This window comes from Curtobacterium sp. MCPF17_011, from assembly GCF_003234145.1.
GTDB lineage: Bacteria > Actinomycetota > Actinomycetes > Actinomycetales > Microbacteriaceae > Curtobacterium.
The window spans coordinates 113,766-170,499 of the sequence record NZ_QKSK01000001.1; the positions used below are offsets into that span (position 1 = coordinate 113,766).

Below are 56,734 nucleotides of genomic sequence, written 5' to 3' on the forward strand. Positions count from 1 at the left end.
GCAGCGAGCAGTCCCCGGGGGGAAGGCGCGGTCGCTCGACCACCCGTCGGCGACCGCGCTCCACTCCCCCGAGCACGTGCAGTAGACACCGGGAGTGTGACCCGTCGGTGTCCACCGGGTGAACGGCGCGCGAACCGGCCACGATCGGTCACGCGCGGTTCCGACGGTGCGCCGAGCGACCCGGTGCGTCCCCCGACCACCGCGCACACTCCCACCGGCACCCGGGTACCAAGGACCGGTGGGCAGGACGGCACACCGCAGACCGCGCACGGCAGACGGCGCACCACAGACGCGCACCGCACATCCAGCCCACACGCATCACCACGACGACCGACAGGAGCGACCATGTCCGACCCCGGCATCACCCCAGGCGACGAGTTCAGCGACGGCGTCAGCGACTCCGACGACGAGGGCCGCGCCGACGACGTCGACCGCGAGTACGTCGGCGGCTTCGAGACCGACGACGCCGAGGAGGCGCTCGAGACCGTCACGAACGACGCCGTCGCCGGCGAGACCGTCGAGCCCCAGCTCGGTGACGGCACCGACGACGGCCCGACCGGCGGCGCACCGAACGAGGGCTCTCCGGACATGTGGGAGCACGGCGACGAGCGCCCCGACCTCGGCGGCGACCTGGGCACGAAGCCGCTCTGAGCTGCCCCGACGCCGAGCTGACCCGACGACGCTGACCGTGACCGGACGCCGGGCGGGAGGCCCGGTGCACGACGTGCGCCGGGCCTCCCGCCCGTCCCCTGCTCGCGACCAGAGCCGCGCGCTCCGCCGGTTCCTCGCCGACAGCACGCCCGTCGTGGCGGGCGGCCGCGCGATCCTGCTGCAGATCGCCGATCCCGTGGTGGCGGCCGGGGTCCGACGCCACTCGGACTTCGCCAGGCGACCGCAGCAGCGCCTGGCCCACACCCTGATGTACGTCTACGCGGTCGTCGTCGGCACCCCCGATGACGCTGCCGTCGCGTCCTCGTTCGTGAACCACGCGCACCGCCCGGTGACCGGCGCCGACGACCCGGACCGGCAGCTCTGGGTCGCGGCCACGCTCGTCGACTCGGCGATCCGGACCCACCGTCTGCTCGGCACCCCCGTCGACGGCGAACGGGCCGAGGACGTGCTCCGTGCCTACGCGCCGATCGCGACGGCCCTGCGGGTCCCGGCCGAGCGGTGGCCGGACTCGATGCCCGCGTTCGAGCAGTACTGGGCCGGGTCGCTCGCGCAGCTCCGGGTGACGGACGACGCCCGCGGTGTCGTGCGCGACCTGCTGCACCCACGACAAGCGCCGGCATGGGTGCGCGCGGCGATGCCGGTCGTGCGGATCGTCACGGTGGGGATGCTGCCCGCGGCGGTGCGGTCGCAGTACGGCTTCGCCTGGGGGCCGCGCGAGGCTCGACGCTTCCGCCGGACCGTGACGGGCCTCCGGTTGTTCCGCGCGGTGCTGCCCGGCGCGCTGCTGCGACTGCCGGGGCCGCTGCTCATCCGCGCGATGCACCGGACCGCCCGCCGGTACTCCGCGCACTGAAGGAGGGCTCAGCGACGGCTTCGACCTGTTCAAGGTGCTCACCGAGGTGCTCCCGCAGCTCGAGGACCGCATCACGGCCCGCGACGGCAAGCTCGTCATCCGCCCGGACTCCGGCGACCCGGTCGACATCGTCACCGGCACCGTGCACGGCGTCGACGAGGCCGAGCTGTTCGCCGCCGACCGCAGCGACGAGCAGAAGGGCGTCGTCGAACTCCTCGACCAGCACATCCGCGTCATCTACGGCGACAGCATCACCCCCGACCGCGCCCGCCGGATCTACGAGCGCCTCGCCGCGAAGGGCTACGCCAGCGACAACGTGGTGCTCGGCATCGGGTCGTACACGTACCAGTTCATGACTCGCGGCAACCTCGGCAGCGCCGTGAAGGCCACCTGGGCCCTGGTCGACGGCGAACCGGTCGACATCCAGAAGGACCCGAAGACCGGCAGCGGCAAGAAGAGCGCCAAGGGCCGGATCGCCCTGCACCGCGACGCGACCGGCGAGATCCGGCAGACCGACCAGGCCACGCCGGAGGACGAGGCGACCAGTCTGCTCCAGCCGGTGTGGGTCGACGGGCGGTTCACGGTCCTCCAGTCCTTCGCCGACGTCCGTGAGACGCTCCGTCGTGAGCGGGCCGACCGTGCCGCCCGACGCGCGGCCGCGGGTACGGCGGCGGCGTGAGCGGGGCCGCTCCGGCGGCGGTCCGCGACCAGCCGCTCATCGCCGTGGACGTCGTCCTCGTCGCGTTCGACGGCACGGGCGACGGAGTCGATCCGGGCGGCCTCCGGGTCGCCACCGCCAGGAGGCGGTACGAACCGTTCGTCGGACGGGAGGCGCTGCCCGGCGTCCTCCTGGACGGTCCGGAACTCCTCGCCGACAGTGCGCGACGCGCGCTGCGGACCAAGACCGGGACGGACGCGGCGGCGGTCCGGCACCTCGCCCAGATCGGGGCGTTCGACGGACCCGAGCGGGACCCGCGGAGCGCTGCGATCAGCATCGAGTTCCTCGCGGTCACCGCCGGCGCGGCTGCTGTCTCCGACGCCGTGGTCTGGCACGACGCGGTGGGGCTGCCGCTCGGGCTGCCGTTCGACCACGACCGGATCATCACGGCAGCGCTCGACCACGCGCGGACCCGGCTCTGGTCGGATGGACCGCTGACCCGGGCGCTGCTCGGCGAACGGTTCACCACACCGGACGCCGCACGGCTCGTCGTCGCCCTGACCGGGGTGGCACCGGACCCGGGCAACCTCAACCGGGCGCTCCGTACGAACCCGGCACTGACCCGGCTCGACGCCGCGGCGGAACCGGTCGTCCGTTCCGGTGCCGGGCGGGGCGGGCGTCCCCCGGCAGCCTGGACGTGGACGGACTGAGCGCGGTTGAGTGGGCGCATGTCTGCTTCGCTGTCCGGGGAAGAGTCCCTGCACCTGCCCGAGTTCGACGCGCCTCCCGCATCGCCGCTCGACCTCGCGCGCCTCTGGCTCGACCAAGCCGGTGAACACGAGGTGTCCGAGCCGCTGTCGATGACGCTCGCGACCGCCGGCGCCGACGGCCGGGTCAGTGCCCGGACCGTCGACGTCAAGCGCATCGAGGACCGCGGGCTGGTGTTCGGCACCTCCGCCGAGAGCCCGAAGGGCCGCCAGCTCGCCGAGAACCCGCACGCCGCCCTGCAGGTGTACTGGCGTGAGACGATGCAGCAGCTCCGGTTCGAGGGCCGGGTGGTGCAGCTCTCCGACGAGGAGTCCGACGCCCTGTTCGCCGACCGCTCGCTGAAGTCCCGCGCCGCCACCGCGATCGCGGACCAGTCCGCGGTGCTCGAACCGCGGACGCTGCAGGACCTGATCGACGACGCCAACGAGCTGCTCGCCGAGTCCGACGACGACGTGCCCCGGCCGCCGCTGTGGGACGCGTGGCGCCTGGAGCCCGACACGGTCGAGTTCTGGCACGGCAGCCGCGACCGCATGCACCGCCGTCTGCAGTACGTGCACGCCGACGGGAGCTGGACCGCGACGCGGCTGCAGCCGTAGCGCAGCGGTCGGTTCGCGAGCAGGGCTCGGAACGGCACTGCGGTAGCGTCGGACCATGACGGCCGCAGCACGCATCACCGTCCGGACCGCCGTGGAAGCGGACGCACCGGGCATCGCCGACGTGCACGTCCAGGCCTGGCGCGAGGCGTACGCCCACCTGCTGCCCGCCGCGTTCCTGTCCTCGCTCGACCCAGTCGCCCGCACCACCCGATGGCGGCGGACGATCGCCGGCGCGGGCGCGGCCGGTACCAGTGTCGCCGTCGCCGAGCATGACGGCGTCGTCGTCGGCTGGGCGACCGCCGGGCCGGGGCGTGACGAACACTCCGTCCGGGACGTCGAGCTCACCGGCATCTCCGTCCTCGCCTCCGCGTACGGGTCCGGGGCCGGCCAGATGCTCCTCGACGCGGTGCTCTCCGACGCGCCGGCGTTCCTCTGGGTCGCGGACGACAACCCTCGTGCGCAGGCGTTCTACGCCCGCAACGGGTTCCGCCGAGACGGCGCGACGAAGACCGAGCACCTCGGCGACAACGCACTCGTCGCGGCGCGCATGGTCCGCTGACGTCGGGCTAGAGCTTCTCGATCGGTGCGATCTTGATGAGGAGCTTCTTCCGCCCCGCGGTGTCGAAGGCGATCTCGGCGATCCGCTTCGCACCCTGACCGGTCACCGCCGAGACGGTCCCCTGCCCGAAGTCGACGTGCGAGATCCGGTCACCGGCAGCGAGTTCCATGTCCCCGTTGTCCCGGACCTGCCCGGACACCCGGTTCGCCCACTCGGTCTTCGGACGGGTCTTCGCGGCAGCAGCAGCACGGTCGTAGGAACCGCTGCCCCAGCCGCCCCCGCCGCGGTAGCCGCCACCGGCGCCGCCGCCCGAACCGCCGAACCCGCCGTCACGCTTGGCGTTGATCGCGCGGGGCTGCGTGCCACCACGACTGTTCGCCATGCCCGGTGACTGCTTCCACTCGATGAGCCCCTCGGGGATCTCCTGCAGGAAGCGCGAGGGCATCGCCACGTTGACGTCGCCGAACTGTGCCCGGGTCATGGCGAGCGACAGGAACAGGACCTTCTTCGCGCGGGTGATGCCGACGTAGAACAGACGGCGCTCCTCCGACGGGCCACCGGGCTCGTTCGCGGACATCCGGTGCGGCAGCAGGTCTTCTTCGACGCCGGTCAAGAACACCGCGTCGTACTCCAGGCCCTTCGCGGTGTGCAGCGTCATCAGGGACACCGTGCCGGAGGAGTCGTCGAGCTCGTCGGCCGCGGCCACCAGCGAGACCTCGGTCAGGAAGTCGGAGAGCGTGCCCTCGGGGTTGTTCTTCTGGAACTCCCGCGTCACGGCCACGAGCTCGTCGATGTTGTCCGCACGGGCGGCGTCCTGCGCATCCGGCGACTTCCGGAGCTGTTCGAGCAGCCCGGACCCGTCGAGCAGCTGCGTGAGCGTGTCCACGACGGGCTGGTCCGCGGCCTTCGCGGAGACGTCGTCGAGCAGCCTCGCGAACGAGGTGATGGCGGTCCGGACCTTGGGTCCGAAGCCGAGCTCGTCGGCGTGCCGCAGGGCCTCGCGCATCGAGACCTCGTGCTCGTCGGCGTACCGCTGCAGGGTCGTCTCGGTGACGGCGCCGATGCCGCGCTTCGGCACGTTGAGGATGCGGCGGAGCGACAGCGGATCGGCCGGGTTCGCGACCGTGATCAGGTAGGACATCGCGTCCTTGATCTCGGCCCGCTCGTAGAACTTCGTGCCGCCGAGCACCCGGTACGGGATCGCCGCCCGGATGAAGATCTCCTCCAGCGCACGGGTCTGCGAGTTCGTCCGGTAGAACACCGCCATGTCGCGGTAGTCCATGCCGTCCTCGTGCAGGCGCTGGATCTCGTCCGCGACGAACTGGGCTTCGTCGTGGCCGGTGTACCCGGTGAAGCCGACGATCTTCTCGCCGGCGCCGACGTCGGTGAACAGGCTCTTCGCCTGCCGGTCGAAGTTGTTGGAGATGACGGCGTTCGCGGCGTCGAGGATGTTCTGCGTCGATCGGTAGTTCTGCTCGAGCAGGATCACCTTCGAGTTCGGGAAGTCGCGCTCGAACTCGACGATGTTGCGGATGTCCGCCCCGCGGAACGCGTAGATGGACTGGTCGGAGTCACCGACGACCGTCAGCGAGGCGCCGGCGATCGATCCGTCGGTCTCCCGCATCCGGGCGACGTGCTGCCCCTGGTCCTCGAGGCGGTCGACCTGCTCGACCGGCACCGGCCGGGTGAGTTCCCGGATCAGCGAGTACTGCGCGTGGTTGGTGTCCTGGTACTCGTCGACCAGGATGAAACGGAACCGACGCTGGTACAGCGCAGCCACCTCCGGGAACGCCCGGAACAGGAACACCGTCTGGCCGATGAGGTCGTCGAAGTCGAACGCGTTCGCCCGCCGCAGCTCGTTCGTGTACCGACGGAACACCTCGGTGAACATGACCTCCTGCGGGTCGCTCGCGTTGATGTTGCGGGCGTAGGTGTCGATGTCCTGCAGCTCGTTCTTGAGCTTGGAGATCTTCGACGCCGCTGCCCCGACGGTCAGCCCGAGGGAGTCCGCTTCGAGGTCCTTGATGATCCGCTTGAGCAGGGCCCGGGAGTCCGCGGAGTCGTAGATGGTGAACGACTGCGGGAACCCGAACCGCTCGGCTTCACGCCGGAGGATCCGCACGCACGCGGAGTGGAAGGTCGAGATCCACATGCCCTCGGCTGCCTGCCCGACCAGGGCCTGCACCCGCTCACGCATCTCGGCTGCGGCCTTGTTCGTGAAGGTGATCGCGAGGATCTGGGACGGCCAGGCTTCCCGGTTCGCCAGGAGCAGCGCGATGCGGCGGGTGAGCACACTCGTCTTGCCCGAACCCGCGCCGGCCACGATGAGCAGGGATTCGCCGCGGAACTCGACGGCTTCCTTCTGCTGGGGGTTCAGACCCGCGGTGAACGGGTCGTCGTACGCACGGTCACCGGCACCCGGACCGTCGGTGCGGCCGGGCGTCGAGTCGAAGGGGTCGAGCACGATCGTCATGTCCGAGACAGTCTAGGCGCGACCCCCGACAGGCATCAGGCCTGCGCGGGTCGTTCCGCGACGAGCGATCGGGCCCGGACGGCCAGGTCGGCGTGGTCCGCGAACACCCCGTCGACGCCGGTGCGGAGGATCGAGGTGAACCACCGCTCCCAGTCGCCGTGCCCCGCCAGGTCGCCGCCCCGTCGGAGCGCCGCGGGCAGGAACCGGTTCTCCGGCCGGAGCGTCCACGTGTACACCGCGAGCCCGGCCGCGTGCGCGCGCTCGACGACCTCGCTCCGGACCGGCCCCGGATCGGCGAGTGCCCTCGTGTCCACCCCCGCCATCAGGGTCGGCAGGTCGATGCTGATCCCGTCGAACTCGGTGGCGAGACGGGCGAGCGCCGTGTCGCTCCGCTCGGAGGCGTAGGTCGGAGCGGCGGTCCCGGCGGAGGCGACCTCGTCCGCGGCCGCACCACGGGCCTCCTGGAGGTACACCAGCCGCCCACCCGTCCCGCGTGCGGCGACCTCGCGGAGGACGCCCTTCTCGAACGACTCGACCGTCAGGCGCTCGTCGCCCCGCCACCCGGCGTCGCCGAGGACGCCGTCCAGCAGCGGCGCCATCGGGAGGCCGGCGGCGGCGAACGCGCTGGCGTGCTTCACCTCGGCCACCAGGCCCACCGGCCGCGGTGCGGCGTCCAGGATCGCGAGCAGGTCCTCGAGGCGCAGGACCGTGTCCTCGCCGTCGTGCTGCCGGGAGGCGCGGCGCAGTTCCGGCAGGCGCTCACGGGTCCGCAGGGTGCGGACCTCAGCCCACGTGAAGTCCTCGGTGAACCAGCCGGTGAGCCGGTGCCCGTCGATCGTCTTCGTCGTGCGGCGGTCGCGGAACTCGGGCCGCTCGGCGACGTCGGTCGTGCCGGAGACCTCGTTCTCGTGCCGGAGGACCAGGACACCGTCCTTCGTCGGCACGAGGTCCGGCTCGATGGCGTCCGCGCCGAGCTCGATGGCGAGCTCGTAGGCGCTGCGGGAGTGCTCGGGGCGGTACCCGGAGGCTCCGCGGTGGGCGATGACGAGCGGCTGCATGCAGGCGACGATACGGAGCGCGGGTGAACGCAGTGTCCTCGAGACCGAGGCCCGCTCGGACGTTCAGCGAGCATGCGGAGTTCCCACGGTGGACCGACAGTGACCGTCAATAAACTGCCGCGCAGGAGCACGGACGCCGGTTCCGCTTCCCGCGGATCCTCAGCCATCGAACCCTCACGGCCCGTAGGCTGTGAGGACACGAAGGAACGGCACCGCCGCACTCCGTCACGAGCCCACGAACCGGTGCCACCCGGGTACCGGATCCACGACTCCACACCAGAGGAAATCAGAGGACACCATGGCCTTCAAGCCCGGTTTCGACCAGTCCCCCGCCTTCAACGACGCGGGCCGGAACGCATGGGGCGCCGGCTCGAACGCACCGCGGGGCGCCTACCCGCAGCAGGGGTACCCGCAGCAGGGCGGCTACCCGCAGGCCCCGTACGGGCAGACCGGCTGGGGCCAGGCGCCGCAGCAGCCCGGCATGTCGCCCGACCAGCTCCGGGACATGTACGACCGCCCCTCGGCCGACAAGGTCGACACCGGTCGCATGTCGTACGAGGACACCATCGTCAAGACGCTCTTGGCCTTCGGCGTGCTCCTCGTCGGCGCGGTCGCCGGCTGGAACCTGCCGCCCGTGGTCTGGATCGTCGGCGCATTGGTCGGGTTCGTCCTCGCGCTGGTGAACACCTTCAAGAAGAAGCCGTCGCCGGCACTCGTGCTCGCGTACGCATTCTTCGAGGGCCTCTTCGTCGGTGGCATCTCGGGGATGTACAACACGATGTGGGACGGCATCGTCACGCAGGCGGTGTTCGGCACCCTCGGTGTCTTCGCCGTCACGCTGCTGCTGTTCTCGTCCGGCAAGGTCCGTGCCACCCCCAAGCTGACCCGGTTCTTCCTGGTCGCGATGGTCGGCTACATGGCCTTCTCGCTCGTCAACATCGTGCTCATGTTCACCGGTGTGACCCAGAGCGCGTTCGGGCTCCTCGGCGTCTCGCTGTTCGGCATCCCGCTCGGTGTCCTGATCGGCATCTTCGTGGTGCTGATGGCGGCGTACTCGCTGATCCTCGACTTCGACCAGATCAAGACCGGCGTCGAGCGCGGCGCTCCGCGCGTCTACGCATGGACCGCGGCCTTCGGTCTCATCGTCACGCTGGTCTGGCTGTACCTCGAGATCCTGCGCATCCTGGCGATCGTCGCGAGCAGTTCCCGCAACTAGCGTTCCGCACCGCGAAGGGCCCCGGCTTCCGCCGGGGCCCTTCGTCGTTCCCGGGCGGGCGGCGGGCGCGGGCGGCGGCGGGCGCCCGACCGGTCACAACACCCCGCTCACCTCCGCCGAGCGGTCACGGCTCGTCGCTCACCACCCGCCAGAACGACGACGTGTAACCGGTCGGCGGAAGGCAGCCGGGCGCGGCAGGCGGGCCCGGCCCGCGCCTCCCGTCCGGGCACGTCTGCCCGCCGACGTCGCGCAACACGCCGCAGCCGGTTCGCCGAGGTCGCTCAACCCGCCGCCGTCCAGCCGCCCGAGCGGCAGATGGTGCGACCCCGAGAGCGCCGGCAGCATCCCCCGCGCGCCAGCCCCGTCCGCCGCCAGGTCGCACGACATGCCGCAGCCGGTTCGCCGGGGTCGCTCAAGCCGCCGCCGTCCAGCCGCCCGATCGGCAGAACGTGCGACCTCGGCGGCCGGGCTGGGCGGGCGACGGCAGAACGTGCGACCTCGGCAGACGGGCTGCGGGCGGGCGACGGGCGGGAGGCACGGCTCGACCCCGCAGGACGAGCGAGGGCCCGGTACGCAGCGCGTGCCGGGCCCTCGGGCGTCAGGGGAGGATCACTCCCACTCGATCGTCCCCGGCGGCTTCGACGTGACGTCGAGCACGACTCGGTTGACGTCGCGCACCTCGTTCGTGATGCGGTTCGAGATCTTCGCGAGCACGTCGTACGGCAGGCGCGTCCAGTCGGCGGTCATGGCGTCCTCGGACGAGACCGGACGGAGCACGATCGGGTGCCCGTACGTACGGCCGTCGCCCTGGACCCCGACCGACCGGACGTCGGCGAGCAGGACGACCGGGCACTGCCAGATCTCGTCGTCGAGGCCGGCCGCGGTCAGCTCGGCGCGCGCGATGGCGTCGGCGGCACGGAGGATCTCGAGCCGCTCCGCGGTCACTTCACCGACGATGCGGATGCCGAGGCCCGGGCCGGGGAACGGCTGGCGTCCGACGATGACCTCGGGGAGCCCGAGCTCGCGACCGACCGCGCGGACCTCGTCCTTGAACAGGGTGCGCAGCGGCTCGACGAGTTCGAACGTCATGTCGTCGGGCAGCCCGCCGACGTTGTGATGCGACTTGATGTTCGCGGTGCCCGATCCGCCGCCGGACTCGACGACGTCCGGGTACAGGGTGCCCTGCACGAGGAACTTGACCTCGGCGTCGCCGTCGGATGCCCGCGCTTCGAGGACGAGCGCTTCCGCTGCGGCTTCGAACGTGCGGATGAACTCGCGCCCGATGATCTTGCGCTTCTGCTCGGGGTCGCTGACGCCGGCCAGGGCGTCGAGGAACTGCTCGCGGGCGTCGACGGTGACCAGGCGCACGCCGGTGGAGGCGACGTAGTCCTCTTCGACCTGCTTGCGCTCGTCGGCGCGGAGGAGCCCGTGGTCGACGAAGACGCATGTGAGCTGGTCGCCGACGGCCCTGTGCACGAGGGCTGCGGCGACGGCGGAGTCCACACCACCGGAGAGCCCGGCGATCACACGGGAGGACCCGATCTGGGCGCGGATGCGCTCGACCTGCTCCTCGATCACGTTCGCCGAGTTCCAGTCGCCCGGGAGCCCGGCGGCACGGTGCAGGAAGTTCTCGAGCACGGCCTGGCCGAACGCGGAGTGCTTGACCTCCGGGTGCCACTGCACGCCGTAGAGCTTGCGCTCGTCGGAGGCGAATGCGGCGACCGGCGTGGACTCGCTCGACGCGAGGACCTCGAAGCCCTCGGGTGCCTTCGACACGGCGTCCCCGTGGGACATCCACGTGGTCTGCGCTGCGGGCTGGCCGCCGAGCAGGACGCTGTCGGTGCCACTGACGGTCACCGCGGTGGCGCCGTACTCGCGGAGGCCGGTGTTCGCGACCTCACCACCGAGTGACTTCGCCATGGCCTGGAAGCCGTAGCAGATGCCGAGCACCGGGATGCCGAGGTCCAGGATCTCGCCGTCCAGGGACGGTGCGCCGTCCTCGTAGACGGAGGACGGGCCTCCGGACAGGACGATCGCGGCCGGGTTCTTCGCCCGGATCTCGTCCGCCGTGACGGAGTGCGCGACGATCTCGCTGTAGACGTTGGCCTCGCGGACACGTCGTGCGATCAACTGCGCGTACTGCGCGCCGAAGTCGACGACGAGGACGGGACGCTGTTCGGTCTCGCTCACCGAGCGCTCTCCTTCTCCCGCGACTGCTGCGCGGTCAGCTCGTGGTGCGTGGTCATGGCGGCCTGCTGCATGCGGTGCTCGACCACGAACGACATGAACGGGATCACACCGCCGAGTGCGATGAGCAGGAAGCGCGTCGGCCGCCAGCGCATGATGCTCCACAGACGGAAGTCCGCGAACAGGTAGACGACGTACAGCCAGCCGTGCGCGATGAGGATCGCGATCGACAGGTTGAACGTGCCGGGCGCTTCACCGGCGGTGCCGTTCGGGACGAAGAACGCGCCGCCGCCGAGCTGCATCTCACGCTGGATCGGGGTGTACTTGATGACGACCTCGACGACCAGGGCGAGCAGGAGCACGCCGGTGACGTACGCGGAGATGCGGTAGAACCGCACGGCCCCCGGGATCTTGGGGATGTCGCGTGTCCGGACGGTCAGAGCCATGTGGTCGATCCTACCGGCGACCCGGCTCGGCCCGGGCGTCGTCCACCGGGACCGCGGGCTCGTCCACCGGCTCGACGTCGTCGTCAACAGGATCGGCGGCGGCGGCCTCGGCGGCCTCGCGGGCTTCGTCCTGCTCGCGCTCCCATGCGTCCTTCACGAAGCGGTACCAGAGGAAGACGGCGAACCCGGCGAACACGACCCACTCCACCGCGTAGAAGAGGTTGAGCCAGTCGAACTGGACCTCGCGCGTCGGTGCCCGGTCGGCGATGGTGCCGAGGTCGGCCGCGTCTGCGGTGGTCCGGTCGGCGACGACGTAGCCGCCGTACATCCGGTCGTCGAACGCCTTCCAGGTGTTCACGAACCGGGCCGGTGCCACGGCCGAGTACTCGTGCTGCTCGAAGGTGTCCTGGTCGGGCGACTCCGCCGGGTAGTACCGGCCGCGGATGGTCATCGTCGCGTCACCGGCCAGGCGGTCGCCACCGGCCACGGCGGCGGAACGCTGGTCGGACCAGCCGATCACGACCGGGAGGCTCGCACCCGTCGCGTCGTCGACCAGGTGGCCGACGGTCTGGAACTCGCCACCCCCGCTGCGGCCCGTCAGGACCGTCGTGTCACCGGCGACGAACCGCCCGGAGACCGTCACCTTCTGCCCGGCGAGGGCCGACCCGACCGGCTTCTCCGGGGTGGTGACGTCGTCGAGCGTCTTCCGTGTCTCGGTCGACGCCGGCAGTGGCTTGCCGTTCTCGATGCTGCGCTCGAGCTGCCACTTGCCGAGTGCGGCGAACACGCCAGCGAGGATGATCGCCAGCAGCAGCAGCGCGATCCACCTCGGTCGTCGGGCAACGGCCCACATCTGAATCAGTACTCCGGATCACGTACGCGGGCCGGGCGTTCGGGACGCTCGGCGGGGACCTCGATCGACGACGTGCTCGCGCTCACGGGTTCCGGCGTGGCCGGCTCCTCGCGCGACGGCGTCGTCTCTGGTGCACCATTGTCGCGCTCTTCCCTGCCCGCAGCCTCCACGAGGGCGATCTCCTCGGCGAACTTCGCGTCCCGCTCGGCCTTGCGTGCGGCGGCGGCCTGGGCGGCGGCGAGTTCGCGGCCACGGAGCTTCCGCACCCGACCCGGGCGGAGCACCAGTCGGCCGATGCGGTCGGAGTTCACGGCGAGCAGCGGTCCCAACACGGCCATCACCAGGACGTAGAGGCCCGCGAAGGCGGTGATCCGTTCCTCCAGTCCGGCGGCCGCCGACAGGGTCGCCAGGATGAGCGCGAACTCGCCACGGTTCACCAGGATGACGGCGGTGTTGATGCCCTGCTGGACGCTGAAGCCGTTCATCCGAGCGACGAGCTGCCCGGCGACCGCGTTGAGCACGACGGTCATGCCGATGGCACCGGCGACGGGCCAGAGCACCTCGCCGAACGTCGACACGTCGAGGCCGAGCCCGAAGTTGACGAAGAAGAACGCCGCGAACACGTCGCGCATCGGCAGGGCCAGCTGCTCGATGCGGTCCCGGTAGCGGGTGGCACCGCACAGCAGTCCGATCACGAACGCGCCGATGGCGTCGGTCACCCCGAGCAGGTCGCCGATGCCGCCGAACATGACCGCGAGCCCGAAGAACAGGATCGTGAAGAGCTCGTCGTCGCGGGTCGCGAAGATCTTCGAGACCTGCTTGCCACCCCAGCGCGCCAGGCTGAACATCACGATCAGGAAGCCGAACGCCAGCCCGAGCTTGCCGATCACCGCCCACAGGTTCGTGTCGCCGGAGAGCACCACGGAGACGATCGCCAGGTACACGGCGATGAACACGTCCTCGATCACGGTGACGCCGAGGATCATCGGGGTCTCGTCGTTGGCCAAGCGCCGGAGCTCGATGAGCAGCTTCGTCACGATCGCGCTCGACGACGTCGCCGTCATTCCCGCGATGATCAGGGCTTCTCGGGTGCCCCAGCCGAGCGAGAACCCGAACGCGAAGCCGACGCCCATGTTGATCGCGACGTAGGTGCCGCCGGAGACCAGGAGCTTGCCGGCGTTGCCGTAGAACTCCTCTTGATCGAACTCCAACCCGAGGTTGAAGAGCAGCAGGATGAGGCCGAACGTCGCGATCAGCTCGATCGTGTGCGACTCGACGCTCAGGCCGATCCACGGGGTGTGCGGGCTCGCGATGAGCCCGACCACCATGTAGACCGGGATCGCCGGCAGACCGATGGTCTTGCCCAGCCGCCCGAGGACGTAGGCGATGAGGAACAGGCCGCCGATGGTCAGCAGCTCACCACCCAGGTGCATCCCCTAGCTCCGGGGCGGCGCCTCGGCAGCGGCCGCTGCCAACTGACCGCTGCGGTAGAAGGAGAAGGCCTTCGCGACCTTCTCCGGCGCACCCGCGACGACGATCGTGTCCCCGGGGAACACGACGAAGTCCGACGAGGGGGCCGGGTTGGCGCTGTCGCCACGCACCACCGCGACGACGGTCAGGCCGATGAAGCCCGAGTCGTGCAGGTCGCCGAGGGGCTTGCCCGCGATGGCGTCGTCGTAGTCGACGCTGAACCAGTCGATGGAGAGGCCGGGGATCTCGTCGAGCTTGTCGAGGCCCTCGGTGATGCGCGTGCCGCCGAGGAGTTCGGCGAGGGTGTGCGCTTCGTCCTCACTGAGGCGGAGCGAGACCTTCTCGGACTTGTCCGCGCCGTCGGCGACGTCCGCGAACGAGATGAGGTCGGAGTGACCCGACCGGTGCGTGATGACACCACACTTGCCACCGTCGTCGGTGTAGAAGCTGTGCAGCACGCCGACGCCGGGGAGTTTGACGCGATGGACGTCGACCATGATGGCTCCCTTTCCCAGGACTCCCATGCTAACCACCGGCAGGGCCGGTCCATTCCGTTGTCCACAGGTCGTCCGGACCGGGGTCAGCTGAGGTCAGCTGGGCTCGGTCGTCTTCTCGCCCACGACCTGCTCGTCGTCCGCCGTGGCGCCCTCGGCGCCGCTCGAGCGGCCTCCGCCGACGACGACGTCGTCTTCCTCGAAGCCGAACGCGATGTCGGGTGCCTCGAGCCGGACGCGGTCGGCGGACTCGTCGTCGGGCTGGAGCTGCGACTCCCGCTCGGCGGCGACGCGCTTGAGGTAGTTCGACACCTCGTTCTCCGTCGTCTCCTGGTCCCAGCCGAGCACCCCGGCCATGAGCCGCGCGGCGACGGGCGCTGCGGACTCGCCGCGGTCCCACGCCTCGATCGAGATGCGGGTGCGGCGGGCCAGGACGTCCTCGAGGTGCAGGGCGCCCTCGTGCGAGGCCGCGTACACGACCTCGGCGCCGATGTAGTCGTCGGCCCCGGGCAGCGCGTCGGCCAACGAGGGGTCGTCCTCGACGAGCTGCAGGACCTCGGTCGCGAGCGTGCCGTACCGGTTCAGCAGGTGCTCGATGCGGACCTTGTGCACGCCGTACGTCTTCGCGGTGCGCGCACGCTTGTTCCAGGCGGCGGGGTAGCCCTCGGCCCCGAGGAGCGGGATGTCCTGCGTCGTCGACTCCGGGATCTTGCCGTCCATCGCCGCGGCGGCCTCATCGATGGCGTCCTTGCCCATCACGCGGTAGGTGGTCCACTTGCCGCCGGCGACGACCACGAGGCCCGGGGCGGTGTGTGCGACGACGTGCTCCCGGCTGAGCTTCGACGTCGCCTCGGACTCCCCTGCCAGCAGCGGCCGGAGTCCGGCGTAGACGCCCTCGACGTCCTCGCGGGTGAGCGGCACGGCGAGCACCTTGTTGACGTGTTCGAGGATGTAGTCGATGTCCGCCGCGGTCGCCGCCGGGTGCGCCTTGTCGAGGTACCAGTCGGTGTCGGTCGTGCCGATCAGCCAGTGGCGACCCCACGGGATGACGAACAGGACGCTCTTCTCAGTGCGGAGGATCATGCCCGAGTTCGACTGGAACCGGTCGCGCGGCACGACGAGGTGCACGCCCTTCGACGCGCGGACCTTGAACTGCCCGCGGGTGCCGACCATCGCCTGGGTGTCGTCGGTCCAGACGCCGGTCGCGTTGACGACCTGCTTCGCCTTGATGTCGAAGTGCTCACCGGTCTGGATGTCGTGCGCATGGGCACCGACGACCCGCTCACCGACCTTGATGAAGCCCTCGATCCGGACCCGGGAGGCAGCGTGCGCGCCGTACGAGGCCGCCGTGCGGACGAGTGCGGCGACGTAGCGCGCGTCGTCGACCTGGGCGTCGTAGTAGGTCATGCCGCCGACGAAGGCGTCCTTCTTCAGGGACGGCATCGAGCGGAGCACCTGCGTCCGGGTGAGGTGCCGGTGGTGGGGCACCCCGGGCGGACGGCCGCCGGACCAGCTGAACACGTCGTACATCGCCATGCCGATGCCGATGTAGAAGCGCTCCCACACCCGGTGGTTGAGCGGGTAGAGGAAGCGCACCGGCTTCACCAGGTGCGGGGCGATGCGCTGCAGCAGCAGGCCGCGTTCGATGAGGGCCTCGCGGACCAGGGTGAAGTTGAGCTGCTCGAGGTAGCGGATGCCGCCGTGCACGAGCTTCGACGACCGGCTCGACGTGCCCGAGCCCCAGTCGCGGGCCTCCACGATCCCGACCGACAGGCCGCGCGTGACGGCGTCGAGCGCTGCGCCACCACCGACGATGCCGCCGCCGACGACCAGGACGTCGAGCTCGGTGGACTTCAGCGTCTCGATGGCGGCGTCGCGTTCATCGGGGCCGAGCTTCGTCGCGGGGTCGAACCCCGCCGTGCTGGGTGCTCCGCGGGGTGCCTTCTCGCCCGTGACCGTGCTTGTCATGCTCGCCTCCGTCGCCGATCGGCACCGGAGCGGCACCCGCAGGACCTCCGCGGGCGCACCGCCGTCAGCGGTGGTACGGCGCCACGACCACTTCTACTCGCTGGAACTCCTTGACGTCGGAGTATCCGGTGGTCGCCATCGAGCGACGCAGGGCGCCGACCAGGTTGGCGCGGCCGTCCCACGACGGGGTCGGGCCGTTCAGGATGCTCTCGAGCGAACCGATCGTGCCGACCTCGACCCGACGGCCACGGGGCAGCTCCGGGTGATGCGCCTCGGCACCCCAGTGGAAGCCGCCGCCCGGCGCTTCCTGCGCACGGGCCAGGGCCGTGCCGAGCATGACCGCGTCGGCACCCATCGCGATCGCCTTGACGACGTCGCCGGCGGTGTCGAGGCCGCCGTCCGCGATGACGTGCACGTAGCGGCCGCCGGACTCGTCCATGTAGTCGCGACGGGCACCGGCGACGTCCGCGACCGCGGTGGCCATCGGTGCGTGGATGCCGAGGGCCGCACGGGTCGTCGAGGCCGCACCGCCACCGAAGCCGACGAGGACACCCGCGGCACCGGTGCGCATGAGGTGCAGCGCCGCCGTGTAGGTCGAGGCGCCACCGACGATCACGGGGACGTCGAGCTCGTAGATGAACTTCTTGAGGTTGAGGGGCGCCTGGTTCTGCGAGACGTGCTCGGCGCTGACGGTGGTGCCGCGGATGACGAACAGGTCGACACCGGCGTCCACGACGGTCTGCGAGAACTCGGCGGTGCGCTGCGGGCTGAGCGAACCGGCGACCGGGACGCCGGCGGCACGGATCTCGGCCAGGCGGCGGGTGATCAGCTCGGCCTTGACCGGCTCGGCGTAGATCTCCTGCATGCGCTTCGTGACGTTGCCGTCGGTCAGCGAGCGGATCTCGGCCAGGTACGGCTCCGGGTCCTCGTAGCGGGTCCAGAGGCCTTCGAGGTCCAGGACCCCGAGGACGCCGAGACGCCCCATCTCGATGACGGTGGCGGGCGAGGCGACGGAGTCCATCGGCGCCGACAGGATCGGCGACTCGAAGGTGAACGCGTCGATCGACCACTGGACGCTGACGTCACGCGGGTCACGTGTCCGTCGCGAGGGGACCACCGCGATGTCGTCGAACGCGTACGCCCGACGTCCGCGCTTGCCTGCACCGATCTCGACTTCGCTCACCCGGCAACCCTACCGGGCGGGCTGCGCGGGTGGCACGGCCGGACGGTCCGGGGGGTTCGGCGGGAGCGGTGACCGGGGGCTCACCGGGGAGGTCGAGCCGCACGACCCCGGCGGAGCACCCGGAGCGTCAGCCCCAGGAGCAGCGCCAGCACGATGAGGACGACGAGCAGCGCTGCGGCCACCTTGACGAGCAGGGCCGCACCGATGAAGAGGACGACGAACACCACCCACACCAGGGCGTCCATCGCGCGGTCCGCGAAGCGTTGCACGCTGGAACGGTACCGGACGCGTCCGACGCGGGGCGGGCCTCCCGTCCGGGCTGGAGGCGCGGTGCGCGTCCCACGCGGCACCACCGTCAGCGGGGCGGCACCGGTCACGCGGGACGCCGGCGTCGACGGGCGAGACGCCCACGTCCGTGAGCAGCGCCGCGATGTGTGGGAGACGCCGCCGGATCTCGCGGCGTCGCAGTGACTGCGGGGCGTCTCGAGCGGACGGGGGCGTCTCGAGCAGACGCGGGCGTCTCGAGCGGACGGGGGCGTCTCGAGCAGACGGGGGCGTCTCGACGACGCCCCCGCCCCACCACCGGGAACGAGAGCGGGGCCGTGCGGCGCGCACGCGCAGCCAGCACGGCCCCACCGGTCGCGGGTGCTGCCCCCACAGCGGCACCCGCGATGTCGACGGGCTCAGCGAGCGTCGTCGACGTCCTTGGCGAGCGTCCCGAGGTAGAGCTCGATGACCTTGGGGTCGTCGGCGAGCTCCTTCCCGGTGCCCGAGTAGGCGTTCCGCCCCTGGTCGAGGACGTAGCCGCGGTCACAGATCTGCAGGCAACGGCGGGCGTTCTGCTCGACCATGATCACGGAGACGCCGGCCTTGTTGATACGGCGGGTGCGGATGAAGGTCTCGTCCTGACGCACCGGCGACAGGCCCGCGCTCGGCTCGTCGAGCAGCAGCACCTTCGGGTCCATCATCAGCGCCCGTGCCATCGCGACCGACTGCCGCTCACCGCCGGAGAGCGACCCGGCACGCTGGCCCTTGCGCTGCCCGAGCACGGGGAACAGGTCGTAGATGACCTCGAGCCGCTCGCTGAACTTCTTCGGCCGCAGGTACAGCCCCATCTGCAGGTTCTCCTCGATGGAGAGCGACGGGAACACGTTGTTCGTCTGCGGGACGAAGCCGACCCCGGCCTGCACGAGCTTGTTCGCCTTGAGGTTCGTGATGTCCTCGCCCTGCAGCGTCACGGACCCCTCTCGGACGTTGACCAGGCCGAACAGCGCCTTGAGGAGCGTCGACTTGCCGGCACCGTTCGGGCCGATGATGCCGATGAGCTCGCCCGGGTAGCAGACCAGGTCGCAGCCGTTGAGGATGTTCACGCCCGGCAGGTACCCGGCGACCAGGTCGCTGGCCCGCATGACCGGTTCCACGGTCGCCGTCGCACCCGCACTGGAGGCCCGGCTCACGCCCGCCTCGTTCGTCGCGTCCGTCATCGGGTCGCCTTCCCTTCGTCGGCGGCGTCCGCCGCGTCCTCGTCTGCGACCTCGTCGGCGAGTTCCTCGTAGGTCTCCTCGGTGAGGAGCGAGTCGTCACCCAGGTCGGTGTCGTGGTGGGCGCCGAGGTAGGCGTCGATCACGGCCTGGTCGTCCATCACGGTGGCGGCCGGGCCCTCGGCCACGACCTTGCCCTCGGCCATCACGACCACCCAGTCGGAGATGTGCCGGACCATGTGCATGTCGTGCTCGACGAACAGCACGGTCATGCCGTCGTCGCGCAGGGACTGGATGTGCCCGAGCAGCGACTGGGTCAGCGCCGGGTTCACGCCGGCCATCGGCTCATCGAGCATGATCATCGTCGGGTCGGACATCAACGCGCGGGCCATCTCGAGGAGCTTGCGCTGGCCACCGGAGAGCGACCCGGCGTAGTCGTCCTTCTTCTCGAGGAGCTTGAAGCGGTCGAGCAGGTCCTCCGCCTTCGCGGTGATCTCCTTCTCGCGCTTCGACCACACCGGCCGGACGAGTGCGGCGAAGAAGTTCTCCCCCGGCTGGTCCTTCGCGCCGAGCAGCATGTTCTGCATCACGGTCAGGCGGGACAGCGCCTTCGTGAGCTGGAACGTGCGGACCATGCCGGCACGAGCGACCTTCGCAGCACCCGTGTTGCCGAGCGTCCGCCCGTTGAACTGCCACCGAGCGTCCTTCCCGCTCGACGGCTTGTCGAAGCCGGTCAGCAGGTTGAAGAACGTGGTCTTGCCGGCACCGTTCGGGCCGATCAGGGCCGTGATCTGGCCGCGCTGCACCTCGAGGTGGTCGACGTCGACCGCGGTCATGCCGCCGAACTTCCGGGTGATGTTGTCGACGGTGAGGATGGCGTCGGGCTTCGCGGCACCCGGGACGCGCTGGATGGTGGTCGGGTCAGACACTGAACGTCAGCTCCTTCTTGTTCCCGAGGAGTCCCTGCGGGCGGAAGACGATGAGGAGCATGAGCGCGACGCCGACGAGCACGTAGGAGAACTGCTCGGCCTGCTGCGCGTTCATGATCGAGTTCGGGATGAAGTCACCCGCGAGCGTGCGGATGAAGAGCCGGAGGACGAAGAACAGCACCGACCCGAGCACCGGGCCGAACACCGTCGCCGCGCCGCCGAGGATGAGCGCCGTCCAGATGAAGAACGTCATCGACCGGCCCATCGCGTCCGGCTGCACCGAACTCGGCAGGACGTAGATGACGCCGCCGAGCGCGCCGAGTGCGCCACCGAAGACGAGCGCCTGCATCTTGTACGAGTAGACGTTCTTGCCGAGGGAGCGGACGGCGTCCTCGTCCTCGCGGATCGCCTTCACGACGCGGCCCCAGGGGCTGCGCATGAGCAGGAACAGCACGAGGGTGAACAGGGCGACGAGGCCCCAGCCGACGATGCGGATCCACCAGCCGTTCACCCCGTTGTTCGAGTACGTGAACCAGAGGATCGTCGTGGTGCCGTCCGGCAGGAAGCTCAGCGCGTTGAAGGGTTCGCGGTAGCTGGAGCCGGTGATGCCGTTCGAACCGCCGGTGGTGTCGGTGAGCAGGCTGGACCGACCGACCATGCGGATGATCTCGGCGCCCGAGATCGTCACGATCGCCAGGTAGTCCCCGCGCAACCGCAGGGTCGGGATGCCGAGGATGATCGCGAACACGATGGCGATCGCGAGCGCGACGAGCACCGCCAGGCCGAGGGGCAGGCCGTTCGTGATGGAGATCGCGAAGCCGTACGCGCCGAGCAGCAGGAACGCCGCCTGACCCATGTTGACCAGGCCGGTGAGGCCGAAGTGCACGTTGAGGCCGATCGCGGCGAGGGCGAACGCCGCGGTCGTGGGGGCGAGGGCTTCCTGCGTCAGGGAGCTGAGGAGTTGGAGGATGTAGTCCATGCGGGTGCTCCCTTAACCGATCCGCTCGGCACGGCCGAAGATGCCCTGCGGCCGGAACAGCAGGATGAGGATGAGGATGACGAGGGCGGTGGCGTACTTGAAGTCACCGGGCAGCACCAGGTTCGTGAGCTCCACGACGATGCCGATGATCATCGAACCGACGAGTGCGCCGTAGGCCGTCCCGAGACCACCGAGGGTCACGGACGCGAACATCAGGAGCAGGAGCTGCAGACCGGTCTGCCAGTTCACGCCGTTGAGCACCAGGCCGAGCATCACGCCGGAGAGCCCGGCGAGACCGGCGGCGAGCGTCCACACGAAGCGGATCACCCGGTCGACGTCGATGCCGGAGGCCGCGGCGAGCGCCGGGTTGTCCGACACGGCGCGGGTGGCACGGCCGAAGCGGGTCTTCGCGAGGAACAGCCCCGTGCCGATGAGGACCACGAGGGCGATGCCCATCGCGACGTAGGACTGCACGGTGAGGGTGATGCCGGCGAAGGTCACCGTCTCGGGGTTGCCCTGCTGGATGCGGACGGTCGAGGCGCCGAAGAAGTACTGGAAGGCGTACTGCGCGGCGATCGAGAGGCCGATCGTCACGATCATGAGCTGGGTGAGGCTGATCCGGCGCTTGCGGAGCGGCTTCCAGATGCCGGCGTCCTGCAGGTACCCGGAGGCGGCGCAGAGCAGCACCGTGACGATCCCGGCGAGCCAGATGTTCCATCCGAGCTGATTCGCGAAGACGTAGGCCAGGAGTCCGCCGAGGGTGACCTGCTCGCCGTGCGAGAAGCTCGACAGTCCGGTCGTGCCGTAGATCAGCGAGAGGCCGATCGAGGCGAGGGCGATGAGCAGGCCCAGGCGGATGCCGGAGGCGAACTGCTGCCAGAACCGGGCGGCCGTGACGCTGGTGGTGGCGGTGTCGGTCGTGGCGCCCTCCTGGTCGGAGAGCTGGAAGATCGTGCCGGCGTTGGCGTTCAGGTTCCCCTGGACGGTGCGGGCGGCGTCCTTCGCATCGGTCAGGTACTGCCCCTTCGGCAGGGAGTCCTGGTCGACCTTGACGGTGTACGACCCAGCTGCCGGGATGCTGACGGACCAGCGTCCGTCGGCGTTCGTTGTCGAGGAGCCGGTGAACGAGCCGGGTCCGGTGACCGCCACGGCGACGCCCTCGGTGGGCTTCCGGTCGGAGTCGAGGATGGTGCCTTGGATGCAGCCGTTCAAGGTGCTGACGACACAGGGCCCGGTGCTCGCGGGCGCGCTGCTGGAGCTGGGGCTGCTGGTCGCTGCGTCGGCGACGGGCGTGAGTGCCCAGTCGACCGCGAAGGTGGCGAGGAAGGCGAGGAAGAGCACGGCGGCGAGGACCAGGCGACGGCGGCCTGGTGCCCCGCGGCGGAGTCGGTGCGCGAGCACTGACCCCGGCGGAGTGATGGAACCCACGGATGAGCCTCTCGTTCGGATAGTCGAGGACCCTAGGGATTTTTTGTGTCCCCCGTGTTTCCGGCACGTTCCCTGCACAAATCGTGCCGGAACCGTGATGTTGCTCAGGCGCGTCGATTTGCAATCCCGAGACGAGCCTCCCGTCCGGCCGGTACAGCGACTTGGGAGGCGACCGGAATGGCGCGCGCAGCCCGCGCGTTACCATGTCCTATCCGGAGCCCACCGCAGCGTTCCCGGTGTCTCGACCACTTGTCGCGCCCACGAAGGGGACCCATGGACCAGCCGGATCCGTTCGGATTCATCGGACTCACGTACGACGACGTCATGCTCCTGCCGGGGCACACCGACGTCATCCCGAGCGAGGCGTCCACGGCGTCCCGGCTCACCAAGCGGATCTCGGTCAACGTGCCGCTGCTCTCCGCCGCGATGGACACCGTCACCGAGTCGCGCATGGCCATCGCCATGGCGCGCCAGGGCGGCATCGGGATCCTGCACCGCAACCTGTCGATCGCGGACCAGGCGGCCTACGTCGACAAGGTCAAGCGCTCCGAGTCGGGCATGATCACCAACCCGGTGACCACCACGCCCGACGCCACCGTGGCCGAGGTCGACGCGCTCTGCGGGCAGTTCCGCGTCTCCGGTCTGCCGGTGGTCGAGGCCGACGGCACGCTCGTCGGCATCATCACGAACCGGGACATGCGCTTCGTCGCCTCGTTCGAGCAGGCCACCACCTCCGTGCGCGACGTGATGACCAAGGCACCGCTGATCACCGCGATGGAGGGCATCGACCCCGAAGAGGCGATCGCCATCTTCGCGCAGCACAAGATCGAGAAGCTGCCGCTGGTCGACGCCGAGGGCAAGCTCCGCGGCCTCATCACCGTCAAGGACTTCGACAAGAGCGAGCAGTACCCGGACGCCACGAAGGACGACGAGGGCCGACTCCGCGTCGGTGCCGCGATCGGCTTCTTCGGGGACGCCTGGCAGCGTGCCGAGGCTCTGCGTGACGCCGGCGTCGACGTGCTCGTCGTTGACACGGCCAACGGCGAGAGCGAAGGCGTGCTCGACATGGTCCGACGCCTGAAGGCCGACCCGACGTTCGACGCGATCGACGTCATCGGCGGCAACGTCGCCACCCGCGCGGGTGCCCAGGCGCTCATCGACGCCGGTGTGGACGCCGTCAAGGTCGGCGTCGGCCCGGGCTCGATCTGCACCACCCGGGTCGTCGCCGGTGTCGGCGTTCCGCAGGTGACCGCCGTGTACGAGGCCTCCCTCGCCGCACGCGAAGCCGGTGTGCCGGTCATCGCCGACGGTGGCCTGCAGTACTCCGGCGACATCGCGAAGGCCCTGGTGGCCGGCGCCGACACCGTCATGCTCGGCTCGCTGCTGGCCGGCACCGACGAGTCCCCCGGTGACCTGGTGTTCGTGGGGGGCAAGCAGTTCAAGGCCTACCGCGGCATGGGGTCCCTCGGGGCCCTGCAGACCCGTGGCAAGAAGACCTCGTACTCGAAGGACCGCTACTTCCAGGCCGACGTGCCGAACGACGACAAGCTCATCCCGGAGGGCATCGAGGGCCAGGTGCCCTACCGCGGTTCGGTCGGCAACGTCGTCTACCAGCTCACCGGTGGGCTGCGGCAGTCGATGTTCTACGTCGGCGGCCGCACGATCCCCGAGCTCAAGGCCCGTGGCAAGTTCGTCCGCATCACCGCGGCGGGGCTCAAGGAGTCCCACCCGCACGACGTCCAGATGGTCGTCGAGGCGCCGAACTACCGCGGCTAGCCTTCCGCGAAACGCAACGTGGGCGGCGCTCCGCAGCGGTATTCCGCTGCGAAGTGCCGCCCACGTTGCGTTTCGCGAGAGGACTTTCCACAGATCGAAGCGACGAGGCTCACTGCGGCGGTAGCGCTCGCACAGTGGGGTGATGGACGAACCCCCACGACTGCTCCTGCTCCGCTCCAACGACAGCGAGTCGCAACACCGCATCCGGCGCGGGGAACTCGTCCGCGTCACCCACGGCGCCGCCGTCGACGCGACCGCGTGGGAGCGCGCGTCCGTCCGGGAACGCCAACGACTGGTCCTGGAGGCCGTGGTCACCACTGTGGGCGAGTGGCGCGCGCTGTCCCACCGCTCCGCCGGGCTGCTCTGGGGCCTGCCCGACGTCGACCGGCCCGACCCACGGGTGCACGTGACCGATCCCCTCATCGGCACGACCCACTCCGGGCGCCGAGTCGTCCGACATGCAGCGCCCCTGGAGTCCGCTGCCGTGTCGACCGTCGACGGACACCGCGTCACGTCACTCCTCCGTACCGTCGTCGACCTGGCACGCAGCACGTCGTACGAGAACGTCGTCGCGGTGCTCGACCACGTCCTGCACGAGCGCCTGCTCGACATCGACACCCTGCGCCGCGCCTTCGCCGACTGGCCCACGCCTCGGGGCATCACGCGCGCACGTCGAGCACTCCGGTTCGCCGATCCGCTGGCCGAGTCACCGGGTGAGTCGGTGAGCCGCGTCCGCCTCGACGAGGACGGCTTCGCACCGCCGGTCCTGCAGCAGTCCTTCGGGCGTTTCCGGGTCGACTTCTGGTGGCCGCGGTACGGCGTCGTCGGGGAGTTCGACGGGATGACGAAGTACGACGAGCCCGGGGCTGTGCGCGACGAGAAGGCCCGGCAGTCGGCGCTGCTCCTCCGGCACGATGTCCGGACGGTCGTCCGGTGGGGGTGGGTGGAGGTCCGCACCCCGGGTCGCTTGCAGGCTTTGCTGCGGGGTGCGGGCCTCCCGACCGGTCCGTGAGCCTGGCCCGGCCCGCAAAACGCAACCCCGGCGGCGAGGCGCCGCGGTACAGCGCTGCGAGAAGCCGCCGAGGTTGCGTTTTGCGAGGGGCTACGCGCTGCGCCAGTCGTTCGACGTGATGTGGCTGCCGCCGTGGGGGCCCATCTGCAGCATGCCGCCGTCGACGGGCAGCGAGACGCCGGTGATGTACGACGACGCGGGCGAGGCCAGGAACGCCACTGCGGCCGCGATCTCCCACGCGTTGCCCGGACGGCCGAGTGGAACCCCGGGACGGGAGATCGTGTGCGGGTCCTCGTCCTCGGCCCCGGTCATCCGCGTCGCGATCTCGCCCGGGGCGACGGCGTTCGCGGTGATGCCGTGCTCGGCGAGCTCGATCGCGATCGTCTTGAGCAGTCCGCCGAGCCCGTGCTTGGCGGCGTCGTACGCACTCGAGCCGTAGCGGGGCTGGTGCTCGTGGACGCTCGTGATGCCGATGATCCGGCCGCCGGTGCCCTGCGCGACCATGCGCCGAGCAGCAGCCTGGATCGTGACGAACGCGCCATCCAGGTCGGTGGACACGGTGTGCCGCCACTGGTCGAGCGTCATGTCGAGGAACGGCGCGTTGTCGCCCGTGCCTGCGTCAGCGACGATGACGTCCACACCGCCGAGCTGCTCCGCGAGCCGCTCGATCACCGCGCCGGCGCTCGCGAGGTCGGTGACGTCGATCTGCTCGACGAACGCCTGACGGCCCTCTGCGCGGATCTCCTCCGCGGTCTCCTGGGCACGATCGGGCTCGGACAGGTACGTGATGCCGACGTCCATCCCGGCAGCCGCGAGGGCGACGGCGGTGGCGCGTCCGATACCGGATTCTGCACCGGTGACGATGGCCCGGGAGGGCCGGAACTGGGTGGTCGAAGATGGCTCGCTCATGCCTCGGGAACGTACGCCGGGCCTCCCCGACGTCCGTCCGGAACCGCGGAGACCGTCCAGACGGACTTCTCATCAGGGGTTCCGGTGAGGCTGTTCAGAAGAGTCACGGCTCTGTAACGAAACATCCAGGTGTGTACTTCCGTCACACGGGCGAAACACATCGACCCTAGTTTTCTCCACATCCCACGCGGAGACGCCGCGCTCGACCCGATGCGGTAGGGCCTCTGCGCAGAGAAAGGGTTCCACGGATGATCAGAACCACCCGCGCCACCACGGCGCTGGCACTGGCGGGAGCTGCAGCGGTGCTCCTCGCCGCCTGTTCCACCTCGAGCAACGCCGGTGGCGGCTCCTCCGAGTCGGCTTCGGCCGGCGGTGCGAAGAAGGACCCGGCCGCGAGCTGCCAGGCCCCCTCGTCGCCCAGCACCGACGCTCTGAAGATCGGCACGATCCTGCCGCTGACCGGATCGCTCGCCTACCTGAACCCGCCCGCCGAGTCCGGCGTCGGCCTCGCGGTCGAGGACATCAACTCCGGCGGCGGCGTGCTCGACAAGGACGTCACGATCGACCCTGCCACCGACTCCGGTGACAGCAACGACATGACCGTCTCGAGCTCGGCCGCGACGAAGCTCGTCAACGCCAAGGTCCCCGTCGTCATCGGCGCCGAGTCCTCGTCCGTCACGCTCAACGTGATCGACCAGCTCACCAGCAACTGCATCGTCCAGGTCTCGCCGGCCAACACCGCGACCGACCTGTCCGGGTACTCCTCGCACTACTACCGCACCGCTCCGCCGGACTCGGTGCAGGGCTCCGCGCTCGGCCAGCTCGTCACGGGTGACGGCAACGCCAAGGTCGCGTTCCTCGTCTTCAACGACACGTACGGCACCGGCCTCCGCAACTCCGTCCAGGAGGCCGTCGAGGCCGCCGGCGGCCAGGTCGTCTACGGCGCCAAGGGCAAGGGCCAGGAGTTCCCGCCCGGACAGACCACGTTCTCGTCCGAGGTGACCGCGGCACTCGCCGCGAAGCCCGACGCGATCGTCGTGCTCGCCTTCGACGAGACGAAGTCGATCATCCCCGAGCTCGTCTCGCAGGGGAACAAGGCGAAGATCTACATGTCCGACGGCAACACCGCGGACTACTCGAAGGACTTCGACAAGGGCACCCTCGACGGCGCCCAGGGCACCATCCCCGGTGCCAGCCCGAAGGACGAGCTGAAGCAGCGTCTGGTGGAGTTCTACAAGAAGTCCTCCGGCAAGGACCTCGCCGACTTCTCGTACGCGGCTGAGTCCTACGACGCCACGACCATCGCCGCCCTCGCCGCGGTGAAGGGCAAGGGCACCGACTCCGGCACCATCCAGGCCAACATGGCTGCGGTGTCCGGCGCCGACGGTGGCACCGAGTGCGCGACGTTCAAGGAGTGCAAGGCTCTGCTGGACGACGGCAAGGACATCCACTACACCGGTCCGTCCGGCATCGGCCCGTTCGACAAGAAGAACGACCCGTCGAGCGCCTACATCGGCATCTACAAGTTCGACTCGGACAACAAGCCGGTCTACCAGAGCGCCATCCAGGGCTCGGTCTCGAAGTAACCGCACCAGCACCACGACGGCCCCCGGGAGCAGCAGCTCCCGGGGGCCGTTCGCGTGCGCCGGGTGGTCCCTGCATGCGCGCGAGACGGTGGCGTCGCCAGAGGACGCCGCGATGCCGCCGAAACACCGCCGACTCCGCGGCGTCTCGCAGCGGTCGCGGCGTCTCGCACACACGGCGGCGTCTCGCACACACGGCGGCGTCTCGCACACACGGCGGCGTCTCGCACAGACGGGGGCGTCTCGGGCAGACGGCAGACTGGAGGCCCGGGGAGACCCGGTGGACCGCCTACGCCCCGGCGTCCGCCACCTCAGGCACCGGGGTGCGTCGCACACGCCGCGCCGCCGTGAACGAGTCCACCGTGAGCACCACGAGCGCGACCCACACGATCGCGAAGCCGACCCACCGCGAGCCCGACATCGCCTCGTGCTGGATCGTCACCCCGACCACGAGCTGCATCACCGGCGTCAGGTACTGCGTCAGCCCGAGCGTGGAGAGCGTCAGCCGCCGAGCGGACGACGCGAAGAGCAGGAGCGGCACAGCCGTCGCCGGTCCCGCGCCGATCATGATGAGCGTGTGCAGCCAGCCCTCGCCGCCGAGGGTCACGCCGCCGGCCAGACCCGTGGTGCCCAGGACGACGAGCACCCCCACCGCGAGCGGCGTCAGCCACATCGTCTCGATCGTGAGTCCGCTGAGCGCGTCGACCGTGCCACCGACCCGCTTCTTCACGAGCCCGTACAGCCCGAACGAGAAGGCCAGGGTGAGCGAGATCCACGGGACCCGCCCGTAGCCGACCGCGATCACGACGACCGCCACCACGCTGATCCCGACCGCTGCCCACTGTGCCGGCCGGAGTCGCTCGTGGAGCAGGACGACACCGAGCGCGATCGTCACGAGCGGGTTGATGAAGTACCCGAGCGCGGCCTCGACCGTGTGCCCGGTCGTCGTCGCGGCGACGTACACGGTCCAGTTCACCAGGATCAGGACGGCGGCGAGTGCCAGGACGGCCATCACGCGGCGGTCGGCGAGCAACGCCCGGGTCCGGAGCCACGTCCGCGTCACGGCGATCGCGATCGCACAGAACCCGAGGCCGAAGACGATGCGCCAGGCGACGATCTCGAACGGCCCGGCCGGTGCCATCGCGGCGAACAGGAGCGGCATCAACCCCCAGAGACCGTAGGCGATGACGGCCTGCACGACGCCGACGGACGCCTCGCTGCGCGCGGGGCGCGTGGGACTCGGTTCACTCACGGAACCATCCTAGGAAGGCGAGCCGAGGTCGGGTGCTGGTGGCGGGCCTCCCGGCGGACGACGAAACGCCCCGTCGGCCAGGCCGACGGGGCGTTTCGTGGAGCGGGTGTCAGTGCTCGATGACCGCGAGGACGTCGCGGGCGGAGAGGACCAGCAGGTCCTCGCCCGAGTACTTGACCTCGGTGCCGCCGTACTTCGAGTAGATGACCTTGTCGCCGACGGCGACGTCGAGCGGCACGCGGTTGCCGTTGTCGTCGATACGACCGGGGCCCACGGCGACGACCTCGCCCTCCTGGGGCTTCTCCTTCGCGGTGTCCGGGATGACCAGACCGGACGCGGTGGTCTGCTCCGCCTCCACCTGACGGATGACGATGCGATCTTCGAGCGGCTTGATGCTGACGGCCACGGTGACCTCTTCTTTCTCGGTACGTGTTCGGTACTGACGAAAACCGGGTTGGCACTTCCCTCGGGAGAGTGCCAACCCCAACTGTAGGACGTCACTGGCACTCGGTCAATCCGAGTGCCAGTGCTCCACGGTCGTGTCCGCCGCCTGGGAGGATCAGGGCATGGACGCCGCCGAACTCACCCAGCTGCTGACCCCGGCCGGGATGGACCTGCTCGACCGTACGCCCTCGGTCTCCGACGGCGGCGAGATCGTCCGGGTGGTGTCGCGGCTGCGGGCCGAGGGGCACGACCCGGCCCTGGTGGCGGCCGTCCTGACCCAGGCGAAGCTCCGGCAGAAGGCCCGCGGCAAGTTCGGCGAGTTCGCCGCCCGCATGCTCTTCACCGAGGCGGGCCTCGAGCAGGCCACCCGGCTGCAGGTCGCCGCGCAGCACGCCGGACGCTTCGCCGCCGCCGGCCTGCAGCGGGTCGCGGACCTCGGCTGCGGGATCGGTGGTGACGCGTTGGCCATGGCCGCGCTCGACCTCGACGTCACCGCGGTCGACCGTGACGAGGTGACGGCGGCCGTCGCGACGCACAACCTGGCCCCGTGGCCGAACGCCCGCGTCGCGCTCGGTGACGCCGCCTCGTTCGACCTGTCCGCCGTCGACGGGGTCTGGATGGACCCGGCCCGCCGCACGAGCGGGCACTCGGACACCCGCCGTCTGGCCGACCCCGACGACTGGTCGCCCTCACTCGACACGGTGATCGCGGCCGCCACGACGACCCCGACCGGGGTGAAGCTCGGCCCGGGCATCGACCGTGACCTGATCCCCGACACCGCCGAGGCGCAGTGGACCTCCGTCGACCGGGAGGTCGTCGAACTCGCCCTGTGGTTCGGCCCGCTCGCCCGCCCCGGGATCCGCCGTGCCGCGACCGTCGTCGGCCCGCACGGCATCGCGGAACTGACGGGCGCAGCCGATGCCGAGGACGTCGAGGTCGGCGCGCTCGGTGCCTACCTGTACGAGCCGGACGGCGCCGTGATCCGCGCACGGCTGATCGGGGACCTCGCACGCTCGATCAACGGCCGGATGCTCTCCGAGGGCATCGCGTACATCACGTCCGACCGGGCCCTCGTCACGCCGTTCGCGCAGGGGTTCCGGGTGCTCGACACCATGCCGCTCGACGTCAAGCGCCTGGCTGCGCGTCTGGCCGCGGACGACATCGGCACCGTGGAGATCAAGAAGCGCGGGGTCGACGTGGACCCGGCCGAGTTCCGCAAGCGGTTGCGTCTGCGGGGCCGTGGGAGCGTGACGCTGGTGCTCACCCGACTGGAGGGACGACACACTGCCGTCCTGTGCGAACGGCTCACCGACGTGGCCGGCTGAGCAGAGGGCGCAGCACGCGGGGTCGGGCTCAGCCGACGGGGTCGGGCGCAGCCCACGGGTCGTCGCGCGAGCCCCGAGGTCAGGCGACGACGGCGCCGGTACCGCCGCCGGAGCCGTCCCAGCCGGTGCCGCCCGTCTGGGGGATCGATGAGGCGATGGCGATGATCGCGATGACGATCAGGACGAAGAGCGCGGTCAGGATCCAGCCGCCGATGATGCCGGCGAGTGCCAGGCCGCGGCCCTGCTCCCCCGTCTGCTTGATACGGCCGAGGGCGACGTGCCCCAGGATCGCGCCGACCGGGCTCGTGAGGATCACCAGCAGCGGGAAGACCAGGCCGCCGAACGCGAAGACGATCGACAGGATCGCGAGGGTGCTCGTCCTCTGCGGGGCGTACGGGTTGTGCGTGCTGGCCCGGTAGGGGTCGTGCACCCCGGGGTTGCCGTACTGCGGAGCGGCGTACGGGTCCTGCTGGGCGTACGGGTTCTGCTGAGCGGCACCGTACTGGCCGTACTGCTGCGACCGGCCGTACTGCCCCGGCTGGCCGTACTGCCCCGGCTGCTGCCACCCCTGGCTCTGCTGCCCGGACGGGTACTGCTGCCCCTGCCGGGGCGTCTCGTCCGGCTTCGATCGGTCGTTCAGATCGGACACGTTGCACCCTCCTGACGGCCGCTCGACCGCCGTCCCCGATCCTCCCACACGGCGCCCGGAGGGACCCGGGCGTCGGGCTCAGACCTGGACGGTCGTCACCGGCAGGGTGGAGTCCGCCGCGATGCCCAGGGCACTCGGCGCGTGCCCCTCGGCGACGAGCCGTGCCCCGACGGCCGCGATCATCGCGCCGTTGTCCGTGCACAGGTCGAACGGCGGGATGCGCAGCGCGACACCGGCGGCAGCGCACCGTTCCTCGGCGACCTGCCGCAGCCGGGCGTTCGCGACCACCCCGCCGCCCAGCAGCAGCCGGTCGACGCCGGTGTCCCGGCAGGCGTTCAGGGCCTTGGTCAGCAGGACGTCGACCACGGCCTCCCGGAAGCTCGCGGCGACGTCGGCCACGGGGACCTCGCGGCCCTCGTCACGGCAGCGCTCGACCCAGCGGGCGACGGCGGTCTTCAGCCCGGAGAACGAGAAGTCGTACCGGTGCGCCGCCATGTCCTTCGGCAGCGTCAGGCCGCGCGGGAACCGGATCGCGGTGGGGTCGCCGTCCGCCGCGGCCCGGTCGATCTGCGGTCCGCCGGGGTAGGGCAGCCCGAGGAGTCGGGCGACCTTGTCGAACGCCTCGCCCGCCGCGTCGTCGATGGTCTCGCCGAGGAGCTCGACGTCTCCGACCAGGTCCCGCACGAGGAGCAGCGACGTGTGCCCGCCGGAGACCAGCAGGGCCACGGTCGGCAGGTCGATCTCGGATCCGTCCGGTCGCAGGACGTCCGCGCCCACGTGACCGACCAGGTGGTTCACGCCGTACAGCGGCTTGCCGGTCGCCACGGCGAGCGCCTTCGCGGCGCCGACCCCGACCATCAGGGCACCGGCGAGCCCCGGACCCGCCGTCACGGCGACGGCGTCGAGCTCGTCGAGGGTGACACCGGCCTGTTCGAGTGCCTGCTGCAGGGTCGGGGTCATCGCCTCGAGGTGCGCCCGTGCGGCGACCTCGGGGACGACTCCGCCGTAGCGGGCGTGCTCGTCCATGCTCGACGCGATGACGTTCGCGAGCAGGGTGGTGCCGCGGACGATGCCGACGCCGGTCTCGTCGCAGCTCGTCTCGATGCCGAGCACCAGGGGTTCAGTCGCGCTCATCGAGCGCCTCCTGTCCGATCGGGCCCGGGGCGGACCGGGTCGCGGGCTCCAGTGCTGCACGCATCACCCACGCGTCGACCCCGTCGGGCTGGTAGTACCGCGGCCGGGTTGCGATGTGCTCGAACCCGAAGCCGGTGTACATGGTCTGCGCGACGGGGTTGTCGGCGCGGACCTCGAGGAAGACCTCGTGGACGCCGCGGCGTCGGGCTTCGTCGAGGAGCTCGGTGAAGAGCACCCGGCCGAGGCCCCTCCCCCGCTGCTCGGCGGCGACCGCGATGGTCTGCACGTCGGCCACCGGGTTGCCGGGCAGCGACGACAGTCCCGCGTACCCGACGACCGTCGGCACCGCGCCCTCGTCGGTCGTCTCGACCACGACGTAGTAGCCGTGCGGTGAGTACAGCTCTGCGGACATCTGCGACGTCGACCACGCGTCGGTCGGGAACGAGGCGCGTTCGAGCCACATGACGTCGTCGAGGTCCTGGGGGTGCGCCCGACGGATCCGCAGACCCTCCGGCAGCGCGGTCACCGAGCCACCCGCTTCGGCGCACCGGGCACCGTCACGTCGGGTTCGCGCAGGTACACCGGCGTGTCCGCGGCCAGGGGTGCGCCGGAGGTGAGCCGGTCCGCGGCGAGCACCCCGAGCCTCCCGGCCGGGATGGTGACGGCGGTGTGACGGGGCCAGTCGACGAGGTCGGGACGGGAGGCCCCCAGCACGTCGTCCAGGTCCGCCGGCCGGGCGAGACCCGGCCCGGCGACACGGACGCCGTCGGCGTCGTACGCGCTCCACGCGACCTCACGGCGGCGGGCGTCCGTCAGGACGACGAGCGGACCCTGCTCACCGGCGGCCACGGCGTCGTGGCTGACCAACGGCAGGAACGGGACACCGCGGGCAGCGGCGAAGGTGCGGGCGGCGGCGATGCCGACACGGAGGCCGGTGAACGGTCCGGGGCCCATGCCGGCGACGACGCCCGTGACGTCCGCGGGCGTGATGCCGGCGGCACGCAGGACCTCGTCGAGGAACGGCCCGATCACCTCGGCGTGACGGCGGGTGTCCTCGGTCCCGCGCTCGGCGAGGACCTGGCGGGTCGCCGGGTCGACGACGGCGACCGAGGTCCCGGCGGAGGTGTCGATCGCGAGCAGCACCCGACCATCGTAGGCGCGACGGCAGGTCGGGCAGCGTGGTCCGCACGGAGCGACAGCGCCCGGGCCGTCGACCGCGAGGGCCGTCGACCAGCGCGGATCCGGCTTCCGCGACGGGCCTCCGGGGACGAAGATGGAACTCCCCCACCCCGATCGGGCAACACCAATCGTGCCCAGCAACCATCCCCCGCCAGACGCCGCCGCCGAGCTCGGTCGCCAGTTCGACCTGCACGGCCGCCGCATCCTGCGCTACCTCGCCCGCCGCACCGACCTGCAGAGCGCCGAGGACATCCTCAGCGAGACGTTCGTCACGGCCCTGGTGCGGTGGGGTTCGTTCGACCCGGAGCGGCAGGAGCCGTTGCCGTGGCTGTTCGGCATCGCGACGAACCTGCTCAGCCGACACTGGCGCTCGCAGCGGCGGACGCTCCGGGCGATGTCCCGTTCCGCGACACCGGAGCACGTCGAGGACGAGACCGGCGACCGCGTCGACGTGCAGCGTGCCGTGCAGGCGGTGGTCCGGGAGCTCGACCGGATGCGCCCCGCGGTCCGGGACACCGTGCTGCTGTACGCGTGGGCCGAGCTCACCTACGAGCAGATCGCGGCGGCGACGGGCGTCCCCGTCGGGACCGTCCGCTCCCGACTGAACCGCGCCCGCACGGCCCTCCGTGCCGTCCCGGGCGCCGCCGACTCCCTGAACGGACCCCTCCATGTCTGATGACGACCTCTCCACCCTCCGTCTGCTGCGGCAGGACGACGTGCCGCCCGAGGTCCTCGACGCGGCGCTCGACCGTGCACGCATGCGGTTCGACGCCGCCGCGCAGGCCGCGACGGTGACCGCCCCGGGGACGGGAGGCGCGGGTCCGGCCCGCACCGTCCCTCCCGTCCGTCCCCGTCGTCGGTTCCGCCCCGTCCTGGTCGCCGGTGCCGCGGTGGTGCTCGCCGGCGGCCTGGTCGCCTCCGGGATCGGGATCACGCACTGGTCGTCGCCCGCGCCGGCTGCTGCGGCCACGTTGCGCGAGGCCGCCCGTGCCGCCGCCGACGACCGGGCACCCGTCGGCGCCTTCACGAAGGTGGTCGAGACCGAGCGGGCGCTCGGGTACGCGACCTCGGACGGGGAGCACTACGACGAGGGGTACCTGGCGCCGACGACGAGCACGACGTGGGTGCCGGCCGACGTGTCCGGCACCTGGGTCCGCGAGACGTGGTCGGGGCCGGCGACGACCTTCTACGGCGGCGCCGCTGCCCGGAAGGCCGCGGCGGACGACTACGCGACCGAGGCGCACCGCGACGACCCCCGGTGGGAGCGTGCGGTCGGCGGGGACTTCACGGTCGGCGAGCTGGGCGGGGTCCGACCGGGCACGCTGACGGTGGCGGACATCGAGGGCCTGCCCCGCGATCCCGATGCCCTCGTCCGCCGGATCGAGGACGCACCCCGAGCGGTGGACACGACGGACGCGGAGCACGTGTTCGACACCGTCCAGGAGCTCCTCCGGACCGGACTGGTACCCGCCGACCTCCGCGCGGCGATGTACGAGGCACTGGCGACCCTGCCGGGCATCGTCGTCACCGAGGAGCAGGCGTCACTCGACGGTCGGGTCGGGACGGCCGTCGGGCTGCCGGCACGCACCGGTGGGGAACGCCAGGACGTGATCATCGACCGGACGTCCGGCACCTACCTCGGCGAACGGACCGTGCAGACGCAGCGGAACGGCAGCATCCCCGCGGGGACGCTGATCGACTCGGTGTCCGTCCGGGTCCTCCCGGTGGACGACCAGCCCTGACGGGTTCCGGGCGGGGGCGGACGGGCGACCTGCTCCCGTCCGCCCACCGCTCACAACCGCGGGTCGACCGCCTCGGACTCCATCGCGAGCACCCCGAACACGGCCTGGTGCACGCGCCACAGCGGCTCACCCTCGACGAAGCGTTCGAGCGACTCCAGCCCGAGGGCGTACTCGCGGAGCGCCATCGACCGCTTGTGTCCGAGGTCCCGGTCCTTCAGCCGCGCCAGGTTGCCGGGCTCGGTGTACTCCGGCCCGTAGATGATCCGCAGGTACTCCCGCCCGCGGACCTTCACGCCCGGCTGCACGAGCCCCTTCGGCCCCCGGGTCAGGTTCGACTCGGGCTTCACGACGGCGCCCTCACCGCCGGCGCCGGTGCGTTCCTGCCACCACTCGGTCCCGGCCGCGCAGCTGGCCTCGTCGCGCACGTCGACGAGCAGTGACCGGGTCGCGCGCACCACGTCCGGTGCAGCGGCAGCCAGCCGGTCGGCGATCGCCATGTGCCAGCCGTGCGGCCGGTCGGCGAACGTCCGTCCCTCGGCCGCGAGGACCTGGAACGGCGCGAACCGCACGTCGTCGAGGCCGGTCGCCGGGTCGGCGTACCGCCGGTAGGACTCGGTGTAGGCGGTCGCGTCGACCGCGCGCTGCTCGGTCCGGGCCAGCAGGTCGGTGACGTCGACCCCGCTGTCCCGGGCTGCGGCGAGCGCGGCCAGGGCGTCCGGGAACGCCCCGCCAGCAGCGGCGCCCACCTCGGCGTACCAGTCGCGGATCATGCCCTCGGCCTTGACCGCCCACGGCAGCACCTCGCCGTCGAGCAGCAGCCAGTCGGTGTCGAGCTCGTCCCAGAGGCCAGCTGCGTCGACGGCCGCGTCGAGCCGTCCGAGGAAGGTCCGGGTGCCCGCGGCACCGAAGAACGCCCGGCCGGTGCGAGTCGTGACGACGCCGTTCCAGTCGGCCGCAGCACCGAACCGAGCGGGGTCGCGTGCGAGCAGCACGGTCCCGCGGGAGCCCATGTGCTTCTCCTCCATCCGGACCTGGTCGACGCCCTGGCCCCGGTAGTAGGCGAACGCCTCGTCCGGGTGCTCCAGGTGGTCCGGGCGTGCAGAGGTCGCGACCGGGCTCATGGTCGGCGGCAGGTACGGCAGCCAGCGCGGGTCGACGGCGAAGCGGCTCATCACCTCGAGGGCGCCGGCGGCGTTCTCGGCGCGGATGCCGATCCGGCCGTGGTGCCGGGTCTCGACGATCTGTTTACCGGTGACGTCCTCGATCGGCAGCAGTCCGGGGACGCGACGCGGTGCGGCGGGGCCGGCCACGGGCCTCCCGGCCGGACTGGAGGCACGCCCCGCGTCCGCACCGTCGGCACCTGTCGTCGACGTGCCCGGTCCGCGCAGCGGCTCGAGCGGCTTGGCGGCTTCGTAGTGGACCCGCTCGGCGTCGACCTGGACGACCTCGCGCTCGGGGTAGCGCAGCGCGGAGAGCTTGCCGCCGAACACGCACCCGGTGTCGAGGCACATGGTGCCGTTGATCCACTCGGCGTCGACGGTCGGGGTGTGCCCGTACAGGACCATCGCCGATCCGCGGTAGTCGTCGGCCCACGGCAGGCGGACGGGCAGGCCGTACTCGTCGCTCTCCCCGGTGGTGTCACCGTAGAGCGCGAAGGACCGCACCCGGCCGGAGGCCCGGCCCTGGTACTGCTCCTTCAGCCCGGCGTGGGCGACGACGAGCCGGCCGTCGTCGAGCACCAGGTGGCCGACGAGGGCGCGGCAGAACTCGCGGACCTCGTCGCGGAAGGCGTCCGGCTCGGCGGCGAGCTGGGCGAGGGTCTCGGCGAGCCCGTGCGCGGTCTGCACCTTGCGGCCGTCGAGCGCGCGGACGAGCTTGTCCTCGTGGTTGCCGGGCACGGCGAGGGCGTGGCCGTTCCGCACCATGCCCATCACGAGGCGGAGGACGCCCGGGGAGTCCGGTCCGCGGTCGACCAGGTCGCCGAGGAACAGCGCCTGACGGCCCTCCGGGTGGACGGCGTCGACGGGGCGACCGAGGTCGTCGCGGACCAGGCTCCAGCCGAGCCGACCGAGGAGCGACTCGAGCTCGGAGCGGCAGCCGTGCACGTCCCCGATCACGTCGAACGGGCCGTGCTCGCCCGTCCGGTCGTTGAGCAGGGGCTCGCGGACGATCGTGGCGGCGGCGATCTCGTCCTCGCCGTGCAGCACGTGGACGCGGCGGAAACCCTCCTTGCCCAGGCCCTTGAGCCCGCGCCGGAGCTGTCCCTGCTGGCGGCGGATGACCTCGGGTCCGAAGTCCCGACCGGTGCGGGCGGCGTTCCGGGCGACGCAGACCGGCTCGGGGACGTCGAGGACGATCGCGACCGGCAGGACGTCGTGCGCGCGGGCGAGCTCCACGAAGTCGCGGCGGGCCTCGGCCTGGACGTTCGTCGCGTCGACGACGGTGAGCAGTCCGGCGCGCAGACGCTGCGCGGCGACGTGCTTCAGGGCCTCGAAGGCGGCCGGGGTCGCGGCCTGGTCGTCCTCGTCGTTCGAGACGAGGCCGCGGAAGAAGTCGCTCGACAGGGTCTCGAACCGGCCGAAGTGCTGCGCGGCGAACGTGGACTTGCCGGAGCCGCTCGTGCCGACGAGGAGCACCAGGGACATGGTGGGGACGGTCAGGGCGGTCATGCGGCGGTGCCTCCGGTCGTCGTGCTGATGGTCGTCAGGCTGCCGTTCGTCGGGCTGCTGGTCGTGTGGCGGCGGAACAGGGCGAGCTGCGTGGGTGGGCCGACCTCGGGGTCGTCGTCACCGACGGGTCGGTGCTCGACCGTGTAGCCGTGCCGGTCGGCGACGGCCTGCGCCCAGGTGCGGAACTCGTCGCGCGTCCACTCGAACCGGTGATCCGGGTGTCGGAACCGGCCGGCCGCCAGCGAGGCGAAGCGGACGTTGTGCTCGGCGTTCGGGGTGGTCACGACGACGGCTGCGGGTCGGGCGGCCAGGAACACCGACGCCTCGAGCGCCGGCAGTCGCTCGGGGTCGACGTGCTCGACGACCTCCATGAGCACCACCGCGTCGAGTCCGGCGATGCGGTCGTCGGAGTACGTGACCGACGACCGCAGCAGCCGCACCCGGGCACGCTGCTCGTCGCTGACGTCGTCGAGCCGCAGGCGCCGCTCGGCTCGTGCGAGTTCGCGGGGTGCCACGTCGGTGCCGATGATCGTCGTGAACGACCGGTCGGCGAACAGGTGTCGGAGCAGGGCACCCTCGCCGCAGCCGACGTCGGCGACGGTGTGGGCCTGCACGTCGGCGAGCGCCGTCAGGACGGCCTCGGCACGGCGCCGGTACAGGGGCGTCTCGCGAGCCGACGTCCCGTCGTCGTCCGCGGACGCCTCGTCGACGGGCGCGTCCACCGCCCCGCCGTCCCCGGCCGTGCCGTCGAGCCCCAGCAGCCGGGACGTCGCATCGTCCACGAGCGACCGCTGGTGCGCGAGCGACCGGGTGGTGATGAGCTCCCGGAGCGGGTGCTCGGCGAGCCACCCCTCGCCCCGGCGGAGCAGCATGCCGACCTCGTCGTCCCCGACCCAGTAGTGCTTGGCGTCGTCGAGCACCGGCAGCAGCACGGTGAGCTGCCGCAGCGCGTCCGAGAGCCGGACCCGCCCGCGGAGCCGCAGGCCGACCGTGGCGGCGTCGCCCCACTCCGGTCGCGTGTCGTCGAGCGGTCGCCGGGTCTCGTCGACGTCCCAGCCGAGGGGCGCGAACAGCCGCGAGGCCAGGCCGACGCCGTGCTCGTCGACCTCGCTCGGCACGCTGGTCAGGGCGAGCTCCAGGTCCATCGGTGCGGCCGCGCGCTCCGGCCGGGAGGCGCTGCGCCCGCCCATCGCACTACGGAACACCTGCCCGATCGCGAGGGCGAGCATCGAGGTGGAGGCGTACGGCCGGTCGTTCACGTACCGGGACAGGGCCTGCGCGTCCGCGCCGTACCGCTTGCTGCGCGCGAGGGCGATCGCGTCGACCTCGAGCAGCAGGGCGGCGGAGCACACGTCCGGGGTGTCCACGGGGTAGAAGACGTGCGCCGTGCCGACGCTGAGGTCGAAGGACTGTGCCCGACGGGGGTGCTTGTGCAGCAGGTGGGAGAGGTCCGGGGCCGCGTCGCCGCGGGTGGTGATGGTCACGAGCATGCGCGTGGCCTCCGATCGTCGTCGTCCGGCACCGCTGCCGGCCGGCTGGTCCGAGGCCGGAGAGCGAGCCTAGTACCAGCGAACGGCGCACAGGGAACGTCAGCAGACTGGGACGTCGACCGTCCCGCCGACCCCGGCACCGGTCCGCCACAGGAGACCCACGCCGGGTCCCGGACAGGAGGCCCGTGATGGTCGTCTACGACAGCCGCCCGACCCGACGTGCCCGGCAGGTCGTCGCCGACGTGCTCGTCCTGGTCGGCATGGTCCTGGCGGTGGTCATCGGCCGCGACGTCGCCGGTTCGATCGCGCGGCTCGCCACGATCGGAACGCGCGTGCAGTCCGAGGGGTCGGCGTTCCAGCAGCAGCTGTCTGCCACCGCCCGGGCACTGTCGCGGATCCCGCTGGCCGGCGACGCCGTCAGTGCGCCGCTCCGGAAGGCGAGCGAGCACGCGGGCGCCGTCGCTGCCGCGGGCGCCCAGCAGCACGACACCGCACTGCACCTCGCGCACCTGGTCGGCGGAGGCCTGACCGTGGTCGTCATCGCGCTCCTGCTGCTGGTGTGGACGCGGACCCGTGGGCGTTTCGTCCGGGTGGCGACCGCGACCAGTCGGGTCGACCGGTCGCCGGACGGGGCGGAGTTGCTCGCGCTCCGGGCACTCGTCCGCCGGGACGCGGTCGTCGCCCTCGGCCCCGGTGTGGTGGACCGGTGGCGTGGGCGGGACCCGCAGACGGTGGCGGCGCTGGCGGACCTCGAGCGTCGGAGCTGTGGCCTCCGGACCCGAGCGGCGGCTCGTCGCTGAGCGGTCCGCTCGTCCTTGTCGGTGCTCTGCTGCGGCGCTACCGTCGAGACACCGACGAAGGAGTCCGCCGTGCCCGCTCGGTTCGTGTACTGGATGAACGTCTCGCTCGACCTGCTCATCGAGCGCGACCGTGACGACCACAGCGGCCTGGACGGCCCGGACTGGCTGCACATCGACGAGCCGCTGCACCGGGAGTTCAACGACCGGGCACGGTCCATGTCGATGTTCGTCGAGGGCCGGGTCGTCCGCGACTTGATGGACCCTTTCTGGCCCGACGCCCGGCACGACGATTCACTGCCGCAGTGGTTGCGCGAGTTCGGCGAGGTCTGGACCGACATCCCGAAGGTCCTGGTGTCCCGGACCCGGACGAGCGCCGAGCACCACACGCGCGTCATCGGCGGGGACGACGCGATCGAACAGCTCGCGGCCCTCCGCCGGGAGTCCCAGGGGGACATCGCGGTCGGCGGTGCCACCCTCGCCACGCAGCTGCTCGCCGCCGGGCTCCTCGACGAGCTGCTGCTCTACACGCACCCCGCGGTCCTCGGCACCGGCCGGCCGCTCTTCGACGAGCCGGTCGCGGAGCCCCTGCTGCTCGACCTGCTCGAACAGCGTTCCTTCCACAACGGCGTGACCCTCACCCGGTACGCGATCACGGGATCCGCCACGTGAACGCCCTCCGGGCCGCAGCGTCCTGTGTCTCGGACGCGGTCCCCTGCGACGACGGCGGCGGGACGATGGACGGCACCGGGGTGTTCGTCCTGGTCGCCGTCGTCGTCGCAGTCGTGGTGCTGTTCGGCGTCGTGCTGCTCGGGCGCCGTCGCTGACGCGATGCCCGATGCTCCACCTGACCGGTGAGGTCGAGGGCGCCTGACTCGGGTTCGGGTCACGTGGCAGGCGCCCTCGCGCTACGACGCCGTCGGGTTCGACGTACGATCACGACGAGGCCGGCCCGGTAATGGGGGACGGGCATGCCGCGGCTAGGGACCGCGGAGTAGCGCGGGCGACGCTACGCGCTCCGTTCTCGATACCCAAGCGTTCTGAGATCATCGTCCGATCTCCGCGGGAACCGGACCGCGCTTGTCCGTCGATGTGCCGACTTGGCAGCCGGCCGCCGGGAGCAGGAGGCTTGCGCTCGTTCGACTCACGAGAGAAGGCAACGATGCCTCACATGACCATCACCCTGCGACGGGCGGCGCTCGCGTCGTTCGCGGTGTTCGCCGCCGCGGTCCTGCCGATCGCGTCCGTCACGGCGCCACAGGCCGCCCACGCCGCGATCCCGTCAGCACCCACGGGCTTCACGCAGACCTGGAGCGACGACTTCACCGGCGCCGCCGGCACCGGACTCGACCAGGGGCAGTGGAAGTACGACACCGGACCGGGCAGCAGCTTCGGGACCGGTGAGATCGAGACCATGACGAGCAGCACGGCGAACGTCCGCCACGACGGTCAGGGCCACCTGGTGCTGCAGGCGCTGCACAGCGGCACGAACCCGTCGACCGGCTGGACCTCCGGCCGGGTGGAGACGCAGGCGGCCACCTTCGGGGCTGCTCCCGGCGGTGTGGTCCGGATCGAGTCCGTGCTGCAGCAGCCGAACGTCACCCCGGCGAACGGCATGGGCTACTGGCCCGCGTTCTGGATGCTCGGCGCGCCCCTCCGGTCCGGGGTCACCTGGCCCGGTTCCGGCGAGGTCGACATCATGGAGGACGTCAACGGCCGCAGTTCCGTCTTCAGCACCATCCACTGCGGCATCAACCCCGGCGGCCCCTGCAACGAGTCGACGGGCATCGGTTCGGGCGAACACGCCTGTGCCGGCTGCCAGACCGGGTTCCACGACTACGCGGTCGAGATCGACCGGTCGACGTCGCCGGAGCAGGTCCGCTTCTCTCTCGACGGAACGGTCTTCGCCACGGTGAAGGCGAACCAGGTCGATGCGACCACGTGGTCGAACGCCATCGACCACCCGTTCTTCATCATCTACGACCTGGCGATCGGCGGCGGCTTCCCGAACGCGTTCGGCGGTGGTCCGAACGCGTCGACCGCGTCCGGCGGTCAGCTCGTGATCGACTCCGTGGCGGTCTACAACAAGGGTCCGGTCGCCGGTGGTGGGACGGTCACCGGGCGGACCATCGCCGCGCCCGGGGGCACGTGCGTCGACGTCGCGGGTGACGACACCGGTGGTGACGGGTCCGCGGTGCAGCTCTGGGACTGCGCGGCGGCGGCGAAGGACCAGCACTGGACTGCCAGCGGGCAGACCCTGCAGACCCTCGGCAAGTGCCTCGACATCGCCGGAGGGGTGAGCGCCGCGGGCACGAAGCTCCAACTCGCGACTTGCAACGGCGGCGGCTACCAGAACTGGCTGGCGCAGTCGGACGGGTCGCTCCGGAACCCGACCAGCGGCCGGTGTGTCGACGCACCGGGCGGCGCCACGACGAACGGCACCCGGTTGCAGATCTGGGACTGCAACGGCACCCCAGCGCAGCGGTTCGTCCTCAGCTGAGCCGGGCCGGCCGGTCGGGGTCCGCGAATCAGGGTCCGGTCAGGGTCCCCGCTGGTCGGGCGTCAGAGCCTGATGCCCGACCAGCGGGGACCGGTGCCGGTCACCACCACTCGACGGGGTTCGTCGGGGACGTCGTCCGGATCGAGGTCGTCGCCGAGGTCGTCGCCACCGCCGGTCGGCCGGGTGATCTCGACGTCCAGGATGCTGTCGCTGACCCCGTCGACCATGCCGCGGCCCCACTCCACGACGACGATCGAGCCGTCCCAGTCGAGGTCCAGGTCGTCGAGCTCGACCGGGTCCGACAGCCGGTACGCGTCCACGTGCACCAGGTCCGGGCCGGCCGTGGTCGGGTGCGTCCGCGCGAGCACGAACGTCGGACTCGACACCTGCCCGCGCGCACCGAGCGCGGTGCCGAGGCCCCGCGTCATCGTGGTCTTGCCAGCGCCCAGCGGCCCGGTGAGGACGACCAGGTCGCCGGCCCGGAGCACCGCGGCGATCCGGGCACCGAGCGCCCCCATCTCGTCCGTCGTCGCGACCGTGGTGTCGAGGAGGACGGTCACGAGCGTTCGCCCCGCAGGTACTCCCCCACCCGACCCTCGCCGGAGTGCCCCTCGTGGACGCGCTGGACCCGGCTGCCGATCCGACAGACGATCTCCTCGCCGATGGTGTCGAGCGCACGCCCCCACTCGAGCACCGTGGACTCGCCGTCCTCGCCGGTGCCGAACAGCGTCACGGTGTCGCCCACCCGGACGTCGTCGTCTCCGACGTCGACCAGGAACTGGTCCATCGCGACCCGGCCGGCGATCGGGTAGCGGGTGTCGTTGATCGCGACCTCGATGCGTCCCTGTGCCACGCGGGGGACGCCGTCCGCGTAGCCGACGGGCACGAGCGCCAGGGTCGTCTCGGTGTCCGTGCGGTACGTGTAGTCGTAGGAGACGCCGGTACCGACCGGGACGCGCTTCGTCTTCGCCACGGACGCCGTCAGGGTCATCACGGGCGTCAGGCCGAGGTCGGCGGCGGACACTCCGTCGGCACCGGGGATGCCGAACAAGTTGGCGCCCATCCGGACCATGTCCTTCCGGAACTCCTTGCGTTCCAGGCCCGCGAGCGACGCGGCGACGTGCTCCCACCGGATGTCGAGCCCCAGGTCCTCGGCCTGCTCGACCATCGCGTCGAAGTGCGCCACTGCCGCGGCGTCGTCGGCGTCCGAGGACTCCGCCAGGTGTGTGTAGGCGGCGACGACCTCGATCCGGCCGTCGCGCTGGGCGTCGCGCGCCAGTTCCACCAGCGCGGTCCAGTCCGCCGCCGTCGCGCCGTCACGGTGCAGACCGCTGTCGACACCCAGGTGCACGCGGGCCGGTCGCTGGTCCACCGCGTCGACGATGCGGCGCAGCTCGGCGACGTTCGAGACACCGAGGTCGACGGCGGAGTCGATCGCGTCGCGGAAGTCCAGCCCCGGGTCGTGCTGCCAGGTGAACAGGTGGACGTCCTCGCCGACGCCGATCGCGCGCAGCCGCAGCGCTGCCGGCACCGTCAGCACCCCGATCCACCGGATCCCCGCGTCGACCGCGGTCAGCGCGATCGGTTCGAGGCCGTGGCCGTACGCGTCGGCCTTCATGATCGCCATCACCTCGACCGGGTCCATCCAGGACCGGACGAGATCGAGGTTGGCACGGTAGGCGTCCAGGTCGATGACCGCCCGGCGCAGTCCTGCGCTCACGTCGTCCTCCGTTCGACGCTGCGGCCGACGCGGGCGACCACCTCGTAGTTGATGGTGCCGATCGCATCGGCCCACTCCTCGACCGCGGGGTCGCCGTTCGCCGGGTCGCCCCAGAGCACGACCTCGTCCCCGATCGCGACGTCCGCGTCCCCGATGTCGATGTGCATCGCGTTCATGGCCACCCGGCCGACGACCGGGAATCGGCGGTCCCCGATCCGCACCGAGACGTGGTTGCCGTAGGCGCGGTCGAAGCCGTCGGCGTAGCCGAGCCCGATGACCGCGAGCCGGGTGTCCTGCTCGGCGCGCCAGGTGTACCCGTACGAGACGCCGTCCCCGGCGGGCACGGCGACCGTCCGCAGCACCGCGGCGGTCACCCGCATCGCCGGCCGCAGCCCGAGTTCAGCGGAGGTGCGGTCCGGGAACGGGCTGAGTCCGTAGAGCGCCAGGCCGACCCGGGTCAGGTCCCGTCGGGTCTCCGGCAGCGCCAGGCTGCCCGCGCTGGCCGCGAGGTGCACGACGTCGGGGCGGATGCCGACCGCCGCGAGGCCGTCGAGCGCCCGCTGCAGCGCCGCGTCCTGGTCCAGGTCGTCCGAGCGCGATGCGTTCGACAGGTGCGACATCACCCCCTCGATCCGGGTGCGGTCGCCGCCGCGGGACAGTGCGGCTGCGGTGGCGAACAACTCGGGCCACTCGGACTCCACCGCACCGTTGCGGCTGAGGCCGGTGTCCACGACCAGGTGCACCTCGGGGACGTCGGCGTCGGCCGCGGTGGAGAGCTGCTCGACGCTGGAGACCGCCGGGGTGATGCCGTACCGGGCCGCACGACGGAAGTCCTCGTCGGGGGCGTGCAACCACGCCAGGATCCGGACGCCCTCGTCGATGCCGGCCTCGCGGAGTGCCACCGCCTCGTCGAGGTCCGCGACCCCGAGCCAGTCCGCACCCGCGTCCACCAGGGCCCGGGCGACCTCGACGGCGCCGTGCCCGTACGCGTCCGCCTTCACCACCGCGACGACGCCGGCCGGAGCCACCTGTTCCGCGACCGTGGCGTAGTTGGCGATCAACGCCTCCCGGTCGACGGTCACCCCCGTGAACGCGCTCACGCGATCGGTCCTTCCGTTGCGGGCCGGTCCCGGCCCTCGATGACGACGAACGCCGTCGCGATCCCACCGTCGTGCGACAGCGAGAGGTGCACGTGCGCGACGCCGCGCTCGTCGGCGACCCGCTGGGCGCCCTGGTGCAGGGTGAGGGACGGGTTCCGCTGGTCGTCGGCGACGACCTCGAGTTCCCGCCAGCTCAGGCCGGCGCTCGACCCGAAGGCCTTGATCAACGCCTCCTTCGCCGCGAACCGGGCGGCGAGCGATGCCACCGGGCGCGGCTCACCGTCCCGCAGCTGCTCGGCGTCGGTGAACAGCCGCGACCGCATCGCGGGGGTCCGTGTCAGGACCCGCTCGAACCGTTCCAGGTCGACCACGTCGACCCCGATGCCGATGATCATCGCCGACTACTCGACGGTGACCGACTTCGCGAGGTTGCGTGGCTGGTCCACGTCGAGCCCCTTCGCGGCCGCGAGCTCCATGCCGAACATGTGCAGCGGGGCGACGGCGAGCAGGGGCTCGAACAGCGGCGTCGCGAGCGGGATCCGCAGGACCTCGTCGGCGAAGGGCAGCACCGCGGCGTCGCCCTCTTCCGCGATCGCGATCACCCGGGCACCGCGGGCGCGGATCTCCTGGATGTTCGACACGACCTTCGGGTGCAGCGAGCGGGCGTCACGCGGTGACGGCACGATCACGAAGACGATCTGGCCGGGCTCGATCAGTGCGATCGGGCCGTGCTTGAGCTCACCGGCGGCGAAGCCCTCGGCGTGGATGTAGGCGAGCTCCTTGAGCTTGAGCGCACCCTCGAGTGCGATCGGGTACCCGACGTGGCGCCCGAGGAACAGCACGCTGCGGGTGTCGGCCATCCACTTGGCGAGCTCGGCGACCCCGGCGGCGTCCTCGATGGTCTGCTGGAGCTTGGCGGGCAAGCCCTCGAGCTCGGCGACCTGCTCGGCGATCTGCTCGGCGGTCAGCGTGCCCCGGAGTGTGGCGAGGTGCAGCCCGAGCAGGTAGAGCGCGACGCCCTGGGCCAGGAACGCCTTCGTCGACGCCACGGCGACCTCGGGGCCGGCGTGCGTGTAGATCACCGCGTCGGACTCGCGCGGGATCGTCGCGCCCTGGGTGTTGCAGATCGAGAGGACCTGGGCGCCCTGCTCGCGCGCGTACTTGACGGCCATCAGCGTGTCCATGGTCTCGCCGGACTGGCTGATCGAGACGACGAGCGTGCGGTCGTTCAACACCGGGTCGCGGTAGCGGAACTCGTGGGCGAGCTCGACCTCCACCGGGATCCGGGACCACTGCTCGATCGCGTACTTGCCGAGCATGCCGGCGTAGGCCGCGGTGCCGCAGGCGATGACGATGACGCGGTCGACCTGCTGCAACCGCTCGGCGATCGGGTCGAGGTCGGTCAGGGTGACCGCACCCTCGTGCACGCGGCCGAGGACCGTGTTGCGCACGGCCTCGGGCTCCTCGCTGATCTCCTTCGCCATGAAGGAGGACCAGCCGCCCTTGTCCGCGGCCGAGGCGTCCCAGTTCACCTCGAACTCGTTGCGGTCGGCGGGGGTTCCGTCGAAGTGGATGACGTCCACGCCGTCGGGGCGGATCGTCGCGATCTCGTCCTGCCCGATCGCGAGCGCGCGCTGCGTGTGGGCGACGAACGCGGCGACGTCGGAGCCCATGAAGTTCTCGCCGTCGCCCAGGCCCACCACGAGGGGCGAGTTGCGACGGGCGCCGACGACGACGCCGGGCTGGTCGGCGTGCACGACGAGGAGCGTGAAGGCGCCGTCGAGGCGGGCGACCGTGCGACGCATCGCCTCGGTCAGGTCGTGGGTGTCGCGGAACTCGCGCGCGACGAGGTGTGCCGCGACCTCGGAGTCGGTCTCGCTGTGGAACACGACGCCCTCGGCCAGCAGTTCGTCCTTCAGCGGGGCGAAGTTCTCGATGATGCCGTTGTGGATCAGCGCGAGCTTGCCGCCGTCCGCCAGGTGCGGGTGCGCGTTCTCGTCCGTCGGGCCGCCGTGCGTCGCCCAGCGTGTGTGGCCGATGCCGGTGCCGCCGTCCGCGATCGGGTTCGTGTCGAGCTCGTCGACGAGCATCTGGAGCTTGCCGGCCTTCTTCGCCGAGGTCAGGTCCCCGGACGGGTCGACCACGGCGATGCCGGCCGAGTCGTAGCCGCGGTACTCGAGGCGCCGGAGGCCCCCGAGGAGGACGTCCGTGCTGCTGTTGCTGCCGACGTATCCGACGATTCCACACATGGGATCGATCCTACGGGCAGCGCGGGGAGCACCCTGCGAACCGCACGGCGGGTGGGGATAGCCTCCGGAGATGGGACGCTTCGACGACATCGAGATCACCACCATCAAGGGCGAGACCACCACGTTCGGCAGCTTCGGTGACAAGGCGGTGCTCGTGGTGAACGTCGCCTCGCGCTGCGGCCTCGCTCCGCAGTACGAACAGCTCGAGGAACTGCAGCGCACGTACGGTCCGCGGGGCTTCACCGTGCTGGGCTTCCCGAGCAACCAGTTCCTGCAGGAACTCGGCTCGTCCGAGGCCATCGAGGAGTACTGCTCGACCACCTGGGGCGTCAGCTTCCCGATGTCCGAGAAGGTCAAGGTGAACGGCCGCTCGGCGCACCCGCTCTACCGCGAACTCACCCAGGCTGCGGACGCCTCTGGCAAGGCCGGACGGGTCATCTGGAACTTCGAGAAGTTCCTCGTCGCCCCGGACGGCACGGTCACGCGCTTCCGCCCGACGGTCAAGCCGGACGCCCCCGAGGTGGTCGCCGCCATCGAGGCGGCGCTCCCCGCCTGATCGGCACCGGCACCGGCACCGGCACACGCATCCTGACGGGAGGCCCGTCCACCGCCGTCGACGTCGCTGACCGGTGACGCGCCTCCCGGCTGAGTACGCTCGATCCCATGCCGATCCCGGAGACGACCGTCGCGCACCCCACCCCCTTCGTGGAGATCCCCCGGGACGAGTGGTCGCAGCTCGCGCCGAAGGAGCACCTCTCACTCACGGAGACCGAGATCGTGCAGTTGCGCGGCTTGGGCGACCGGCTCGACATCACCGAGGTGCAGGACGTGTACCTGCCGCTCTCCCGGCTGTTGACGCTGTACGCCGCCGGCGCGCGGGACCTGCACGCGGAGACCAGCCGTTTCCTCGGTGAACGCGCCGGCCGGACGCCGTTCGTGATCGGCGTCGCCGGGTCGGTGGCCGTCGGCAAGAGCACCGTCGCGCGTCTGCTCCGTGAGCTCACGAAGCGCTGGCCGGACACCCCGCGGGTGGAGCTCGTGACCACCGACGGGTTCCTGTACCCGAACGCCGAGCTCGAACGCCGCGGGATCATGGACCGGAAGGGCTTCCCGGAGTCGTACGACCGCCGCTCCCTACTGCGCTTCGTCAGCCAGGTGAAGAGCGGCGCCACCGAGGTCCGGGCGCCGTACTACTCGCACCTGGTCTACGACATCGTGCCGGACGCCGAGATCGTCGTGCGGCAGCCGGACATCCTCATCGTCGAGGGGCTCAACGTGCTCGCGCCGCCGGTGCACGGGCGGCTCGCGCTGAGCGACCTGTTCGACTTCACCATCTACGTCGACGCCAAGACCAAGGACATCGAGTCCTGGTACGTCGACCGGTTCCTGGCGTTGCAGGAGCAGGCGTTCTCGAGCCCGGACTCGTTCTTCCACCGCTTCGCCGCGCTGTCCCGGGAGGACGCGGTGCAGACCGCCACCGGGGTCTGGCGAGCGATCAACGAGCCGAACCTCCTCGAGAACGTGCTGCCCACGCGTTCCCGGGCGACCCTCGTGCTGAAGAAGGCCGCCGACCACAAGGTGACGAGCGTCCTGCTCCGCAAGATCTGACGCGCGGCGGCGCAGGTGGCCGCGGCCGCGCGGTGTCCGCCGTCTCCGCACAACAGAAGCCCGTCGGAACCACGCGCGTGCACGGTTCGGACGGGCTTCTGTTGCGCGGAGACGAACCACGCCATCGGACGCAGGGCGCGGGCCGCAGGGCGCGGGCCGCGCGCTAGGCGGCCTCGAGCGTCAGGCGCTCCCGGACGACGTCCGCGAGCTCCTCGGCGACGCGCTGGGCGTCCTCCTGGGAGGCGGCCTCGACCATCACGCGGACGACCGGCTCGGTACCGGAGGGGCGCAGCAGCACCCGGCCGGTGTCGCCCAGCGCCAGCGTGGCGGCAGCGATCGCGTCCTGCACGCCCTGGTCCTGCAGTCCGTGCCGGTCCACGCCCTTGACGTTGAGCAGCACCTGCGGGAACACGGTCATGCACGCCGCCAGCTCGCCGAGCGTCTTGCCGGTGCGGGCCATCTCGGCGACGAGGTGGAGGCCCGTCAGGACCCCGTCGCCCGTCGTCGCGTAGTCGTTGAAGATGATGTGGCCGGACTGCTCGCCGCCGAGCGAGTAGCCGCCCTCGGTCATCTTCTCGAGCACGTAGCGGTCGCCGACGCCGGCCTCGATCACGGTGATGCCCGCGTCCGCCATCGCCCGCTTGAGCCCGAGGTTCGACATCACCGTCGCGACGAGGGTGTCGTCGATCAGTCGGCCGCGTTCCTTGAGGGACAGCGCGAGGATCGCCATGATCTGGTCGCCGTCCACCGCGTTGCCCTCGGCGTCCACCGCCAGGCACCGGTCCGCGTCGCCGTCGTGCGCGATGCCGACGTCGGCTCCGGCCTCGAGGACCGCACGAGCCAGGTTGTCGATGTGGGTCGAGCCGACACCGTCGTTGATGTTGATGCCGTTCGGGTCGGCACCGATCAGCGTCACCTTCGCGCCGGCGTTGACGAACACCTCGGGCGAGACCCCGGAGGCTGCCCCGTTCGCGCAGTCGAGCACGACGTGGATGCCGTCGAGCCGGTGCGGCAGCGTGCCGAGCAGGTGCACGACGTAGCGGTCCTCGGCGTCGGCGAACCGCGTGATGCGCCCGACTTCGGCACCCGTCGGGGTGGGTGCGGACTGGTCGTGCATGGCCGCTTCGATGCGGTCCTCGACCTCGTCCGGCAGCTTGCGGCCGCCAGCGGCGAAGAACTTGATCCCGTTGTCCGGCGCGGGGTTGTGCGACGCCGAGATCATCACGCCGAAGTCGGCGTCGATGTCCGCGACGAGGTACGCCGCTGCGGGCGTGGGGATGACCCCGGCGTCGAGGACGTCGACGCCGGCGGAGGCGAGCCCGGCTGCAACGGCAGCACCCAGGAACTCGCCGGAGACGCGCGGGTCGCGCGCGAGCACGGCCTTGGGGCGCGTGCGACCGGACGCTCGACGAGCGTCCGCATGGTGTCCGTGCGTGAGCACGGCCGCGCTCGCCTGGGCAAGGCCCAGTGCGAGCGCGGCCGTCAACTCGCCGTTGGCGAGGCCACGAACGCCGTCGGTACCGAACAGACGCGGCATGCGATCTCCCGCCGTCAGGCGATCAGCGCTTCGAGAACTGCGACGCCTTGCGGGCCTTCTTGAGACCGGCCTTCTTGCGCTCGATGACGCGGGCGTCACGGGTGAGGAAGCCGGCCTTCTTGAGGGCCGCGCGGTTGTTCTCGCGGTCGATCTCGTTCAGGGTGCGGGCGATGGCGAGACGCAGTGCGCCGGCCTGACCCGAGGGGCCGCCACCCGTGATGCGGGCGGTGACGTCGTACGAGCCGAGGAGCTCGAGGACCTTGAACGGGTCGTTGATCAGCTGCTGGTGCAGCTTGTTCGGGAAGTAGTCCTCGAGGGAGCGGCCGTTCACGACGAACGTGCCGGAGCCCGGGACGAGACGGACGCGGGCGATGGCCTCCTTGCGGCGACCGACGGCACCGCCCGAGACGTTGAGGATCTGACGGGGAGCCGCCTCCGACGCGACGGGCGCGCTCTCGGTGGTGAAGGTCTCCGGGGTCTGGTCGATGGAGTCAGCGATCTGAGCCATGAGTGTTTTCTCGTTCCTGGAAGTCGTCGTGGCCGCTGTTACTGCGAGACCTGGTCGAAGGTGTACGGCTTGGGCTGCTGCGCCGCGTGGGGGTGCTCAGCGCCTGCGTAGACCTTGAGCTTCTTGAGCTGCTCGCGACCGAGGGTGTTCTTCGGCAGCATGCCTCGGATCGCCTTCTCGACGGCGCGGGTCGGGTGCTTCTCCAGCATCTCCGGGTAGGTGGTGGCCGTGAGGCCGCCCGGGTAACCGGAGTGGCGGTAGTAGACCTTCTTGGCGAGCTTCGACCCGGTCAGGGCGACCTTGTCGGCGTTCACGATGATGACGTAGTCACCCATGTCCATGTGCTGGGCGAAGGTGGCCTTGTGCTTGCCGCGGAGGAGGGCGGCGACGTGCGAAGCGAGGCGGCCGAGCACGACGTCGGTCGCGTCGATGACGATCCAGTCGTGCTGGACGTCTGCCGGCTTCGGGGAGAACGTACGAGTCACAGGAGTACTGCTTTCGTGTCGAGGTGAGGAGTCCGTGAATCCCACTCCGGTGGGCGTTCCCGCGGGCAGATGCCCGGTGAACGACCCGGTGGAGGGCCCATCTGACTGTCTGGCGCAACAGAGCGCGCAGACCAAGAGATGAGCCTAGTCGACGCCGGAGAGTCGGGTCAACCGCGGCCACTCCACGGTGACGACGGACAGGAGGCTCCCCACCGGTCACGGCCGGCCCGCCGCTGGCGCGTCGCTCCGGAACCGGCCGGTGTGGGCCCAGGTGCGGGTCCGACCCGCACCGCACCTCCCGTCAGGTGGTCGCGTCAGCGCCACCTCCAGGTGGTCGCGTCAGCGCACCGTCACTCGGTGTCGCCGGCCGCCGACCGGCGGCGTCGGACCGCCAGGAGCCCGCCACCGGCGGCGAGGAGCGCGAGCGCCGCCGCGACGCCGCCCCCGATCTCCGCACCCGTGAAGGCGAGGCCACCCGTGCCCGGACCCGACGTCCCGCCGCTGCCGACACCGGCGCCGGGGAACAGCCCCGTGCCACCGGCACCGGAGCCGTCGACCGGCGTCGGGACCGGGCTCGCGGTCGGGTCACCCGCACCCGGGGCGGGGGCGGGGGTCGGCGCCGGGGTGGGGTCCGGCGTCGGAGCAGGCGTCGGCGCGGAGGTCGGGTCGGGCGTCGGCTCCGGGTCGACCGGCGCGTCGGCGACGTCGAACCCGACGAGGATCGGGTCGTGGTCGCTCGCGCGGTACACGTCGTTCGTGTACAGGTCCGAGACGTTGACGTTGTAGCGGCTGTACTCCAGGCCCACCGACTCGGTCGAGTTGATGTTCCAGATGTCCACGCCAGTCACGCTCGCGAGCGCTGCCGGGGAGGCCAGCACGTGGTCGAGCGACCCGCTCAACCCGCTGAACACGTACGAGTACTCGGTGCGGTCGCGGGCCGGGGCGAGGTCCGTGTACCCGGCGTCGCGGAGGACGACCATCGGGTCCTCCTCGCTGTAGGCGTTGAAGTCGCCGAGCATGAACACCTTGTCGGTGTCGTAGCGGTCCTGCATCGCGGTGGAGAACGTCGTCAGGGCCGTCGCCTGGCGGACGCGGTCCGCGTTCGACGCTCCCTGGCCGTCGCCCTGGTCGGCGTTCTCGCCGGTGCCGGAGCCCTTCGACTTGAAGTGGTTCGCGATGACCAGGAAGTCGTCGTCCGCGGTGCCGCCGACCGGGCGGAAAGCGTCCGCGACCGGCTGGCGGGCGTTCGTGAACGCGGGGTCGAGCAGGATCGTCGACTCGCCGGTGGGCGCGACGCGGGCCTTCTTGTAGATGAGGGCGAGGCGGATGACGTCCTCACTGCTCGGCAGGACGGACGGGGACGGGACGAAGGCCCAGGTGTCGGAGCCGGTCGCGGCGTTGAGCGCCGTGACGAGGGTGCCCACGGCGGCGTCGCGGTCCTGGCCGAAGCGGGCGGAGTTCTCGATCTCCTCGAGCGAGACGACGTCGGCGTCCAGCCCGTTGATCGCCTTGACGATCTTCACCTGCTGGCGGTCGAGGTCCTCCTGCTCGGCGGCACCGCGGGCGTCGCAGCCGGAGTTCACCGTGATCGGGTCACCGACGCGGTCCGTGTAGTACGTGCACCCGGTGAGCTCGTCGCCCGTGGTCGGGAAGTAGTTGAGCACGTTGAAACCGGCGAGCTTGAGGTCCCCGCCGACCGCGGCGGGCGCGGTGGAGCGGACGTCCGAGAACGACACCGGCAGGTCCGCCGCCGCCGTGGCACCGGTGACCGGCGTCGTCGGCTGGAACTTCCACGCGTCGTTCCGGAAGTCCAGGACGACCGGTGCCGAGAAGGTCGCGGTCGCGCCGACGGTCACCGGGCCGGCGTTCGTCAGCCACGGCACCGGGATCGACCGTGCGGACTGGTCGGCGCCGTCGCGGGGCAGGAAGTTCGTGCTCGCACCGTCGTCGAGCGTGACCGACCGGGCGGCGTTGTCGGCCGCGACTGCCGCGGCCTCGGCGCTGCCGGGGCGGGCGACCTCGGTCGGCTGCAGGAGTCGACCGGAGCCCGTCGCGAGCACGATCTCGCCGTACTGGTTCGTCGTGTAGTTGTCGGCGACCGTGTACCCGCCCTGCGGGGCCACGAGCATGCTCTCGAGCGTCTCGCGCTGCGCGTCGGTGCGCGGGAAGGCGACGGCGGCGGGCAGCGGTGCGACGGCCGGCGTCGTCAGCTCGGTCAGGTCCGCGGTGCTCGCCACGGTGAGCTCGGTGAGGCCGGAGAACTCGGACACGGCGCCGGTGACCTGCACGTGGTCGCCGATCGCGACGAGCCCGGCGGTCACGGCGGAGTAGACGTAGAGCCCGTCGGAGGCGGTCCGGTTGGCGGGGTCGACCGCGCCGCCCGTCCCCGGCGTCTGGATCGTGTACCCGTTCAGCCCTCCCGTCGCGTAGACGGCGGTGACGACACCGCTCGTGGTGACGGTCTTCCCGACGAGGGGCGACGTGTCCGTCGTGCCCTGGACCTCGGGGATCGTCGCGGCGACGGCCGGGGTCGGCGGCGGCGTGGTGCCGCCGCCCGGCGCCGGGGTGGTCCCGCCGCCGGCGGTCTGCCCGGCGGCGTTCCGCGGCGTCACGGTCGCGGTGACCGTGAAGTCGGTCGCGTTCACGTCGGTGTCCGCGGTGCCCTGTCGGACCAGGGCGTTCGGGACGGGGTTGCCGCCGTCGACGGTGCGGACCGCGCCCTCGTACGTGTTCGAGGCGCCGTAGCCGAGCAGGTCGACGACCCCCGCGGTGCCCGTGCCGACCGGGCCGGCGGGCAGCGTCAGCGCGGCCGTGCGGTCGGCGAGGACGAGCGTGCCGGTGGTGCCGGACGGGTTGAGCGACGCGGTGTCGTCCGCCGTGGGCAGGGCCGCGCCGACCGCGGTGGCCCCGCCGTTCCCGGCCATGGACACCAGGAACGTGCCGTTCGCCGGGACGGTGCCCTCGAGGGTGCTCGTGCTGAACGCCCCGGTGCCGGTGGCCGAGCGGTACTGCAGCGACCAGCCGTCGAGGCTGACCGGGACGGCGGTCGGGTTCGCGATCTCGACGAACTTCTCGTTGAAGAACGCGTTCGCGCTGCCGCCCTTGAGGTAAGCCTCGGCGATGACGAGCCCCGTGCCCGCGGGGTCTGCGGTCGCAGCGGTGACGGTGACGAGCGGTGCTGCGACGAGTGTCGCGGCAGCCGTGGCGCACAGCAGGGTGCGGCCGACGGTTCGTGGCATGGAAACCTCTGGTTCGGAGTCGGGAGGGACCTCGCCACGCTACGGACTTGTGGGGACGCTCAGGTTACGGGGACGTGAAGTTCTGCCCCCGCACGGGGGACAGAAGGAGCGGTCTCCAGATGCACGCGGACACCGCACGGAGCCACCCGTCACAGGTCGGAGAGCATGCGCAGCACGGTCGTCCCGACCGCAATGACGTACCACCCGACGAGGTTCCCGCGCTTCCGCGCGAGCACCAGCGAACACCCCATGACGACCAAGGTCGCTCCGGCCGCGATCCCGCGGATCACCAGGCTCTGGCCCGTCACGCCGATCACGCAGCAGCCCAGGGTCGCCAGCACCACCAGGAGCCCCAGTGCCGCTCTGCGGCCCCGGTCCCGACGGATCGGTCGAGGAGCCTCACTCACGTCGCCACCCGCTCCGCACGTACCCAGCCGGCCAGGACGGGGAGGACGATCCAGATCAGACCCGAGGTGACGGCGGGGAGGACATCGGCTTCACCCGTCAACCCGCTCTGCACCGTGCCGAACCGGATGTACGCAGTCCACGCCCCGAGCGCCGCGAGGACCACGTCGAGCACGAGCGTCACCGCGAGCACACTCACCAGCCCGAGCGGGAGCGAACGCGACGTCGCGCCGATGCCGAAGCCGGACACCGCGGACGAGAACGTCAGAGCAGCCAACTGCACGACGGGATGGACGGCTTCCAGCGACGCGGCTCGACCGCCGAGCAGGACGGCCACCCCGGCCCCGACGACCCCGACGAGTACGGCGAAGAGGACCACAGCGGCGATGAGCACGCCACACGCTGCGAGTCGCGCGAGGTACATGGCCGACCGGGATCGTCCCGCCAACAGACCGTCGCGCTCACCGCCGCACGAGGCGTCGCCCACACCGACCACGACCCCGACCACCGATGCAGCCAGCGCGACGGGGAGCCCGGTGGTCACCAGGACCTCCCCGACCGTGAAGCTGGCCGCACGCGTGACGAGCGACACACTCAGAGCGCAGCACACGACGACGAGCAACGCCAGCACACCGAAACCGACCAGGGCGCCCACCGTGTCGACACGCTTGCGGACCTCGAGCGTCGCGACACCGACGAAGCCGATCACGCAACGACCTCCGACTCGAACTCCGCCGTGGAGACCTCGTCGTAGAGCGCCTGCAGAGACCTCCGGGCCGGTACCACCGAGAGGACGTCGACGCCGACCTCCACTGCCATTCGCACGGCTTCCGCCGCACTGATCGGGAGGTGGACCACGCGGCCGTCGACGACCGGCTCGATCCCTCGCTCGGCCACGGCCTCCAGGAAGTCCGTCGCGTTCCCGACCCGTACCTCGCACGCCTCGGTCTCGACGGACACCACCGGCTCGACGCGGACGACCCTCCCCTGGCTCACGATGACGGCGACGTCGATCATCGTCTCGAGTTCACCGAGGAGGTGGCTCGACACGACGACCGTCACTCCGGCGTTCCGGAGGTCGGACACGACAGCCCGGAGCCACCCGATGCCGTTCGGATCGAGTCCGTTCATCGGCTCGTCGAAGAGGACGA

The 56,734-nt window shown here is 71.3% G+C and carries 54 protein-coding genes (1 of these 54 running past the window's edge); 19 read left to right on the forward strand and 35 right to left on the reverse strand.

Annotated elements, in window-relative coordinates:
- Positions 1 to 345 precede the first annotated feature (345 nt).
- Genes DEJ25_RS16335 through DEJ25_RS00565 form a run of 6 tightly spaced genes read left to right on the forward strand, consistent with a single transcriptional unit; the run spans position 346 to position 4,106 of the window.
- A complete protein-coding gene (locus tag DEJ25_RS16335) occupies positions 346 to 651 on the forward strand; it encodes a hypothetical protein (RefSeq protein WP_111195472.1) in 306 nt (101 codons plus the stop codon).
- A gap of 37 nt (positions 652 to 688) precedes the next feature.
- Positions 689 to 1,525: an oxygenase MpaB family protein gene (locus tag DEJ25_RS00545; protein ID WP_181427309.1), complete on the forward strand. Its 837-nt coding sequence runs from the start codon at positions 689 to 691 to the stop codon at positions 1,523 to 1,525.
- 34 nt (positions 1,526 to 1,559) lie between these two features.
- Positions 1,560 to 2,204: a hypothetical protein gene (locus DEJ25_RS00550; RefSeq protein WP_375334524.1), complete on the forward strand. Its 645-nt coding sequence runs from the start codon at positions 1,560 to 1,562 to the stop codon at positions 2,202 to 2,204.
- On the forward strand, positions 2,201 to 2,893 hold the full coding sequence (locus DEJ25_RS00555; RefSeq protein WP_111043452.1) for an NUDIX hydrolase: 693 nt from the start codon (positions 2,201 to 2,203) through the stop codon (positions 2,891 to 2,893). The genes DEJ25_RS00550 and DEJ25_RS00555 overlap by 4 nt, the downstream gene beginning before the upstream one ends.
- 18 nt (positions 2,894 to 2,911) lie before the next feature.
- Positions 2,912 to 3,547, forward strand: a complete 636-nt coding sequence (locus DEJ25_RS00560) for a pyridoxal 5'-phosphate synthase (RefSeq protein WP_111043453.1) — start codon at positions 2,912 to 2,914, stop codon at positions 3,545 to 3,547.
- Positions 3,548 to 3,602: 55 nt separating this feature from the next.
- Positions 3,603 to 4,106, forward strand: a complete 504-nt coding sequence (locus tag DEJ25_RS00565; RefSeq protein ID WP_110903502.1) for a GNAT family N-acetyltransferase — start codon at positions 3,603 to 3,605, stop codon at positions 4,104 to 4,106.
- 7 nt (positions 4,107 to 4,113) lie between these two features.
- On the opposite strand, the gene DEJ25_RS00570 is transcribed toward DEJ25_RS00565, so the two are convergent.
- A complete protein-coding gene (locus tag DEJ25_RS00570) occupies positions 4,114 to 6,579 on the reverse strand; it encodes an ATP-dependent helicase (protein WP_111043454.1) in 2,466 nt (821 codons plus the stop codon).
- Between the two features lie 35 nt (positions 6,580 to 6,614).
- On the reverse strand, positions 6,615 to 7,637 hold the full coding sequence (locus DEJ25_RS00575; RefSeq protein WP_111043455.1) for a glycerophosphodiester phosphodiesterase family protein: 1,023 nt from the start codon (positions 7,635 to 7,637) through the stop codon (positions 6,615 to 6,617).
- A gap of 298 nt (positions 7,638 to 7,935) precedes the next feature.
- Between DEJ25_RS00575 and DEJ25_RS00580 the strand changes: the two genes are divergently transcribed.
- Entirely contained in the window at positions 7,936 to 8,853 is a 918-nt protein-coding gene (locus DEJ25_RS00580; RefSeq protein ID WP_111043456.1) for a Bax inhibitor-1/YccA family protein, read from the forward strand.
- A 609-nt stretch (positions 8,854 to 9,462) separates the two neighbouring features.
- Here DEJ25_RS00580 and guaA read toward each other — a convergent pair.
- The 12 genes from guaA to DEJ25_RS00640 all read right to left on the reverse strand — a co-directional run bounded on the left by guaA (position 9,463) and on the right by DEJ25_RS00640 (position 22,271).
- A complete protein-coding gene (guaA, locus tag DEJ25_RS00585) occupies positions 9,463 to 11,043 on the reverse strand; it encodes a glutamine-hydrolyzing GMP synthase (protein WP_111043457.1) in 1,581 nt (526 codons plus the stop codon).
- Entirely contained in the window at positions 11,040 to 11,486 is a 447-nt protein-coding gene (locus tag DEJ25_RS00590) for a DUF3817 domain-containing protein (RefSeq protein WP_111043458.1), read from the reverse strand. The genes guaA and DEJ25_RS00590 overlap by 4 nt, the downstream gene beginning before the upstream one ends.
- 10 nt (positions 11,487 to 11,496) lie before the next feature.
- Complete coding sequence (locus tag DEJ25_RS00595; RefSeq protein ID WP_111043459.1) at positions 11,497 to 12,339, reverse strand: SURF1 family cytochrome oxidase biogenesis protein; 843 nt, start codon at positions 12,337 to 12,339, stop codon at positions 11,497 to 11,499.
- A 5-nt stretch (positions 12,340 to 12,344) separates the two neighbouring features.
- On the reverse strand, positions 12,345 to 13,772 hold the full coding sequence (locus DEJ25_RS00600) for a cation:proton antiporter (protein ID WP_111043460.1): 1,428 nt from the start codon (positions 13,770 to 13,772) through the stop codon (positions 12,345 to 12,347).
- A gap of 3 nt (positions 13,773 to 13,775) precedes the next feature.
- Positions 13,776 to 14,306 (reverse strand): cation:proton antiporter regulatory subunit, encoded by a 531-nt coding sequence (locus tag DEJ25_RS00605; RefSeq protein WP_110903510.1) that lies wholly within the window; start codon positions 14,304 to 14,306, stop codon positions 13,776 to 13,778.
- A 93-nt stretch (positions 14,307 to 14,399) separates the two neighbouring features.
- Positions 14,400 to 16,271, reverse strand: a complete 1,872-nt coding sequence (locus tag DEJ25_RS00610) for a glycerol-3-phosphate dehydrogenase/oxidase (RefSeq protein WP_258366382.1) — start codon at positions 16,269 to 16,271, stop codon at positions 14,400 to 14,402.
- Between the two features lie 64 nt (positions 16,272 to 16,335).
- Positions 16,336 to 17,454, reverse strand: coding sequence for a GuaB3 family IMP dehydrogenase-related protein (locus tag DEJ25_RS00615; protein WP_110903511.1), 1,119 nt, complete (start codon positions 17,452 to 17,454; stop codon positions 16,336 to 16,338).
- A gap of 80 nt (positions 17,455 to 17,534) precedes the next feature.
- Positions 17,535 to 17,723: a hypothetical protein gene (locus tag DEJ25_RS00620; RefSeq protein ID WP_110903512.1), complete on the reverse strand. Its 189-nt coding sequence runs from the start codon at positions 17,721 to 17,723 to the stop codon at positions 17,535 to 17,537.
- 414 nt (positions 17,724 to 18,137) lie between these two features.
- Positions 18,138 to 18,938: an ABC transporter ATP-binding protein gene (locus tag DEJ25_RS00625; protein ID WP_375334525.1), complete on the reverse strand. Its 801-nt coding sequence runs from the start codon at positions 18,936 to 18,938 to the stop codon at positions 18,138 to 18,140.
- A complete protein-coding gene (locus tag DEJ25_RS00630; RefSeq protein WP_110903513.1) occupies positions 18,935 to 19,864 on the reverse strand; it encodes an ABC transporter ATP-binding protein in 930 nt (309 codons plus the stop codon). Before DEJ25_RS00630 ends, DEJ25_RS00625 begins: the two co-directional genes overlap by 4 nt.
- Positions 19,857 to 20,843, reverse strand: coding sequence for a branched-chain amino acid ABC transporter permease (locus DEJ25_RS00635; RefSeq protein ID WP_111043461.1), 987 nt, complete (start codon positions 20,841 to 20,843; stop codon positions 19,857 to 19,859). The genes DEJ25_RS00630 and DEJ25_RS00635 overlap by 8 nt, the downstream gene beginning before the upstream one ends.
- Positions 20,844 to 20,855: 12 nt before the next feature.
- On the reverse strand, positions 20,856 to 22,271 hold the full coding sequence (locus DEJ25_RS00640; RefSeq protein WP_258366383.1) for a branched-chain amino acid ABC transporter permease: 1,416 nt from the start codon (positions 22,269 to 22,271) through the stop codon (positions 20,856 to 20,858).
- Positions 22,272 to 22,544: 273 nt separating this feature from the next.
- Here DEJ25_RS00640 and guaB point away from each other — a divergent pair, with 273 nt between their 5' ends.
- Positions 22,545 to 24,047: an IMP dehydrogenase gene (gene guaB, locus DEJ25_RS00645; RefSeq protein WP_111043462.1), complete on the forward strand. Its 1,503-nt coding sequence runs from the start codon at positions 22,545 to 22,547 to the stop codon at positions 24,045 to 24,047.
- 142 nt (positions 24,048 to 24,189) lie between these two features.
- Complete coding sequence (locus DEJ25_RS00650) at positions 24,190 to 25,059, forward strand: hypothetical protein (protein ID WP_146240593.1); 870 nt, start codon at positions 24,190 to 24,192, stop codon at positions 25,057 to 25,059.
- Between the two features lie 90 nt (positions 25,060 to 25,149).
- Here the strand turns inward: DEJ25_RS00650 and DEJ25_RS00655 are convergent, their stop codons facing one another.
- The gene (locus DEJ25_RS00655) at positions 25,150 to 25,968 is read right to left on the reverse strand and encodes an SDR family oxidoreductase (RefSeq protein WP_111043464.1); all 819 of its coding nucleotides are present in this window, start codon (positions 25,966 to 25,968) and stop codon (positions 25,150 to 25,152) included.
- A 248-nt stretch (positions 25,969 to 26,216) separates the two neighbouring features.
- On the opposite strand from DEJ25_RS00655, the gene DEJ25_RS00660 reads away from it, so the two are divergent.
- Positions 26,217 to 27,554: an ABC transporter substrate-binding protein gene (locus tag DEJ25_RS00660; RefSeq protein WP_110903518.1), complete on the forward strand. Its 1,338-nt coding sequence runs from the start codon at positions 26,217 to 26,219 to the stop codon at positions 27,552 to 27,554.
- A 286-nt stretch (positions 27,555 to 27,840) separates the two neighbouring features.
- On the opposite strand, the gene rarD is transcribed toward DEJ25_RS00660, so the two are convergent.
- Both rarD and groES read right to left on the reverse strand, forming a co-directional pair.
- On the reverse strand, positions 27,841 to 28,803 hold the full coding sequence (gene rarD / locus DEJ25_RS00665; RefSeq protein WP_111043465.1) for an EamA family transporter RarD: 963 nt from the start codon (positions 28,801 to 28,803) through the stop codon (positions 27,841 to 27,843).
- Positions 28,804 to 28,912: 109 nt separating this feature from the next.
- Entirely contained in the window at positions 28,913 to 29,209 is a 297-nt protein-coding gene (gene groES, locus DEJ25_RS00670; RefSeq protein ID WP_071292506.1) for a co-chaperone GroES, read from the reverse strand.
- A 160-nt stretch (positions 29,210 to 29,369) separates the two neighbouring features.
- Here groES and DEJ25_RS00675 point away from each other — a divergent pair, with 160 nt between their 5' ends.
- Positions 29,370 to 30,572, forward strand: coding sequence for an SAM-dependent methyltransferase (locus DEJ25_RS00675; protein ID WP_111043466.1), 1,203 nt, complete (start codon positions 29,370 to 29,372; stop codon positions 30,570 to 30,572).
- A 79-nt stretch (positions 30,573 to 30,651) separates the two neighbouring features.
- Here DEJ25_RS00675 and DEJ25_RS00680 read toward each other — a convergent pair whose 3' ends face one another.
- From DEJ25_RS00680 to tsaB, 4 genes are all read right to left on the reverse strand, one after another.
- Positions 30,652 to 31,221 (reverse strand): DUF4190 domain-containing protein, encoded by a 570-nt coding sequence (locus tag DEJ25_RS00680; protein ID WP_111043467.1) that lies wholly within the window; start codon positions 31,219 to 31,221, stop codon positions 30,652 to 30,654.
- A gap of 78 nt (positions 31,222 to 31,299) precedes the next feature.
- Positions 31,300 to 32,355 carry a tRNA (adenosine(37)-N6)-threonylcarbamoyltransferase complex transferase subunit TsaD gene (gene tsaD, locus DEJ25_RS00685; protein ID WP_111043468.1) on the reverse strand — a complete coding sequence of 352 codons (1,056 nt, stop codon included), beginning with the start codon at positions 32,353 to 32,355 and terminating at the stop codon, positions 31,300 to 31,302.
- Positions 32,342 to 32,881: a ribosomal protein S18-alanine N-acetyltransferase gene (gene rimI / locus DEJ25_RS00690; RefSeq protein WP_258366384.1), complete on the reverse strand. Its 540-nt coding sequence runs from the start codon at positions 32,879 to 32,881 to the stop codon at positions 32,342 to 32,344. Before rimI ends, tsaD begins: the two co-directional genes overlap by 14 nt.
- On the reverse strand, positions 32,878 to 33,498 hold the full coding sequence (gene tsaB, locus DEJ25_RS00695; protein ID WP_111043469.1) for a tRNA (adenosine(37)-N6)-threonylcarbamoyltransferase complex dimerization subunit type 1 TsaB: 621 nt from the start codon (positions 33,496 to 33,498) through the stop codon (positions 32,878 to 32,880). Before tsaB ends, rimI begins: the two co-directional genes overlap by 4 nt.
- Positions 33,499 to 33,664: 166 nt before the next feature.
- On the opposite strand from tsaB, the gene DEJ25_RS00700 reads away from it, so the two are divergent.
- Positions 33,665 to 34,210 (forward strand): RNA polymerase sigma factor, encoded by a 546-nt coding sequence (locus DEJ25_RS00700; RefSeq protein WP_181421555.1) that lies wholly within the window; start codon positions 33,665 to 33,667, stop codon positions 34,208 to 34,210.
- A complete protein-coding gene (locus DEJ25_RS00705; RefSeq protein ID WP_111043471.1) occupies positions 34,203 to 35,276 on the forward strand; it encodes a CU044_5270 family protein in 1,074 nt (357 codons plus the stop codon). The genes DEJ25_RS00700 and DEJ25_RS00705 overlap by 8 nt, the downstream gene beginning before the upstream one ends.
- A 50-nt stretch (positions 35,277 to 35,326) precedes the next feature.
- Here DEJ25_RS00705 and DEJ25_RS00710 read toward each other — a convergent pair whose 3' ends face one another.
- Positions 35,327 to 37,945, reverse strand: coding sequence for a polynucleotide kinase-phosphatase (locus DEJ25_RS00710; protein WP_111043472.1), 2,619 nt, complete (start codon positions 37,943 to 37,945; stop codon positions 35,327 to 35,329).
- Positions 37,942 to 39,435: a 3' terminal RNA ribose 2'-O-methyltransferase Hen1 gene (locus DEJ25_RS00715; RefSeq protein WP_111043473.1), complete on the reverse strand. Its 1,494-nt coding sequence runs from the start codon at positions 39,433 to 39,435 to the stop codon at positions 37,942 to 37,944. Before DEJ25_RS00715 ends, DEJ25_RS00710 begins: the two co-directional genes overlap by 4 nt.
- Before the next feature lie 188 nt (positions 39,436 to 39,623).
- Between DEJ25_RS00715 and DEJ25_RS00720 the strand changes: the two genes are divergently transcribed.
- From DEJ25_RS00720 to DEJ25_RS00730, 4 genes are all read left to right on the forward strand, one after another.
- Complete coding sequence (locus tag DEJ25_RS00720; protein WP_111043474.1) at positions 39,624 to 40,235, forward strand: hypothetical protein; 612 nt, start codon at positions 39,624 to 39,626, stop codon at positions 40,233 to 40,235.
- Positions 40,236 to 40,304: 69 nt separating this feature from the next.
- Positions 40,305 to 40,904 carry a dihydrofolate reductase family protein gene (locus DEJ25_RS00725; RefSeq protein WP_110903529.1) on the forward strand — a complete coding sequence of 200 codons (600 nt, stop codon included), beginning with the start codon at positions 40,305 to 40,307 and terminating at the stop codon, positions 40,902 to 40,904.
- Complete coding sequence (locus DEJ25_RS16530) at positions 40,901 to 41,059, forward strand: hypothetical protein (protein ID WP_181427310.1); 159 nt, start codon at positions 40,901 to 40,903, stop codon at positions 41,057 to 41,059. Before DEJ25_RS00725 ends, DEJ25_RS16530 begins: the two co-directional genes overlap by 4 nt.
- 344 nt (positions 41,060 to 41,403) lie before the next feature.
- Entirely contained in the window at positions 41,404 to 42,732 is a 1,329-nt protein-coding gene (locus DEJ25_RS00730; RefSeq protein WP_220033145.1) for a glycoside hydrolase family 16 protein, read from the forward strand.
- A 62-nt stretch (positions 42,733 to 42,794) separates the two neighbouring features.
- Here DEJ25_RS00730 and tsaE read toward each other — a convergent pair whose 3' ends face one another.
- Genes tsaE through glmS form a run of 5 tightly spaced genes read right to left on the reverse strand, consistent with a single transcriptional unit; the run spans position 42,795 to position 47,801 of the window.
- Entirely contained in the window at positions 42,795 to 43,250 is a 456-nt protein-coding gene (gene tsaE, locus DEJ25_RS00735) for a tRNA (adenosine(37)-N6)-threonylcarbamoyltransferase complex ATPase subunit type 1 TsaE (RefSeq protein ID WP_110903594.1), read from the reverse strand.
- A gap of 38 nt (positions 43,251 to 43,288) precedes the next feature.
- Positions 43,289 to 44,452: an alanine racemase gene (gene alr, locus DEJ25_RS00740; RefSeq protein WP_181427311.1), complete on the reverse strand. Its 1,164-nt coding sequence runs from the start codon at positions 44,450 to 44,452 to the stop codon at positions 43,289 to 43,291.
- Positions 44,449 to 45,552: an alanine racemase gene (gene alr, locus DEJ25_RS00745; protein ID WP_111043477.1), complete on the reverse strand. Its 1,104-nt coding sequence runs from the start codon at positions 45,550 to 45,552 to the stop codon at positions 44,449 to 44,451. Before alr (DEJ25_RS00745) ends, alr (DEJ25_RS00740) begins: the two co-directional genes overlap by 4 nt.
- A complete protein-coding gene (locus tag DEJ25_RS00750; protein ID WP_111043478.1) occupies positions 45,549 to 45,947 on the reverse strand; it encodes a holo-ACP synthase in 399 nt (132 codons plus the stop codon). Before DEJ25_RS00750 ends, alr (DEJ25_RS00745) begins: the two co-directional genes overlap by 4 nt.
- 6 nt (positions 45,948 to 45,953) lie before the next feature.
- The gene (gene glmS, locus DEJ25_RS00755) at positions 45,954 to 47,801 is read right to left on the reverse strand and encodes a glutamine--fructose-6-phosphate transaminase (isomerizing) (RefSeq protein WP_110903534.1); all 1,848 of its coding nucleotides are present in this window, start codon (positions 47,799 to 47,801) and stop codon (positions 45,954 to 45,956) included.
- A 70-nt stretch (positions 47,802 to 47,871) separates the two neighbouring features.
- Here glmS and DEJ25_RS00760 point away from each other — a divergent pair, with 70 nt between their 5' ends.
- Both DEJ25_RS00760 and coaA read left to right on the forward strand, forming a co-directional pair.
- Positions 47,872 to 48,357, forward strand: a complete 486-nt coding sequence (locus DEJ25_RS00760) for a glutathione peroxidase (RefSeq protein ID WP_110903535.1) — start codon at positions 47,872 to 47,874, stop codon at positions 48,355 to 48,357.
- A gap of 107 nt (positions 48,358 to 48,464) precedes the next feature.
- The gene (gene coaA, locus DEJ25_RS00765; RefSeq protein WP_110903536.1) at positions 48,465 to 49,409 is read left to right on the forward strand and encodes a type I pantothenate kinase; all 945 of its coding nucleotides are present in this window, start codon (positions 48,465 to 48,467) and stop codon (positions 49,407 to 49,409) included.
- A gap of 163 nt (positions 49,410 to 49,572) precedes the next feature.
- Here coaA and glmM read toward each other — a convergent pair whose 3' ends face one another.
- From glmM to DEJ25_RS00800, 7 genes are all read right to left on the reverse strand, one after another.
- Positions 49,573 to 50,946, reverse strand: a complete 1,374-nt coding sequence (gene glmM / locus DEJ25_RS00770) for a phosphoglucosamine mutase (RefSeq protein ID WP_110903537.1) — start codon at positions 50,944 to 50,946, stop codon at positions 49,573 to 49,575.
- A gap of 22 nt (positions 50,947 to 50,968) precedes the next feature.
- Positions 50,969 to 51,454: a 30S ribosomal protein S9 gene (rpsI, locus tag DEJ25_RS00775; RefSeq protein ID WP_110903538.1), complete on the reverse strand. Its 486-nt coding sequence runs from the start codon at positions 51,452 to 51,454 to the stop codon at positions 50,969 to 50,971.
- 38 nt (positions 51,455 to 51,492) lie between these two features.
- Positions 51,493 to 51,939: a 50S ribosomal protein L13 gene (gene rplM / locus DEJ25_RS00780; protein WP_110824221.1), complete on the reverse strand. Its 447-nt coding sequence runs from the start codon at positions 51,937 to 51,939 to the stop codon at positions 51,493 to 51,495.
- A gap of 350 nt (positions 51,940 to 52,289) precedes the next feature.
- Positions 52,290 to 55,178: an ExeM/NucH family extracellular endonuclease gene (locus tag DEJ25_RS00785; RefSeq protein WP_181427312.1), complete on the reverse strand. Its 2,889-nt coding sequence runs from the start codon at positions 55,176 to 55,178 to the stop codon at positions 52,290 to 52,292.
- Between the two features lie 149 nt (positions 55,179 to 55,327).
- Positions 55,328 to 55,585, reverse strand: a complete 258-nt coding sequence (locus DEJ25_RS00790) for a hypothetical protein (protein WP_146236716.1) — start codon at positions 55,583 to 55,585, stop codon at positions 55,328 to 55,330.
- Entirely contained in the window at positions 55,582 to 56,292 is a 711-nt protein-coding gene (locus DEJ25_RS00795) for a hypothetical protein (RefSeq protein WP_110903541.1), read from the reverse strand. The genes DEJ25_RS00790 and DEJ25_RS00795 overlap by 4 nt, the downstream gene beginning before the upstream one ends.
- Positions 56,289 to 56,734: the 3' portion of an ATP-binding cassette domain-containing protein gene (locus DEJ25_RS00800; protein ID WP_111043480.1), read on the reverse strand. It continues 424 nt past the right edge of the window; the window shows 446 of its 870 coding nt (coding positions 425-870); the start codon falls outside the window, past its right edge; the stop codon is at positions 56,289 to 56,291. The genes DEJ25_RS00795 and DEJ25_RS00800 overlap by 4 nt, the downstream gene beginning before the upstream one ends.

Excerpts from the sequence above, each read along its gene's own strand:
- DEJ25_RS00750 (WP_111043478.1), bottom strand. The coding sequence starts at position 45,947 with ATGATCATCGGCATCGGGGTCGACGTGGTCGACCTGGAACGGTTCGAG.
- DEJ25_RS00560 (WP_111043453.1), top strand. The coding sequence starts at position 2,912 with ATGTCTGCTTCGCTGTCCGGGGAAGAGTCCCTGCACCTGCCCGAGTTC.
- DEJ25_RS00580 (WP_111043456.1), top strand. The coding sequence starts at position 7,936 with ATGGCCTTCAAGCCCGGTTTCGACCAGTCCCCCGCCTTCAACGACGCG.
- DEJ25_RS00710 (WP_111043472.1), bottom strand. The coding sequence starts at position 37,945 with ATGACCGCCCTGACCGTCCCCACCATGTCCCTGGTGCTCCTCGTCGGC.
- DEJ25_RS00650 (WP_146240593.1), top strand. The coding sequence starts at position 24,190 with ATGGACGAACCCCCACGACTGCTCCTGCTCCGCTCCAACGACAGCGAG.
- DEJ25_RS00605 (WP_110903510.1), bottom strand. The coding sequence starts at position 14,306 with ATGGTCGACGTCCATCGCGTCAAACTCCCCGGCGTCGGCGTGCTGCAC.
- DEJ25_RS00655 (WP_111043464.1), bottom strand. The coding sequence starts at position 25,968 with ATGAGCGAGCCATCTTCGACCACCCAGTTCCGGCCCTCCCGGGCCATC.
- DEJ25_RS00715 (WP_111043473.1), bottom strand. The coding sequence starts at position 39,435 with ATGCTCGTGACCATCACCACCCGCGGCGACGCGGCCCCGGACCTCTCC.
- tsaD (WP_111043468.1), bottom strand. The coding sequence starts at position 32,355 with ATGAGCGCGACTGAACCCCTGGTGCTCGGCATCGAGACGAGCTGCGAC.
- DEJ25_RS00595 (WP_111043459.1), bottom strand. The coding sequence starts at position 12,339 with ATGTGGGCCGTTGCCCGACGACCGAGGTGGATCGCGCTGCTGCTGCTG.
- coaA (WP_110903536.1), top strand. The coding sequence starts at position 48,465 with ATGCCGATCCCGGAGACGACCGTCGCGCACCCCACCCCCTTCGTGGAG.
- guaB (WP_111043462.1), top strand. The coding sequence starts at position 22,545 with ATGGACCAGCCGGATCCGTTCGGATTCATCGGACTCACGTACGACGAC.
- DEJ25_RS00760 (WP_110903535.1), top strand. The coding sequence starts at position 47,872 with ATGGGACGCTTCGACGACATCGAGATCACCACCATCAAGGGCGAGACC.
- DEJ25_RS00730 (WP_220033145.1), top strand. The coding sequence starts at position 41,404 with ATGACCATCACCCTGCGACGGGCGGCGCTCGCGTCGTTCGCGGTGTTC.
- DEJ25_RS16335 (WP_111195472.1), top strand. The coding sequence starts at position 346 with ATGTCCGACCCCGGCATCACCCCAGGCGACGAGTTCAGCGACGGCGTC.
- DEJ25_RS00625 (WP_375334525.1), bottom strand. The coding sequence starts at position 18,938 with ATGACGGACGCGACGAACGAGGCGGGCGTGAGCCGGGCCTCCAGTGCG.
- DEJ25_RS00785 (WP_181427312.1), bottom strand. The coding sequence starts at position 55,178 with ATGCCACGAACCGTCGGCCGCACCCTGCTGTGCGCCACGGCTGCCGCG.
- DEJ25_RS00600 (WP_111043460.1), bottom strand. The coding sequence starts at position 13,772 with ATGCACCTGGGTGGTGAGCTGCTGACCATCGGCGGCCTGTTCCTCATC.
- DEJ25_RS00660 (WP_110903518.1), top strand. The coding sequence starts at position 26,217 with ATGATCAGAACCACCCGCGCCACCACGGCGCTGGCACTGGCGGGAGCT.
- DEJ25_RS00570 (WP_111043454.1), bottom strand. The coding sequence starts at position 6,579 with ATGACGATCGTGCTCGACCCCTTCGACTCGACGCCCGGCCGCACCGAC.
- DEJ25_RS00590 (WP_111043458.1), bottom strand. The coding sequence starts at position 11,486 with ATGGCTCTGACCGTCCGGACACGCGACATCCCCAAGATCCCGGGGGCC.
- rpsI (WP_110903538.1), bottom strand. The coding sequence starts at position 51,454 with ATGGCTCAGATCGCTGACTCCATCGACCAGACCCCGGAGACCTTCACC.
- DEJ25_RS00635 (WP_111043461.1), bottom strand. The coding sequence starts at position 20,843 with ATGGACTACATCCTCCAACTCCTCAGCTCCCTGACGCAGGAAGCCCTC.
- DEJ25_RS00675 (WP_111043466.1), top strand. The coding sequence starts at position 29,370 with ATGGACGCCGCCGAACTCACCCAGCTGCTGACCCCGGCCGGGATGGAC.
- DEJ25_RS00575 (WP_111043455.1), bottom strand. The coding sequence starts at position 7,637 with ATGCAGCCGCTCGTCATCGCCCACCGCGGAGCCTCCGGGTACCGCCCC.
- DEJ25_RS00720 (WP_111043474.1), top strand. The coding sequence starts at position 39,624 with ATGGTCGTCTACGACAGCCGCCCGACCCGACGTGCCCGGCAGGTCGTC.
- DEJ25_RS00565 (WP_110903502.1), top strand. The coding sequence starts at position 3,603 with ATGACGGCCGCAGCACGCATCACCGTCCGGACCGCCGTGGAAGCGGAC.
- glmM (WP_110903537.1), bottom strand. The coding sequence starts at position 50,946 with ATGCCGCGTCTGTTCGGTACCGACGGCGTTCGTGGCCTCGCCAACGGC.
- DEJ25_RS00705 (WP_111043471.1), top strand. The coding sequence starts at position 34,203 with ATGTCTGATGACGACCTCTCCACCCTCCGTCTGCTGCGGCAGGACGAC.
- glmS (WP_110903534.1), bottom strand. The coding sequence starts at position 47,801 with ATGTGTGGAATCGTCGGATACGTCGGCAGCAACAGCAGCACGGACGTC.
- DEJ25_RS00610 (WP_258366382.1), bottom strand. The coding sequence starts at position 16,271 with ATGACAAGCACGGTCACGGGCGAGAAGGCACCCCGCGGAGCACCCAGC.
- tsaE (WP_110903594.1), bottom strand. The coding sequence starts at position 43,250 with ATGGGGGCGCTCGGTGCCCGGATCGCCGCGGTGCTCCGGGCCGGCGAC.